Raw genomic sequence first — 57,671 nt, forward strand, 5'->3', positions numbered from 1 at the left:
TTGACCACGTGGTCGATGAACCCCGGGTCCTGGTGGCTGAAGCCGTTGTGGTCCTGGCGCCACACGTGGCTCGACAGCAGGTAGTTGAGGCTCGCGATCGGGCGGCGCCACGGGATGTGGTTGGTGACCTTGAGCCACTTGGCGTGCTGGTTGAACATCGAGTCGACGATGTGGATGAAGGCCTCGTAGGACGTGAACAGCCCGTGGCGCCCCGTGAGCAGGTAGCCCTCGAGCCAGCCCTGGCACTGGTGCTCCGAGAGCATCTCCATGACGCGGCCGGCACGTTCGAGGTGCTCGTCGACCTCCGGCCCCTCGAACTCGGCGTTCCACTGCTTCGCCGTCACGTCGTACACGGCCTGCAGGCGGTTGGACGCGGTCTCGTCCGGGCCGAAGATCCGGAAGTTGTCGGGGTTGCGGCGGATGACCTCGGTGAGGAACTCGCCGAGCACGCGCGGCGCCTCGGCGAACGTGGCGCCGGGCGCCGGCACGTCCTGCGCGAAGTCGCGGAAGTCCGGCAGGCGCAGGTCGCGCAGCAGCAGACCGCCGTTGGCGTGCGGGTTGGCGCTCATCCGCAGGTCGCCCTCGGGCGCGAGCGCCGAGACGTCGTCGTCCACGCGGCCCGTGGCGTCGAAGAGCTCGTCCGGGCGGTACGAGCGCAGCCAGTCCTCGAGCACCGCGAGGTGCTCCGGGGTGTCCCGCGCGTTGGCGAGCGGCACCTGGTGCGCACGCCACGAGCCGGTCGTCTTCTTGCCGTCGATCTCCGCCGGACCCGTCCAGCCCTTGGGGGTGCGGAACACGATCATCGGGTACATGGGGCGCGTCAGGTCGCCCGTCGCCGCGCGCGCCTTGATGTCGGCGATCTGGTCGAGCACCTCGTCGAGCAGCACCGCGAAGCGTCGGTGGATCGAGAGCTGGTCCTCGTCGTCGAAGCCCGCGACGAACACGTGCGGCGTGTGCCCGTAGCCGCGCATGAGGTCGGTGAGCTCGTCGTCGGGGATGCGGGCCAGGATCGTCGGGTTCGCGATCTTGTAGCCGTTGAGGTGCAGGATCGGCAGGACGATGCCGTCCTGCTGCGGGTTGACGAACTTGTTGGAGTGCCAGCTCGTCGCCAGCGGGCCCGTCTCCGCCTCGCCGTCGCCCACGACGGCCGCCACCAGCAGGTGCGGGTTGTCGAACGCGGCGCCGTAGGCGTGGCTCAGGGCGTACCCGAGCTCACCGCCCTCGTGGATCGAGCCGGGGGTCTCGGGTGCGACGTGCGACGGGATGCCGCCGGGGAACGAGAACTGCCGGAACAGCCGGCGCATCCCCTCCTCGTCCTGCGTGACGTCCGAGTACACCTCGGAGTACGTGCCGTCGAGGTAGGCGCTGGCGACGAGGCCCGGACCGCCGTGGCCGGGGCCGGTGATGTAGATGGTCGACTGCTCCCGCTCGGCGACCGCCCGGTTGAGGTGCGCGTACAGGAAGTTCAGGCCCGGCGTCGTGCCCCAGTGGCCGAGCAGGCGCGGCTTGACGTCGTCGCGGCTCAGCGGCCGGCGCATCAGGGGGTTGTCGAGCAGGTAGATCTGACCGACCGACAGGTAGTTGGCGGCGCGCCACCACTTCTCGAGGCGCTGCAGCGTCGCGTCGTCGACCTGGTCCGCGCCCCTGCGCCAGGCGGTACGCGCCTCGCCGGCCGCGAACGACCCGGGGGCGATGGGACCGGCACCGGCAGGCTGCTGGTCCGTGGTGGTGGAAGTCATGGTCCCCTCCCGAGGGAAGCCGTCCGGCTGGGTCGGACCCCAGCCTTGCGTGAGGTCGTGGCGAGAGATGGGACGTCCGACCCACCTCACCTGTGCTCCTGACCACAGCCATACAAGCGCACATGCAGCGCCGACGCAGGAGCACCGGACCTGCGCGCGGGTGAACAACGGCACGCCGCGACGGCCGGGAGGAGCCTGTCACGCCGGGTACCGTGAGGTGTGGCCGACACCCCCACCTCCCTGTGGCGCGCCGCGCTGCGACCCCGCATGCTCGGCCTGCTCGTGGTGCTGCTCGCCGCCGCGGCCGTCTGCGGCCGGCTGGGCGCGTGGCAGCTCGAGCGCGCCGAGGTCCGCGGCGCCGCGTCGGCCGAGCGCGAGGCCGCGCGGATCGTGACCGCCGACCCCGAGCCGCTGACCGACCTGCTCGCCCCGGGCCAGACGTTCGCGGGTGACCTCGTCGCCCGCAAGGCCGTCGTGACCGGGACGTACGACGACGCCGCGACGCTCCTCGTGACGGGCCGCGAGCACGACGGCCGCACCGACGGCTTCCTCGTCCTGACGCCGCTGCGCGTCCCCACCGCCGACGGCGAGGCCGTGCTGCCCGTCGTGCGCGGCTGGTCGCCGACCGCCGACGTCGCCGCCGCTCCGGCCGGCGAGGTCGAGCTCGTCGGATGGCTGCAGGTGGCCGAGGAGGCCGGGTCCGCGGTCGACGGCGGGCGCACCGACGCGATCAGCGCCGCGCAGCTGCTCGCCGCGTGGGGCGGTCCGATCTACACGGGGTACCTCGTCGTGCAGTCGAGCGACCCCACGGACCCGGCGGCGGCCGACGGCCTCGACGGGCTCGACCCGCCCACGCGCGCGGGTTCGGGGCTCAACGTGCAGAACCTGGCGTACGCCGCCCAGTGGTGGATCTTCGGGCTGTTCGCCGTGGGGCTGTGGTGGCGCCTCGTGCGCGACGAGGCCGCCGGACGGCCCCCGCTGCCGGGCGACGAGGCGTCGCAGGACGCCGAGCCCCGCGTCGGCGTGACCTGAGGCGTCCGTCCTCAGACGGACTCGTGCTGCCAGGACCGCCACAGGGCCGCGTACTCGCCGCCCGCGGCGACGAGCTCGTCGTGCGGGCCGATCTCGCTGATCCGTCCCGCGTCGACCACGGCCACGCGGTCCGCGTCGTGCGCGGTGTGCAGCCGGTGCGCGATCGCGACGACCGTGCGTCCCTCGAGCACCGCGGACAGCGAGCGCTCGAGGTGGCGCGCGGCGCGCGGGTCCAGCAGCGACGTCGCCTCGTCCAGCACGAGCGTGTGCGGGTCGAGCAGCACGAGGCGCGCGAGGGCGAGCTGCTGGGCCTGCGCCGGTGTCAGCGCGGTGCCGCCCGAGCCGACCTCGGTCGCCAGGCCCTCGGGCAGGCCCTGGACCCACTCCCACGCGTCGACCGCGCGCAGCGCCCGCTCGATCTCCGTGTCGTCCGCCTCGACCTTCGCCAGGCGCAGGTTGTCCGCGACCGTGCCGACGAAGACGTGGTGCTCCTGGGTCACCAGGGCGACGTGGCCGCGCAGCTCCTCGAGCGGCAGGTCGACCAGCGGCACGCCGCCCACCGTCGCGGTGCCACCCGTGGGCGGGTGGATGCCGGCGAGCATGCGGCCGAGCGTCGACTTGCCGGCCCCGGACGGGCCGACGACGGCCAGCCGCTCGCCGGGCGCGAGGTCGAGGTCGATGCCGTGCAGCACGTCGTGGCCCTCGCGGTACGCGTACCGCAGGCCGCGGGTCGAGATGCGCTCGTCGGTCGGCTGCGCGTCCGACGCCTCGCGGTCGGTCGCGACCAGCCGGACGCCGACGATGCGGGCCAGGGCCGTCGCGGCGACCTGGATCTCGTCGACCCAGAAGATCAGCTCCCACACCGGCCCGGTCACCTGGTAGGCGTACATGACGATCGTGGTGACCGCGCCGAGCGTCACGTGGCCGGTCGACGCGAGGTACCCGCCCCAGACCAGGACGGCGACCGGCGCGAGCACGAAGGCGAGGTCCACGCCGGGGAAGAGGATGGTGCGCAGCCGCAGCGTGGCGCGCTCGGCGTCGAACGCCTCGCGCAGGTCGTCGCGCACCTGCTGCTCGCGGGCGTCGGCCAGCGCCAGGGCGTCGACCGTCCGCGCGCCCTCGACGGTCTCGGTGATCGTGCCGTTGAGCACCGCGTAGGACGCCGACTCCCGCACGTACGCGGGCGTCGCGCGCCGCAGGTACCAGCGGACCATGAGCACCATCGTCGGCACCCCGAGGAACAGGCCGAGCGACACCAGCGGGTCGATGACCAGGCACGCGACCACGGTGAGGGTGATGGTGACCACGGCGACGATGACCCGCGGGACCCCGAACCGGACGGCGTGCTGCAGCTTGTTGACGTCGTTCGTCGTGCGGGCCACGAGATCGCCCGTGCCGGCGCGCTCGACGACCGACAGCGGCAGCGATGTCACGGTCTCGAGGAACTCCTCGCGGAGCTCGGCGAACACCCGCTCGCCGAACAGCATGGAGGCCCGCTGCGCGTACCGGATCAGACCGGTCTGCGTGAGCACGGCCACGGCGCCGACCGCGACGAGCGTGTTGACGTACCGCGCGTCCGTGCCCCGCGTCACCGCGTCGACGAGCCGGCCCAGGAGCAGGGGCCCGGCCAGGCCCGCGACGGCAGCGAGCGTGTGCAGCGCCGCGAGGCCGCCCAGGCGGCGGCGGTGCCGGCCGAGCAGCTCGGCGGCGTAGGCGCGCACGGTCGCCGCGTCGGCGATGGGCAGCTTCACGCGGCACCTCCGGTGGGCTGGTCGAGGGAGGACAGGTCGTACGGTGCGAGGTGCGGCGGTCCGACCTCGTCGAACGAGCCCTCGACGGGCAGGTCGTCGTCCATGCGCCGGCCGACGACGCGACGGTAGGTCGCGGCGACGTCCGGCCCCGCGACGCCGTCGAGCAGCCCCGCGTGCGTGCCGCGTGCCACGAGCCCGCCGTCGACGACCAGTTGCACCTCGTCGACGTGGTCGAGCACGAGCGGGCTGGCGGTGACCACGAGCGTGGTCCGTCCGCGGCGGGCGTCCGACAGGCGTGCGGCGATCCGCGCCTCGGTGTGCGCGTCGACCGCGCTCGTGGGCTCGACGAGCACGAGGATCTCGGCCTCCGTGAGCAGGGCGCGGGCCAGCGCCACGCGCTGACGCTGGCCGCCGGACAGCGAGCGGCCCTTCTCCGGCAGCTCGCCGTCCAGGCCGTCGGGCACGGAGTCGAGGACGTCCTGCGCGTCGGCGAGGCCGCTCGCGGCGAGGAGGTCCTCGCGCGCGGCGCGGCCGCGCACGTCGAGGCCGGCGGCCAGGCTGCCGGAGAACAGCTGCGGCATCGCCTCGGCGACGACGATGCGGCGCCGGACGTCGGCCAGCGGCAGGTCGCGCAGCGGCACGCCCCCGAGCAGCACCGGCGTCCCCGCCTCCGCGTCGTCGTCGAACCGTCCGAGCCGGGTGGCGATGGCGGCGGACTCGTCGGGGTCCGCCGACACGAGCGCGACGACGCGGCCCTGCTCGAGCGTGACACCGCTGGCCTCGTCGACCAGGGGCGAGCCGCTGGGCGGCATGGCGGCCGCGCCCGGCGTGGCCCCCGCGGCCGGCACGACGCGCAGCACGGCGAGCACCTTGCGCGTCGCCACGACGGCGCGGGTCGTCGCCTGCAGGAACTCGGTCGCGTTCTGCACCGGCCACCCGAGGAAGGCCGCGTACCCGTAGGTCGTGACGAGCTGACCCGGCGTGATCGCCCCGGTCAGCGCCATGTGGGCGCCCATCCACACGAGGGCCGTGACGAACAGGCCGGGCAGCAGCACCTGCAGGGCGTCGAGCCAGGACTGCGTCACCGCGACGTTCTCGCCGCGCTCGCGCACGAGCTGGGACTGGCGGCGGTAGCGGCCCGTGAAGACCGACTCACCGCCGATGCCGCGCAGCACGCGCAGGCCGGAGACGGTGTCGGAGCCGAGCGTCGTCAGCCTCCCCGACGCCTCGCGCTGCGCGGACTGGCGCCGCTGCAGCGGCTTGACCATCAGGCCCAGCGCGGCGGCGACCGTGGGCAGGCCCAGGAGCACGACGAGCCCGAGCGGCACGGAGACCTGGAGCATGAGGACCGCGACGGCGGCGTACGCGGTCAGGGAGCCGATGAACCGCGCCGTGACGGCGAACAGGTCACCGACCCGCAGGGCGTCGTTCGCGACGGCCGAGACGACCTCGCCCGTCGGGAGCTCCGCCGTGACCGCGTGCCCCGATCGCGCCGTGGTGCGCCCGACGAGCTGCGACGTCGTGAACGCGGCGCGCAGCCAGTTCGCGACGTCGAACCGGTGGCCGACCGCGGACGCGGCCGCGCTCACGACGCCGAGCGTCAGCAGCGCGCCGGCGGCGCGCAGGAGGTCGGGGCCGAAGCCCTGCTCGAGGCCGTCGTCGATCGCGCGACCCGTGAGGTACGGCAGGAACGCCTGGCAGGCGAACTGCACGACGCCGCAGGACACGGCGGCGAGGAGGATGCCCCACTGCCGGCGGGCCAGCCAGCCCAGGTAGGCGGCGGGACCGCGCAGCGGCGGGGTGCCGGGATCTGCGAGAGGAAGGGAGCGCACGTCGGTCCACGTTACGGGGCGGTACTGACAGCGACGAGACGTTTTCCCGGGGCCGGGAGCGGCGGGTGGCCGGCCCCCGCCGAGGGTGTGCACCGCGCACCGGTGCGGGTGAACTCGGCCGGTCTGGGTCCGAGGGCCCATGCGCTGGTGGACGTGGCCCTGCGAGCAGGTCCGGCGTGAGTCGGTGGGCCCTGCGCCCGGGGGCCGCGGCCCGGCACGATCGGGGGGTGCCTCAGCCTCCCGGGCCGGACCCGGTCCCGTCGTCGCGCGCCACGCGGCTGCCCGCGCGCACGCCCCAGCGCTCGAAGCTGCCGAGCGGCGCCTCGAGCACGTCGACCGCGCCCCGGCGCGGAGCCACGAGGCCGAACGGCCGCAGCACGTGCACCGCGACCACGACGCCCGCGGCGTCGAGCTGCGCGACGTCGAGCGCCTGCGTCATCCCCACGCCGTGCACGGAGGGCTCGCCGACGAACCACATCGCCTCGGGCAGGCGGCGTCGGCCGAGCATGCCGCGCGCACGTCGCGCCCACGTGTCGGCCAGCATCAGGTCCGCGACGTCGCGACCGTCGACCAGGAGTCGTCCCACGGGCACAGTGTGCCCGTCCAGCCCCAGGACGGGGCACGCGCACGGGATGATCCGGACGTTATCCTCCCAACGCCTCCTCGCCGTCCTGGCGGGGCACGCGTCCGGACGGGTGACCACGACCACCCCGACGTGCTCGGTACGAGGTCGTGGGGCACTCTCGACGTGCCGCACCCCCGAAGACGGCGATCGAGCAGAGCGAGGAGAGTGCACGTGACGGTCCTGGCGCTGGCCCCTGCGAGTCAGGTGCCCGAGGGGACGCTCCTCGCGGCACCCGACGCCGAGTCCGTCGTGGCGCGCCTCCTGGAGCTGGGGGACGCCGAGAACGTGCTGGTCGTCGCCACGGACCGCGCCGGCCTCGAGGCCGCGCGTGCGGCGCGGCTCGTGCTCGGTGGCGAGGGCCTCGGTGTGCTGCACCACCCGGTGCCGCCGACGGCCTCGTTCGTCGCGCTGGCGGCGCTGCGGATGCTGCCGCCCGTCGCTCTCGGCCTGGCGCCCGCGCTGCTCGCCGCCGTCGCGCACGACTCGCGGACCGCCGCGCTGCTCTCGTCCGTCTCGGCGCTCGACACGCCGCGCCCGTCGATGTCGCTCGACCTCGCCAGCCGCCTGCCCGGGTCGGTGTTCCGGGTGGACTGGACCGCGCAGACCGTCGCGCGCGCCGAGTCGATCGACCTGCCCGCCGGCATCGCGGCGGTCACGACCGCCTCCGAGCGCCCGGTGCGGGAGGTCGACGCCGCCGCCTGGGGCCCGACGCAGATCCAGCTCGAGACCGATGGCGCCTTCTGGGGTGCCAAGCGGTGGTTCGAGGCGACGGTGCTGCTGCGCCCGCTCGAGGAGACCGTCGGCGCGCTGCTCCGTCCGGACGTCGTCGCCGCCGCCCACCGCTGCGCCTCGTGCGGTCGGCACGTGGCCGGCGAGCTGTGCGTCTTCTGCCAGATCCCGGTGCTCTCCGGCGCCGCTCCCGTCCACTCAGGAGGACATGTATGAACCCGCGCCAGCGGCGAGGGGCTCTCCTGCTCGTCATCACGGCTCTCGGTGCCATCGCGGTCTTCTTCGCGGTCGTCGTGTACGTCGGTGACGTCAGCTCGCGCGTCGGACCGATGACGCAGGCCCTCCAGCTCAACCGGGCCGTCGACGCCTTCGAGCCCGTCGAGCCCGACATGTTCGACGTCGTGGAGGTCCCGCAGCGCTGGCTGCCGAGCACCGCGGTCGGCGACGTCGCGCAGACCAGCGGGCTCGTGGCGGCCGCGGCGCTGCCCGAGGGCGCCATGCTCCAGGAGGGCATGCTGGTGCCGCGCCCCGGCGTGCAGCCCGGCTACCGGGAGGTCGCGATCGTCGTCGACGCCGAGACCGGTGTGGCCGGCAAGGTCGCGCCCGGCGACCACGTCGACATCCTCGCGACGATCGAGGGCGGTGACGACGCGCCCGCCCGTTCCGAGATCTGGGTCTCCAACGTCCTGGTGCTCGAGGTCGGCCTGCCGCGCGACGTGGAGTCCTCCGACGCCAACGGCAACTTCGGCAACACCCAGGGGGTGCCCGTGACGTTCGCGCTCACGTCGCAGGACGCGCTGCGCCTCGCGTACGTCGAGAGCTTCTCGGTCAAGCTCCGTCTCGCCCTGCGCGGCGACGGCGACGACGCGGTCCTGTCCGACGACGAGCTCGTGTTCCAGGCGGGGTGACGGCGATGTCGACGAAGGTCCTGCTCGCCTCCGGGGACGAGCGCACCCTGGAGCGCTACACCCAGATCCTGGCCGAGGCCGAGGGCATCACCCTCGCCCAGGTCGTCCGCGACGCCTCGGCGATCCCCGACGCGCTGCTGCGCTTCCCCGACGTCGACGTGCTGGTGATCGACGACCAGCTCGACGGCGGGCGCGGGCTGGTCGTCGCACGCTCGATCGGTGCGGCGAACCCCCTGCTCGGCCTGGTCATGCTCGTGGACCAGACCGGTCCGGACCAGCTCGCCGCCGCCATGGACTCGGGCGCGCGGTCCGTGATCTCGCGGGCGTCCAGCCTCGCGGAGGTCGTGGCCCGCCTCGAGGCCGTCGCGCAGTGGGTCGGCGCGGCACGCAGCGCCGTGACGTCCGACGCGACCGGTGGGCGCGGCGGCACCGTCATCGCCGTCGCCGGTGCGAAGGGCGGCGTGGGCACGTCCGCCCTGACCCTGCTGCTCGCGCAGTCCTACGCCGGTCCCCGCACCGTCGGGGTCGTGGACTTCGACCTGCAGTCCGGTGACCTGGCCGCCTACCTCGGCGTGCACACGCGGCGCTCGGTCGTCGACCTCGTCGACATCGCGGGGGAGATGACGGGACGCATCCTGCGCGAGACGTCGTACGACGTGCCGGGCGGGGTCCGGCTCCTGTCGGCCCCCAACGACGGTGAGCGCGAGGAGGAGATGACGGCGCGCGCCGCTCGCTCGATCGTCAACGCGCTGCGCTTCCAGTTCGACGTGTCGGTCATCGACGTCGGCTCCCACCTGACCGAGGCCACCGCCGCCGTGCTGGAGGAGGCCGACACGACGCTGCTCGTCGTGACGCCCGACCTGCCCGCGCTGCGCTCGGCGCGCCGCACGCTCGCCATGTGGGAGCGGCTGGTCGTCCGCCAGCGGTCCGCGGTGCAGGTCGTCCTCAACCGGCAGAACCGCCGCAACGAGGTGACGGAGCAGCTCGCCGCCAAGATCGTCGAGACGCCCATCCACGCGGTCGTCCCCGACGGCGGCACCGCGTTCGAGTCCGCCATGAACACGGCGACGGTCACGCAGGCGACCGGGCCGGCGCACGTGGCCGCCGGGCGCCTGGGTGCCCGCCTGCTCGAGCGGGCGGGCGACGGCGGGACGGTCGAGGAGGCCGTCGACGAGGCGCTCGCCGAGGCACGCAGCGGTGGGCGTCGGGCCCGCCGCGGGGACGCGGGCCAGGCGGCCGTCGACCTCCCGATCGCGTTCGGGGTCGCGCTCCTCCTGCTGCTCGCCTGCTTCCAGGGTCTGGCGTGGGGCGCGGGACACCTGGTGGCGCGCAACGCCGCGCACGAGGCCGCTCGTACCGCGGGGCTGCTCCCGTGGGGGCCGGCGGCGCAGGACCAGGCCCGCCGGGACGGCATCGACCGCCTCGACCCGATGTGGCGCGACGGTGCCGTGGTGGCCGTCGGCGAGCACGACGTGCGCGTCAGCGTCGGCACACCCAGCCTCGTGCCGGGCCTCGACATGTCCGCGGCCGTCAGCGTCCCCGTGCAGCGGGAACGCTGATGGGCACCCGCGAGGTCGCCACCCGCCGGCGGGACGCGGGCCTGACGTCGATCGAGCTCGTCAGCTACGTCTTCGTGCTCACCCTGATCGCGCTCGTGTGCGTCCAGGGCGTGTTCCTGTCGCAGGTCACGTCCGCCGCGCAGCAGGCCGCGCGGGACGGGGCCCGTGCGGCGTCGCTCGGGCGGGACGTGAACCACGAGGTGCGCCGCGCGCTGCCGGACTGGGCCACCGTCGAGTCGGTCGCCCTCACCACGCCGTCCGACGGGTACCGCGTCGAGGTGCAGGTCCGGGTGCCCGTCCTGCTGCGTGGCGTCACGTCGTCGAGCTTCGTCGTGACACGCGACGCCATCCTGCCGAGGGGCTGACCCATGGGACTGCTCGACCGCATCCAGCAGACCGACTCCCGGTCCGACGAGCCCGACCTCGTCTCCCACTACCGTGACCGGCTGCTCGAGGAGATCGACCTCGACGAGCTCTCACGGCTCAAGCCGACGCAGCGGCGCGCGCGCCTCGAGCGCATCCTGTCGACGCTGCTGTCCGCCGACGGCCCGGTCCTCGCCTCGCGCGACCGGTCGGTGCTCATCCAGCGCGTGGTCGACGACGCGCTGGGGCTCGGCGTCCTCGAGCCGCTGCTCGCGGACGAGTCCGTCACCGAGATCATGGTCAACGGCCCGCGCGACGTGTTCGTCGAGCGGCTCGGACGCGTGCAGCGCGTCGCCACGACCTTCGCGTCGGACGAGCACCTGTACCAGACCATCGACCGCATCGTCTCGACGGTGAACCGTCGCGTCGACGAGTCGTCGCCGATGGTGGACGCGCGCCTGCCCACCGGTGAGCGCGTCAACGTCATCATCCCGCCGCTCGCGCTCGACGGGCCGTCGCTGACGATCCGACGCTTCCCGCGGCCCTACCGCCTCGGCGAGCTCGTCGAGAAGGGCAGCCTCGACGTGCGCGCGGCGACCCTGCTCGGCGCGTGCGTGCGCGGCAGGCTCAACGTGATGATCGCCGGCGGTACCGGTACCGGGAAGACGACCTTCCTCAACGCGCTGTCCGGGCTCATCCCCGCGCACGAGCGGATCGTGACGATCGAGGACGCGGCCGAGCTCTCGCTGCAGCAGGAGCACGTGGTCCGCCTCGAGTCGCGACCCGCGAACGTCGAGGGCAAGGGCCAGGTGACGATCCGCGACCTCGTGCGCAACTCGTTGCGCATGCGGCCCGACCGGATCGTCGTCGGCGAGGTCCGCGGCGGCGAGACGCTCGACATGCTCCAGGCCATGAACACCGGTCACGAGGGGTCGCTCGCGACCGTGCACGCGAACAGCGCGCTCGACGCCATGGGTCGTCTCGAGACGCTGGCGACCATGAGCGAGCTCGAGCTCCCCGTCGCGACGCTGCGTGACCAGATCAACTCGGCGATCGACGTGATCGTGCACCTCGAGCGCGGGTCCGACGGCACGCGGCGCGTCCGCGAGGTCGCGGCCCTCGTCTCGCGGCGCCGCGAGGACTACCAGCTGGCCCCCCTGATGACGTTCGAGCCGGACCCCGTGGGCCCGGACCGCAAGGTCACCGGCCGGTTCGTCATCCACCCCATGCCGGAGGAGCTGCGCCTGCGGCTGCAGCGCGCGGGCGAGACCCTCGCGCCGCACGATCCCAGCGGTGTCGCGCCATGAGCCCCCTCATCATCGCCGCGCTGCTCTTCGTGACGCTGGTGCTGCTGGTCGTCACGGTGTCGGTGCTGCAGGAGGACGCCGCGCACCGCCGGCGGCTGCTGTCGGCCGTCGAGGCGTCCGACTCCACGCGCAGCGGGCCGTTCGACCGGATCGACGCCGCGCTGCGCACGACCGGACCCGGCATGCGCTTCTCGTCGCTGCTGGCGGGCTCCGGACTGGGCTCGCGCTCCCCGTCGCTGGTGCTGCTGCTCGTGGGCGCCTCGGCGGTGTCCGCCGCGCTGCTCGTCCTGCCGCTGGCGGGACGCGTCGCGGCCGTGCTGGCAGGCGGCCTCGTCGTGCTGGCGTTCCGCCGCTGGCTGGAGCAGCGCCGCCAGGCACGTGTCGAGAAGTTCATCGGGCAGCTGCCCGAGATGGCACGCCTGCTGGCCAACGGCGCGCAGGCCGGTCTGGGCATCCGTCGCTCGATCGAGCTCGCCGCACGCGAGATGGACGAGCCGGCGAGCAGCGAGCTGCAGCAGGTGGCCTCCGAGATGGCGATCGGGCAGACCCTCCAGGGCGCCCTGGGCCACCTCGCGGAGCGCCTGCCGTCGCGCGAGCTGGTGGTGCTCGTCCAGACCCTCGTCATCCAGGGCAAGGCCGGTGGTGCGCTCGTCTCGGCGCTGCAGAACATCGCGACGACCCTGGACGAGCGGCGTCAGCTGCGCCGCGAGATCACGACCGCGACCGCGGGCGCGACCTTCTCCGGGTACGCGGTCGCGGGCATCGGCGCGTTCGCCGTCGTCGTGATGAACATGCTGCAGCCCGGCGCGCTGGACACCATGCTCGGCACCCTCCCCGGTCAGATCACGGTCGTGCTCGCCGCCATCATGTTCGCCGTCGGGTTCGTCATGATCCGCCAGATCACGAAGGTCAAGTTCTGATGGGCCTCCTGCTGGGGCTGGCGGCCGCCCTGCTCACGGTCGTGGGCATCTCCGGCCTGCGCATGCTGCGCACGACCGGCCTCGAGGACGTCGAGGAGCAGATGCGCACCGCCGTGGCGGTCGAGCGCGAGAAGGGCCTCGGCCCGCTGCTCGACACCCTCGGCGCCCGGTTCCTCGGGCTCGCGATGCGTCTGTACGGCCCCGTGCGGCTGCGTCGCCTCGAGGAGTCGATCCGCCGCGCCGGACGGCCCGACGGCGTGACGCTCACGGTCTACCTGCGCCGGCAGGCGGCGTTCGTCGTCATCGGCGTCGTGGTGCTGGTGCTCTTCGCGATCCTGGGGCAGCCGCTCATCGGCGTGCTGATGTTCGGCCTGCTCGCGGGCTGGATGCGCCTGTGGCTGACGACGGCCGGCTCGCGCCGCCAGGCGCAGATCGAGATCGAGCTGCCGGACTTCCTCGACGTCCTCGGCGTGACCGTCAAGGCGGGTCTCGGGTTCCGGCAGGCCGTCGAGCGCGTGTGCGAGTTCCACGACGGTCCGCTGGCGCAGGAGATGCGCACCGCGCTGCAGGAGATGAGCGTCGGAGTGTCGCGCCGCCAGGCGTTCGTGGCCATGCGCGACCGCACGCGGTCCGAGGGCGTGGCGGCCTTCGTCACCGCCCTGCTGCAGGCCGAGGAGCTCGGTGTCCCGCTCGCGAGCGCGCTCGACGACATCGCGTCCGACGTGCGCAAGGACCACGCGCAGCGCGTCCGCCAGGCGGCAGCGAAGGCCGCGCCCAAGGTCTCGCTGGTCGTGACCATGACGATCGTGCCGGGAGCGCTGCTGCTCATCGTCGCCTCCGTGCTCCTCGCGAACATGGACACCTTCGGTGACCTCTTCTGACCGCTCCGCGGCGGACGTCGCGGAGCGCTCCGACCACCTGGCGATCGGGCGGGTCGTCCGGCTGCTGAGCGAGGTCCGCCTCGCGGTGCTGGTGGTGTGCATCGTCTCGGGCGTCGTCAAGGGCGGCGTCGGTCTGCTCGGTGCCGGCATCGCCGTCCTGGCCATGCTGTTCTCGGTCATGCCCGCCCGCTCGTGGGAGCAGCGCGGGGAGCTGTTCTCGCGGTCGGGCATCCTGCTCGCCTGCGACCTGGTCGTCACCGTGGTGCTGCTCGTCCTGCTGCCCGGCGAGCTGATGATGGTCTACGCCGCGGCGACGGTCGCGCTGTTCGCGGTGATCGTCGGGACGCGGCTGGCGCTGTTCATGGCGCTCCCCGTCGCGATGGTCCTGCTGGGCGCGCAGGGGACGGCGGACGGCCTGAGCTGGCTCGTCGTGGTGACCGGCGCCGTCGGTGTGCTCGCGATGGCGTGGGCCGGCAACGCGCTGGGCAGCGCCCTGCGGGCGCAGGAGGCCGCGGCACGTCGTGCCGCGAGCGGTGAGATGCGCCGCGCCGCCACGCTCGAGCGGGTGCGCATCGCGCGCGAGCTGCACGACACGGTCGCGGGCGACCTGGCCGGTGCCACCATGCTCGGCCGCACGCTCGTCGACCGTCTCGTGCGCGACGGCGCCGACCCGCGCACGGTGACGCTGGCCCGCCGCCTGGCCGAGTCGTGCGCCACCGCGCACACGCACACCCGCGTCGCGCTGGGGGAGCTGCGGCGCGCCGAGATGAGCCCGGTCGAGGAGCTGACCGCGACGGTCGGCGACTGGTCGGAGCGCACGGGCGTGCGCACGTCCGTCCGGGTGGCCCCGGCCGTCGAGGACATCCCCCCGCCCGTGGCGTCCGACCTGCGCGCGATCGTCCTGGAGCTGCTGGAGAACGTCCGGCGGCACGCGGCGGCGCGGCGGGTCGACGTCGCCGTCACGCTCGACGGCGACACCGTGCGGCTCGTGGTCGTCGACGACGGGCGGGGGATCCCGGACCCCGAGCACGTCCCCGTGGGCGAGTCCGGCCACTACGGGCTGCGCGGGATCGACGAGCGCGCGCAGGAGCGCGGCGGGTCCGTACGACGCAGCACGCCGCCCGGCGGCGGGCTGCGGACCGAGGTCGTGCTCCGCACGGACCTCGACGTGGAGGAGGTCGTCCCGGACGGGGCGGTCGGCGCACAGGTGGAGGTTCCGTGAGGGTCCTGGTGGCAGACGACAACGGGCTCATCCGGCTGGGGGTCCGCGCGGCGCTCGAGGAGCTGCCGGACGTCGAGGAGGTCGTCGAGGCGGCGAACGGGGCGCTCGCGGTGGCGCGGGCGCAGCAGGGCGACGTCGACGTCGTGCTGCTCGACGTCCGGATGCCCGAGCGCGACGGTCTGAGCGCGCTCGTGGACATCGTCCCGCACGCGATCGTGCTCATGCTGACGAACACCGACGACATGGCCTCCGTCGCGGACGCCATGCGCAACGGGGCGTCCGGCTACATCGTCCACGGGTCCCTCGACCCGCAGGGCATCGGTGCGGCGATCCGCACCTGCCTCGCCGGCGGTCGGGTCATGTCGGGCTTCGAGCCCTGGGCGGCGCCCGTACCCGCCTCGCCGGCGCCCCTGACGGGCGGTGCCGAGGTCCGCTCGGGCCTGTCCGAGCGCGAGGCCGAGATCATGGACGTCGTCAGCCAGGGGCTCACGAACACCCAGATCGCCCGGCAGCTGTTCCTCAGCGAGAAGACGGTCAAGAACCACATCAACCGGATCTTCTCGAAGCTGGGGGTGACCAACCGCGCGCAGGCCATCGCCATGTGGCTCGGCACTGGGCCCGCGGGCCCAGCAGGGATTGGGACCGGGATGGGTCCTGGGCCGGTCGCTGGGCATGTGGCCCGTCCGTAGCGTTGTCCACGTCAAGCCGACCAGCCGGGGCGCACAGCCCCTCCTCCCAAGGAGAGCCATCGTGGACAACATCACCCGTCACGCCCTTGCCGCCCGCATCGCTGTCGCCGGCGCCGTCACCGGTCTGTTCGACAAGGTCCGCACGGACGACCGCGGCCAGGGTTCCGTCGAGTACGTCGGTATCATCGTCGCCGTCGTGATCATCGTCGGTCTCGTGATCGCCGCCGCGACGTCCTCGGACCTCGGCAACACGATCATCAACCGCATCAAGGACGAGATCGCCTCCATCTGACCTGGAGTCGCACCCCGCAGGGCGGGGACGACGGCCACCACGGTGACCGGGCCGGGCGCCACCGAGCGCCCGGCCCGCTCCCATCTCCACCCCAAGGAGCCCGAGTGCACCGCGTGACCCTCCCGGCCCTCACCGCCGTCCTGGCACTGTTCCTCGTCGGCTGCACGGGTGACGCCCCCGGTCCGACCCCGTCGCCGACGGGGAAGGCGACGTCGGCGGCACCGACTGACGACGTGGACGGTGCCGTGACCCGGGAGGTCGAGGTGTCGGGGGCGCCCGTCGAGCTGACGGTGCACCCGCTGCAGGTGGCCGACGGCATCGGGCTCCTGACCGTCGACTACGTGATGGCCGAGGACGCCCCCGCCGGTGCGAACGTCGTGCTCAACATGCTCCTGTCGGCGGACGCCGGCATCTCCGACGTCGGCGGGATCCGGCTCGTGGACCTCGAGAGCTCGCAGGTCTGGCTGTCGGGCAACGACGCGGGCGTCTACCCGCGCGTCAAGCCCACGGTCCTCATGCCGGGCACGACGCAGCGCACGGAGTCGTTCTTCGCCGATCCCGGTGTCGAGAGCGTCGACGTGCTGTTCCCGTTCTTCGGGCTCGTCACCGACGTCCCCGTCGTGGACGCCGACGCGGGCGCGACGACGCCCGAGGACGTCGGCCTGACGGCCGGCGCGCAGTACCCGGTCCACTCGCTCGACGCCTTCACGGTGGCGTTCGACGACAGCGCCACGACCTCCGTCGAGGGCGAGGAGACGACCGTGACGCTCGCGTCCGACGTCTTGTTCGCGACCGACGAGTTCGTCCTGACGACCGACGCCGCCGCGCGCGTCGACGCCGCAGCCGCGCAGATCGCGCAGGCCGCCCAGGCGGGCGAGGTGCGGGTCGTCGGACACACCGACGACGCCGCCTCGGACGCGTACAACCTCGACCTCTCGCAGAAGCGCGCGACCTCGGTCGCGGAGCGGCTCGGCGCCGGCCTCGGCGGTGCCTTCACGCTGGTCACCGAGGGCAAGGGCGAGACCGAGCCGATCGCGGCCGGCTCGAGCCCCGAGGCCCGGGCCGCGAACCGGCGGGTCGAGATCCGCTTCACCGCGACCTCCCCGGCCGCCGCGCTCGTCGGCGCCGGCACGACGGCGCCGCCGCCCGAGCCGACGGGCGCCACGGGTACCGGTCACGACCCGGTCGCCGTCACCGTGCGCGACGCGACCTACGACGCCGCCGTGGAGTCCGTCGTGCGTCGCAGCGGGCACCTCGTCGGCACGATCGTCCTGACGCGCACCTCCGCCGGCGGCGGCGGGGTCGACGGGGTGCTGGGCTCGGCCGTGACCGGTCGCGCCGCCGCACGCGGCCTGTCCCTGTACTCGAAGGTCGCGGGCGCCAACGCCGCGACCCTGCTCGGCGACGGCATGCGCGTCTACCCGTCGGACTACGTGGCGGTGCCCGCCGCCGACGGCAAGACGGACCAGCGCGCGATCCTGGCGGACCAGTTCCTCAAGGGGCGCGTCGAGCAGGGCCAGTCGATCGCGGTGACGGTCGTGTGGCCCGACACCGGGCAGGACACCGTGTCGCTGGACGTCCCCGACGTCCTGCGCATCACCGACATCCCCGTCGAGGACTGACCACCGCGCCCGCCGCGGGCACCCAGCAAGGAGAAGCCATGAACGGGACCGGCCACCGGGTCGACGGACGCGCCGTCGTGCTGTTCGTCGTGCTCGACCTGCTGACGTACGCGCTGCTGTACTGGCTCGTCATGCCGGCGTTCGCCGAGGTCCTGCTCGCCGTGGACCCCACGACGTCGGTCGCGATCGGCTGGGTGCTCTCGGCGGTCCGCCTCGTGCTCGTCGGTGTGGTCGTGGCGCGGTCGTACCGCCGCCGGCACGGGTTCGAGACCCGCTCCGAGCTGCTGCCGACCGCCGTCGTCGCCGGTGTGACGGCGTGGTCGGCCCAGCTGCTGCTCGGCGTCGTGGCCAGCGTGATCGTGGGCGTCGCCCCGGGGTCGTGGGCGATGCTGCGGGACCTGGTCGTCTGGGTCGGCTTCGCGGTCGTCGCGACGCTGTTCGTCCAGCCGGGGCCGCCCGAGACCATGCCGCTGCGCTTCCGCGAGGCGCTGGGCTCGGACCGGGGCGCCGTCAACGTGATGCTGGTGCCGGCCGTCGTCGCGGTGGTCGTCCTCGCGCTCCTGCTCATCCGGATGGTCGGCTCGGCCGCGAACGACGAGCGCGAGGCACGCACGGCCGCCGACGCGGCCGCGCTCGCCGCGGTCGACCGCTGGCGGCTCGACCTGAGATCCGCCTTCGACGCCGCGGTCGGCTCGTCCGACCCCGCGAGCTTCTGGGCCTTCGCGGGCACGGACCTCGGCTCGCTGGCCTCCGGGAGCATGACGTCGGCGGCCGACCGGTACGCCAGGGCCAACGACGCCGAGCTCGTCGCGATCGACGTCGACCCCGCCAACGCGCGGGTGACCGTCCGGGTGCGCCACCACGACACGGTGCCCGAGACGACGACGCGCAAGGAGTCGGTGGCGAGCGCCGAGCTCGTGCTGCGCGGCGGCGTGTGCCGTTCGGGCAGCCGCCTGGGCTTCCGCATCGGCGGCACGTGCCGCACGAGTGCGCCGCCGCCGCCGCCCGTGCCGTCGCCCACCCCGGAGCCGACCCCCTCACCAGGGGAGCCGACGCCCAGCCCGACGCCGCCCCCGCCGCCGCCGCCCTTCGTGCCGCCGTCGGGCATCGGCGGGTTCCTCGTGGACACCCGGCTCACGGTGTCCTGACGCCACCCGGACGGCCGTCACCCGCACGGGTGCGCGTCGTCCGGCTCGGTCCCGGGGCGGTGGGCCCCAGGGCCTCACCCGGATGCCGGTGCAGGTCCGGGCGAGGTTCACGGGCCCATGCCCCGTGCGCGGGGTGCCCTTAGCGTGACGTTCACAGTCGTTCGTACGGAGGTGGGGACATGTCGAGATGGAGGTCGCGGGTCGTCCGCGGCGCGTCGGGTGACGACGGTGCAGCAACCGTCGAGTACCTCGGCGTGGTCCTGGTGGTGATCGCGATCATCAGCTCGATCATCGTCGGCGCCACGCCGGTCGGGCAGGTCATCGCCGCGCGGCTGTGCGAGGCGTTCGGCACCACGTGCGGCGCCGAGTCCGGCCCCGTCGACGCCGACGGCGACCGCATCCCGGAGGACGCCTGCACCGTCAGCACCGACACCGAGCAGATCAACGGCAAGGTCTCGATCGCGTTCATCGACCTGGGCACCGAGGGCACGATGGTCGTCGAGAAGATGAGCGACGGCACGTACCGCGTCACGGTCAGCGGTGAGGGCGGCATCGACGCCGTGCTCTCGGCCGGCGAGGCCAAGGGCGGTCTGCAGATCGGCGACTACGGCGGCTCGCTGGAGCTGTCGGCGTCCGTCTCCGCGGGGCTGTTCGCCGGCGTGGGCCTGCAGTACGACTTCGACAGCAAGGACGACGTCGACAAGTTCGTCAACCACGTGCACCGCGAGCTCGTGAAGTCCGGCGCCAAGGGCGTCCTCGGCTCGAGCAACCCGGCCATCGGCATCGGCGTCGACGTCGGCGGGTGGCTCATCGACAAGGTCACGGGCTACGACTACAAGCCGCCGAGCAGCCCCAACTCGACCTACTACGAGGGCGGCGTCTCGGGCAACGCGAGCGCGTCGGCCGGGGGCATCCTCGCGGGCGGCTCGGGCTCCGTGGACATCAGCAACGCCATGGGCTTCGAGGTCGACCACAAGACGAACGACGTGACCGTCTACAACCGCGTCACGCTCGACGCCGAGGCGGCGGTGCAGCTCGGTCTGTCGTCCTCGGACGGCAACTGGGGCCAGGGCGCCGGCGGCAGCGCCGGCATCGAGATGGTCGTCTCCACGACCGTCGACAAGTCCGGCAAGGTCACCGGGGTGTCGTTCGACGGTGCGGCCACGGCGGAGGGGGCCATGGCCCTCACGCAGCTCGCCGGGTTCCCGCTCGACGGGTCGGGCGGCAAGGGCGTGCAGATGTCGGCGTCGTTCGACGTGACGGACGCCAACCGCTCGAAGGTGCTCGCGGCGCTCGGTGGGCTGGGTGTCATGTCGGCGGCCACCGGTGGCGCCGTGACCCCGCAGGTGGCGATCCCGGCGATCCTCGCGGAGGCACGCCGCAGCGGCGACATCACGGCCCAGCTGCTGGACGTGAGCAACCAGAACCTCGTCGACGCCGCGCTGTCGCTCAAGGCGCCCGCGATCGGTGGCCTAGGCTTCGAGCTCGGCGCGTCGACGTCGTCGTCCGACAGCACCGACGCGTTCTACCTGGGGAGAAGCGGATGGAAGGACTGGGCGGCGTGCGCAGCATGACGAGGAGGCGGGGCCGGCTGGCCGGCGCCGCGGTCGTGGCAGGGCTCCTCCTCGTGGGCTGCGGCTCGGGCGGGGGCGACGCGACGCCGACGGCGGCGGCCCCGCAGGGCGACGAGGTGATCGAGCCCGTCGCGGACCTCGCGGGTGCCGAGCGCACGTCGTTCGACGGCGTCTCGATCCTGGTCCCGGAGGGCGTCGACGCGGTCGAGCGCGAGCTGTCCGAGACCACGCGGCAGATCACGCTCGTCGAGGACGGTGCCGAGCGCGCGATGGTCGTGCTCACCGTGACCGACGAGGACGTGGACGACGCGGCCGTCGCGGCGTCGGCGCAGGCCGCGCGCGCACAGGTCGTCGGGTCGGGCGCCTTCACCGAGGAGAGCACGACCACCGCGTCGTGGGAGGGCTTCGGGCTCGCGCACGTGCTGCGCGGCACGCTGGACCTCGCCGGTGACGAGCGCGACGTGACGATGGTGACCACGCGCGACCCCGACGGGACCCGGATCGTCGCGGTGTCGGCGGAGGCGGCCGCCGGTGAGCTCGACGGGTCGACGGCCGACGAGGTGCTGCGGTCCGTCCGCGTCGAGGGATGACGTCCGCGCCCGGGGGCGCGCCGTGACCCGCGGTCGCGTGGTGCTCGGTGCGTCCCTCGGCGTCGTCGCGTACGTCGTCGCCCTCGTCGGCGGCGGTGCGCTCGTCGCGGCGGTCGCCACCGCCACGCGCACGCTCCCGCCGATGGCGTGGCTGACCGTGGTCCCGCCGCTGGTCGCGGGGGTCCTCGCGCCGCTGGTCGCGCGTGCCGGTCGCGGTGCGCGCCCGTGGGCGGGTGTGCTGGTCGCGGGCCCGGCGGCGGTCGCAGCGGCGGCCATGACGTGGTGGGGGAGCGTCCTCGCCGCGCAGCACGGCGGTCCGCCGGCGGGCGAGCGCGGCCTCGACGTCGCCGTCCAGGCGCTGGCGGTGCTCGTCGTGGCGGCGGTCACAGCGTTGGTCCTGCGCGCGCGGACGGGCCCCGGACCCCGCGTCGACGCGGACTAGGCTGGGACGCGTGACGCAGAGCCCCGAACCCGCCACGCCCCCCCAGCCGACGACGCACCGCCCCGTCCTGGTCGTCGACTTCGGCGCCCAGTACGCGCAGCTCATCGCGCGCCGGGTGCGCGAGGCGAACGTGTACTCCGAGATCGTGCCCCACACGGCGACCGTGGAGCAGATGCTCGCGAAGGACCCGGCGGCGATCATCCTGTCCGGCGGTCCGTCGTCGGTGTACGCGACCGGTGCGCCGTTCGTCGGGCCGGAGCTCTTCGAGGCCGGCGTGCCCGTGCTGGGCATCTGCTACGGCTTCCAGGCGATGGCGCAGGCGCTCGGCGGCAAGGTCGCCCAGACGGGCCAGCGGGAGTACGGCGGCACGGCCGTCGAGATCACGACGCCGGGCACGGTGCTCGAGGGCAGCCCCGAGGGCCAGACCGTGTGGATGAGCCACGGCGACGCCGTGCACGCCGCGCCGGAGGGCTTCGAGGTGCTCGCGACGAGCGCCGGCAGCCCCGTCGCGGCCTTCGAGGACCGCGAGCGGCACCTGTACGGCATGCAGTGGCACCCCGAGGTGAAGCACTCGCCGCTGGGCCAGGCGGCCATCGAGAACTTCCTGTACCGCGGTGCCGGCCTGGCGCCCGACTGGAACCCGGGCAACGTCATCGCCGAGCAGGTCGAGCGCATCCGCGCGCAGGTCGGCGACGCGCGCGTGATCTGCGGGCTGTCGGGCGGCGTGGACTCCTCCGTGGCGGCGGCGCTCGTGCAGCGCGCCGTGGGGGACCAGCTCACCTGCGTCTTCGTCGACCACGGCCTGCTGCGTGCGGGCGAGGCCGAGCAGGTCGAGCAGGACTTCGTCGCCGCCACGGGCGTGCAGCTCAAGGTCGTCGACGCGCGCGAGCGGTTCCTCACCGCGCTCGCGGGCGTGTCCGACCCCGAGACGAAGCGCAAGATCATCGGCCGCGAGTTCATCCGCGTGTTCGAGGACGCGGCCCGCGAGGTCGTCGAGGACGCCGGTGCGCACGGCGACACCGTGAAGTTCCTCGTCCAGGGCACGCTGTACCCGGACGTCGTGGAGTCCGGCGGCGGCGAGGGAGCCGCGAACATCAAGTCCCACCACAACGTCGGCGGGCTGCCGGACGACCTGCAGTTCGAGCTCGTCGAGCCGCTGCGCACGCTGTTCAAGGACGAGGTCCGCGCCGTGGGCCTCGAGCTGGGCGTCCCCGAGGTCATCGTGTGGCGCCAGCCGTTCCCCGGCCCCGGCCTGGGCATCCGGATCGTCGGTGAGGTCACCGCCGAGCGGCTCGAGACGCTGCGCGCCGCCGACGCGATCGCCCGCGAGGAGCTGACGCGCGCCGGGCTGGACCGCGAGATCTGGCAGTGCCCCGTGGTGCTGCTGGGCGACGTGCGGTCGGTCGGCGTGCAGGGCGACGGGCGCACCTACGGGCACCCGATCGTGCTGCGGCCGGTGTCGTCCGAGGACGCGATGACGGCTGACTGGACCCGCCTGCCGTACGACGTGCTGGCGACGATCTCCACGCGCATCACCAACGAGGTCCCCGAGGTCAACCGCGTCGTGCTCGACGTGACGAGCAAGCCGCCGGGCACCATCGAGTGGGAGTGAGCGGGCGGGTCGCGTGCGCGGCCGCCCCGAGCCGACGGACGACGAGAGGACGAGCGTGAGCACCGGACCGACGAGCACGCCGACGACGACCCCGGGTACGCCCGACGCCGCCGTGTGGGCGCGCAAGGCCCGCGGGTCCCTGGTGCGGTACCGGGTCATGGCCTGGGTCACCGGGTCGATGCTGCTGCTGCTCTGCGTGGAGATGCTGACGAAGTACGTCTTCCACACGGGCGGGTACGACGCCGAGGGCGAGCCGCTGGGCGTCTTCGGCATCTGGGTCGCGATCTCGCACGGCTGGATCTACGTGCTGTACCTCGTCACGGTCTTCGACCTGTGGTCCACCCTGCGCTGGCGCCTGGGGCGGCTGGTCTCGATGGCGGCCGCGGGTGTCGTGCCCGTCATGTCGTTCGTGCTCGAGCGTCGCGTGCGCGCCGACGCGCAGGCGCGCATCGACGCGACCGCGCCCCAGGGCTGACCGGCGCCGTGCGGGTCGTCCACGTCTCCGACTGCTTCGCGCCCCGCACCGGTGGCATCGAGACGCAGGTCGGGGACCTCGCGCGGCACCAGGCCGCCGCGGGGCACGAGGTCCACGTCCTGACGGCCACGCTCGGCGAGGGCGGTGAGCGCGGGGGCGTGGTGGACGTCGAGGACGGCGTCCACGTGCACCGGCTCGGCGCACGTCTGCCGTTCGACCTGCCCGTCAACCCCGTCGCGGGCCCGCGGCTGCTGCGCTCGGCGCTGCAGGACGTGCGGCCCGACGTGGTCCACGTGCACGCGGGTGTCGTGTCGCCGTTCGCGTTCGACGGCGTGCGCGTCGCGACCGCGCTGCACCTGCCGACTGCGGTCACGTGGCACTGCATGCTCGACGGCACGCTGGGCGTCGGGCGCCAGGTCGTGCGCCGTACCCGCTGGCGGCACCTGCCGGCCGCGCTCAGCGCCGTGAGCGGTGCCGCGGCCCAGCGCGTGCGCGACCTGTTCGGCACGCGCGTCGACGTCGTGCCCAACGGGATCGACGTCGCGACGTGGGCGCCGCCCCCGGGCGAGGCGGTGTCCCGGACCTCCGGCGCACCGCAGGCACCCCTGCACCTGGTCGCCACGATGCGCCTGGCGCCGCGCAAGCGCGCCGTCCCGCTGGTCGACGTCGTCGCCGCCGCGGCGGCACGGCTGCCCGCGGGGGCGCTGCGGCTGACCCTGGTCGGCGACGGGCCGGCGCGCGACGCCGTCCGCGCGCGCGTCGCGTCGACCGGCCTCGGTGACGTCGTCGACCTGCGGGGACGCCTGCCGCGCGACGCGGTACGGGCGACCTACGCCGACGCGGACGTGTTCCTCGCGTCGGCCCGGCTCGAGGCGTTCGGCATCGCGGCGCTCGAGGCGCGCACCGCCGGGCTGGCGGTGCTGGCGCACGCGGGCACGGGCGTCGCGGAGTTCGTCACCGACGGGGTCGACGGCTACCTCGTGGCCGACGACGCGGCGATGTCCGACGCGATCGTGCGGCTCGCGGGCGACCGCGAGCTGCTGGCCCGGCTGCGGCGTCACGCGTCGACGGTGCCGCCGCCGTTCGACTGGGCGCACGTGCTGGCGGCCGCCGACGCGCAGTACGCGCGGGCGCGCACCCTCGTCGTGCGCTGAACCGCGCACGCGGGGCGGACTGCACACCGTGCCGCGCCGCCGCAGGATGTCGTCCGGCACCGGGCCCTTGGTCCGGGGTAGCGTGGATGGTTCACCCGGACGGGTGAGCCGTGCGATGCGGCCACGGGACCAGGGTCCCACTCCGTAGGCCCGACCTGCGACGACGCTGTTCACGTGAGCACATCGCTCACCGGGCCGGACCTCCGGTCTTGCGGGGGTCAGTCCTAACCGATCGGGGAGATCGAGATGTCGAACGCAGCAGTCCAGAACAAGCCGGCCCACATCAAGGTGCTGGCGACCATCGTCCTCGTCTTCGGCGTGATCTTCGCGGTGGCAGGGGCAGGCACCTGGATCGCGGTGTCGAGCAACCTGCGCGCCGAGGAGATCACCGTCTCCGACGACGCCGCGGCCTTCGGTGGCGCCCTCGTCGACACGCCCTGGGAGGCGTGGGCGCAGGCCGACATCATCAACCACCACGCGCTCGACGCGTCGGGTGGCAAGACGTACGCCGAGCTCGACAAGGAGGACCCGGTCCGCGCGACCGTCATGAACGGCTCCTTCCTGCGGGCCTCGCTGTTCACCTCGGTCGTCGCCTTCGGCGTCGGTCTCCTGGTCTTCGGCCTCGGCGTCGTCTTCATCGTCACCGGTGAGGCCCTGCGCCGGATCGCCGTGCGGGTCGAGACGCCGATCGGCGCCGCCCCCGTCGCCCAGGCCGTCTGAGCCACTGCGCTCGGGTCGCACCGCGGTCCGCACGCCGGACCGCACGGAGCACGACCGAGGGCCGGTACCCGTCACGGGTACCGGCCCTCGGTCGTACGTCGCCCCGTCCCTCCGACGGGGCGACGGGCTCACGCGCCGCCGGTGCGGCTGCGGCGCAGCCCCTGCAGCAGCGGCCCGAGGATCAGGCCGAGGCCGGCCGCGATGAGCAGCACGATCGCGGCGAGCTGCACGTCGATCGTGTACCCGGCGGCGACGAGCAGGACGCCCGCGCCGACGAGCGCGATGATCAGGCCCCACACCACGGTCCCGACCCTGACCCCCGCGCGCTGCGGGGACGGGGCCGTGCCCGCCGCCGCCGTCGGGGCGTCGTGCGGCACGGTGGCGTACCGGGCCGTGTCGGACGGAGCCGTGGCGTAGGGAGCCGTGGCGTACGGAGCCGTGTCGTGCACGGTGCTGTCCTGCCCGGTGCTGTCCTGCACGGTGCTGTCGTGCACGGTGCTGTCGTCCTGCGTGCTGTCGTCGGTGCTCACGGTGCGACCTCCTCGATGATGCGGACCTCGCCGACGCCCGAGCTGATGTCCAGCACGAGGTCGGGTGAGCCGGCGGCGGCGTCGTCGTCCTGGTACCTCAGGTCGCCCAGGCCGACACCGCTCTGCTCGTGCCTGTCCTCGTCGACCTCGAAGCTCGCGGAACCGATGCCGACCGTGACGTTGGCCTCGACGGCCGCCTCCTGCGGCACGACGACCGTGAGCGACCCGACGCCGATCGAGATCGGCACCCGCAGCACGTCGTCGTCCATCGGGACGCCCGTGAGGTCGATGCGGGACCGGCCGGCGCCGAGCTCGAACCCGGTGGCCGCGACGTCGCGGCTCGTGACCACGACGTCCCGCGCCTGGCCCTCCCAGTCCCGGACGTCGTCCGCCCAGCTGGTCTGCTGCACCAGCGCGGTCGGGACCCACACCAGCGCACCGACCACGGCCAGGAACCCGACGAACCCGCTGCTGCGGCCGCGGAGCCCGAGCGTCACGATGCCCAGGCCCGCGAGCACGAGGGCGATGCCACCGGCCGTGAGCCCCAGCGGACCGTCGTAGGCGCCCACCCGCTCGGCCAGCAGCAGCACGCCGAGCGCGACGACGCTCAGGCCGACGACGGCACCGATGGTCGCGCCGTCCGCGCTGCGCCGCGGCGGACGCGGCGGTGCGGGGGGAGCCGGCGGGACCGGAGCGCTGCCGTACGGCGCGTACGGCGCGTACGGCGGGGGCGGCGGCGGTGCGGCGGCGCCGGGTGCGGGTGCGGACGTCGGCAGGGGGGCCGTCGGCGCCTGCGCCCACGCGCCCGGCGCGCCGGAGGTGCCGGCGTGGGCCGTGCTCGTGTGGGCCGTGCTCGCGTGCGCCGTGCTCGCGTGCCCCGTCGGTGCGGGGCCGGGAGGTGCCCAGCCCGGGGGCGGGGGCCACGTGCCGCGGTTGCGGCGCTGCACGGCCGTCACCACGAGCGCGACGATCCCGGCGACGCAGGCGAGCCACAGCAGGCCGCCCAGCGCGCTGCCGCCGTCCCAGAACCACCACCAGCCGTCGCCGCGCGCGAGGCCGACGACGACGAACGCGAGCGCACCCAGGAGCGCGCCGTTCGCGTCACCCGCCCCGAGCCGCTCGAGCAGGATGCGGTTGTCCCGGGCGTCCGGCAGCAGCGCCCAGGCGATGCCGTAGAGCACGAGGCCGAGCCCGCCGACGAGGAACGTCACGGCCAGGAGCCCCCGCACGAGGAGCGGGTCGACGCCGACGCGCTCGGCCAGGCCGCCGGCGACGCCGCCGACCCAGCGGTCGTCGGAGCGGTACAGCCCCGTGCGCCGCACACCGGCCCAGAAGGCGTGCGGTGCGGGCGGGGGTGTGGGACCCGGGAGGGGCCCGGGACCCGTGCCGGGCGTGTGCCCGGACGTGCCGGCGTCTGCGCCGGAGGGAGTCTGCGTGTCCATGGCTCGATCCTGACGCGCCCGCCACCCCCGGCACATCGGGGACCACCCCTGACCCGACCCTGGGTGGCACCCCCATCTCGTGGCCCGGACCCCTGAACTGCGGCCCGGGTGCGCCGGGGACGTCGGGAGGCGTGTGACGATCGGTGCGTGACCACCCCGTACGGCGCCCCGGCGCATCCCGGCGCGCCCCCGCGCACCCGGCTGCCGCTGCGTCGACCCGAGCGCGGCCGCTGGTTCGCCGGCGTGGCGACCGGGCTGGCCGCGCACCTCGACCTGCCCGTCGCGCTCGTGCGCGTGCTCTTCGTCGTCCTGGTCCCCGTCGCGGGGGTCGGTGTCGCGCTCTACCTGTTCTGGTGGCTCGTCGTGCCGGTGGGGGACCCGGCGGCCGCGGCTGCCTCGGGACGTCCGAGCGCGCTGCAGCGTCTGGCCCGGCGGCAGACCCTGCGCGCCGACGGTCGCCGTGTGCCGTGGGCGGAGCTCGCGCTCGGTGCGCTGCTGGTCCTGACGGCCGTGGTGCTGGTCGCGGTGCGCCTGGGCGCACGCATCGACGCCGCCTGGTCCCTGCCCGTGCTGGTCGTGCTCGTCGGCGTCGCGCTCGCGTGGAGCCAGCTCGACGCGCTGCAGCACGGTCGCCAGGACGGGCGGCGCATCAGCGTGCTGCGTCTCATCGGTGGCGGGCTGCTCGCTGCGGCAGGTGTGCTGCTGGTCGCCGGGCAGGTCGTCGGCCAGGGCGTCGAGCCGATGCTGCTGGTGCAGTCCGGCATCGCCGCGCTCGCCGTGCTGCTCGGTGTGGGGCTGGTCATGGCGCCGTGGTGGGTGCGGCTCGTGCGCGCGCTCGGCGACGAGCGCGCGGCGCGGGCCCGGGAGGCGGAGCGCGCCGACATCGCGGCGCACCTGCACGACTCGGTGCTGCAGACCCTCGCGCTCATCCGGGCGCGGGCCGACGAGCCGGCCGAGGTCGCGCGGATGGCCAGGGCGCAGGAGCGCGAGCTGCGCGAGTGGCTCTACGACGACCGGCACGAGCCGGGCACGTCGCTCGTGGCGGCGCTGCGGGCCGTCGTCGCCGAGGTCGAGGACTCCCGCTCGGGACCCGGCGGGGAGCCGGTGGCGGTGGACCTCGTCGTCGTGGGGGACCGCGTGCCCGAGCCGGACACCCTCGCGCTGCTGCAGGCCACGCGCGAGGCGCTCGTCAACGCGGTCGTGCACGGGCGGCCCCCGGTGTCGCTGTACCTGGAGGTCGGGCCGCAGTCGGTCGAGGTCTTCGTGCGTGACCGGGGCGACGGGTTCGACCTCGACGGCGTGGGTCCCGACCGCTTCGGCGTCCGGGAGTCGATCATGGGACGCGTGCGGCGCCGCGGTGGCACCGCACGTGTGACGAGCAGCCCCGAGCGGGGCACCGAGGTCCACCTGTGCATGCCCGTCGGCGGCGCCGGGTCGGGCAGGTCGGCGGACGAGGACGAGGAGCGCGACGCGTGAGCGAGCAGGTCGACGTGGTGCTGGTCGACGACCACCACATGTTCCGGGCGGGCGTGAAGGCGTCCCTCGACGGGCGGGTGCGTGTCGTCGGGGAGGCGGCGACCGTCGACGAGGCCGTCCAGGTGGTGCACGAGCTGAAGCCACCGGTCGTGCTGCTCGACGTGCACCTGCCCGGTGGCGACGGCGGTGGTGGCGCGGAGGTCGTGCGGCGGTGCGTCGACGTGCCGGGCACCCGGTTCCTCGCGCTGTCGGTCTCGGACGCGGCCGAGGACGTGGTCGCCGTCATCCGCGTCGGCGCGCGCGGCTACGTCACCAAGAACATCGACCCGCAGGCGCTGTCCGACGCGGTGCTGCGGGTGGCGGGCGGCGACGCGGTGTTCTCGCCGCGGCTCGCGGGGTTCGTGCTCGACGCGTTCGGCGCGGCCGCGGGTGACATCGCGACGGGCGACGACGAGCTGGACCGCCTGTCGGCGCGCGAGCGCGAGGTCATGCGGCTCATCGCGCGCGGCTACACCTACCGGGAGGTGGCGGCCGAGCTCTTCATCTCGGTGAAGACGGTCGAGACCCACGTGTCGGCGGTGCTGCGCAAGCTGCAGCTGTCGAACCGCAACGAGCTGACCCGGTGGGCGGCGGCGCGCCGGCTGCTGTGAGCCGTCGGGCTCGCCGGCCGGCCGCGGGGGTCAGCCCCGCGCGGTGCCCGCGTCCAGCGCCGCGACGACGGATGCGACGATCGCGTCCCACTCGTCGTCGGGCAGCGCCGGCAGGTGGTGCGTCCACAGGGGCATGACGAGCCCGCGCAGCTGCACCATGCCGTCGGGCCGCGCGAAGAAGAAGACGTGCAGGTGCCCGTTGCCGTCACCCCAGCGGTGGACGTGCACGCGTCCCACGCCGGGCACGGCGGCCAGCGCGCGCTCGACGCGGACGATCATCCGGCCCAGGTCGCCCGCCGCGTCGTCGTCGAGGTCGCCGAGGTCGACGTGCGTGCGCGGGTCCAGGACGAACGTCGGGACGCTGACCGGACCCCGCGCGCTGAGCCGCCACGTGCCGTCCGTCCAGGCGAAGACCTCGTCGGGCAGGGCGCAGCGCGAGCAGGTCGCGGCGTCCTCGTCGTGACGGGGCGGCTCCGGGACCACCGGGTCCTCCAGCGCGCGCAGGCGCAGCCCCTCCCGCTCGAAGGGGAAGGTCTCCCAGTCGGCGATGCCGCCGACGGCCGCCCGCCCGTCGGGGCCGGCGGCCGCGCGGGCCCGCGCGACGAGTGCGGTGACGTCGAGCGTCGCGTCCGTGGGGTGGTCGGTGCCGGTCATGGTGTGCCGTCCTGCCCGTCTCGTGCGGCTTCGTCCGGGTCGTGCCTGCGCGAGGCTACCGCTCCGGCCGTGCGGGCGTGGCGTCCCCGGCGGAGGGACGGATCTGACGCGGCGTCATCTCGCCTACTATGGTGCCATGGACACGCTTCACGGGATCTTCCTCGTTCTCCACCTGCTCGGCTGGGCGATGGTCTTCGGGGGTGCGCTCGCCGGCATGAAGAGCACCAAGCTCACCGACGGCGCCTTCCACGGCATCCTGACGGCCCTGGTCACGGGCATCGTGCTGACCGGCCTGCTCGGCGCGGACGCGAACCACGTGAAGATCGCCGTGAAGCTCGTCGTCGCGCTCGTCGTCACGGCGCTCGTCGTGATCGGCCGCCGTCGCCCCGAGAAGGTGACGCGCGGGTTCCTCGGCGCGGTCGCCGGCCTCGTCGTCCTCAACGTCGCGATCGCCGTCCTCTGGCGCTGACGCGGTGCGGGCGGACGTGAGTCGCTAGCCTCACGTCCGTGACGATCGACTGGGCGGCCGAGCTCGACCTGCTCGTGACGGTCCTGGTCGTCGTGGGTCTGGTCGGCGTCGTGGTTCAAGTACTCCCCGGCGCGTTCCTCGTGGGCGCCGCCGTGGCCCTGTGGGGTGCGCTGCAGGGCACCGGGGCCGGATGGGCCGTCGCGGTCGCGGCCGTCGTGCTGACCGCGGCCGGGCAGGTCGTGAAGTACCTGGTCGCGGGACGCCACCTGCAGCGCACGGGGGTCCGCAGCAGCACGCTCGCGTGGGGTGGGGTCGCGGGCGTCGTCGGGTTCTTCGTCGTGCCCGTGGTCGGGCTGTTCCTGTTCTTCGTCGCCGCGGTGCTCGTCGTCGAGTGGCTGCGGGCGCGCGACGTGGCGACGGCGTGGCGCGCGACGGTGCGCGCGCTGCAGGCCACCGGCCTGACGATCCTCGTCGAGCTCGCGACCGCCATGCTCGTCGTCGGCGTGTGGGTCGTGGCGCTCCTCGCGCGCTGAGCCCGTGGCGCTCCTCGCGCTGCGCCCGTGGCGCACGGGGATGTCGGTGGCGGCGCCTAGGCTGGGTGGTGCCATGACGTCGTTGTTCGAGAGCCTCGCCCTGCCCGTCCCCGGTCTGCCCGCCCCCGGAGCGCCCGACGCGCGCGCTGCCGTCGCGCGCTCGCACGCGGGGGAGTCCTCCGGCCTGCCGCTGGTCGTCCCGCCGCGCGGTGACGACACGGGTCCCGTTGCCGCCGACGCCGCGGCGCGGGCCGCCGAGCGTGCCGCGGCCGACGAGAGCCGCGCCGCCGCGCTGCTCGACGGGCTCAACCCCCAGCAGCGCGCGGCCGTCCTGCACGCGGGCGGTCCGCTGCTCATCGTGGCCGGCGCCGGCTCCGGCAAGACGCGCGTCCTGACCCACCGCATCGCGTACCTGCTCGCGACCCACCGCGCGCGGGCGGGGGAGATCCTCGCGATCACCTTCACCAACAAGGCCGCCGCCGAGATGCGCGAGCGGGTCGAGCACCTCGTCGGGCCGTCGGCGCAGCGGATGTGGGTGTCGACCTTCCACTCCGCGTGCGTGCGGATCCTGCGCCGTGAGGCCGCGACGCTCGGGCTGCGCACCAGCTTCTCGATCTACGACCAGGCCGACTCCCAGCGGCTGCTGACGCTCGTGGCGCGCGAGCTCGAGCTCGACCCCAAGCGCTACCCCGCCAAGGCCCTGGGCCACAAGATCTCCGCGCTCAAGGACGAGCTGGTCGACCCCGACGCGTTCGCCGCGAGCAACGGGGGAGGCCGCGCCGACGAGTTCGACACCGTCCTGGCGCAGGTCTACACGCGCTACCAGCAGCGGCTGCAGCAGGCCAACGCGCTGGACTTCGACGACCTCATCATGCGGACCGTGCACCTGCTGCAGGCGTTCCCGCAGGTCGCCGAGCACTACCGGCGCCGGTTCCGGCACATCCTGGTCGACGAGTACCAGGACACCAACCACGCGCAGTACGTGCTCGTGCGCGAGCTCGCGGGCGTCGGTGCGCCGGACGACGGCGGCGTCGGTCGCGGCGAGCTGACGGTCGTCGGTGACGCCGACCAGTCGATCTACGCGTTCCGCGGCGCGTCGATCCGCAACATCATGGAGTTCGAGGCCGACTACCCGGACGCCACGACGATCCTGCTCGAGCAGAACTACCGCTCGACCCAGACGATCCTGTCGGCCGCCAACGCGGTCATCAGCAAGAACTCCGGGCGGCAGGCCAAGCGCCTGTGGACCGACTCGGGCGCCGGGCCGCAGATCGTCGCGTACGTCGCGGACACCGAGCACGAGGAGGCGCGCTTCGTCGCCGAGGAGATCGACCGGCTCGGCGACGCCGAGGGCGTGCGCCCCGGTGACGTCGCGATCTTCTACCGCGCCAACGCGCAGTCGCGTGCGCTCGAGGAGGTGCTCGTCCGCGTCGGGCTGCCCTACAAGGTCGTCGGCGGCACGCGCTTCTACGAGCGCAAGGAGATCAAGGACGCGGTCGCCTACCTGCGGGCGATCGCCAACCCGGACGACGACGTGAGCACGCGCCGCATCCTCAACGTCCCCAAGCGGGGCCTGGGGGACCGCTCGGAGTCGATGGTCGCGGCCTACGCCGAGCGCGAGCGCATCTCCTTCGGCGCGGCACTGGCCCGCGTCGACGAGGTCCCCGGCCTGGGGACCCGGGCGCTGACGGGGCTGCGCGCGTTCGCGGAGATGCTCGACGGGCTGCGCGACCTCGCCGCGTCGGGTGCCGGGCCGGCCCAGGTGCTCGGCGCCGTGCTCGACCGCAGCGGCTACCTCGCCGAGCTGCGTGCCAGCGAGGACCCGCAGGACGGCTCGCGCGTCGAGAACCTCGCGGAGCTCCACGCCGTGGCGGCCGAGTTCGAGCAGGCCGACCCCGAGGGCACGCTCACCGACTTCCTCGAGCGCGTGTCGCTCGTCGCGGACTCCGACCAGATCCCGGTGCCGGACGGCGCGGACGACGGCGAGACCGCCGCGGCGGCGCGCGACGCCGGCGTCGTCACCCTCATGACCCTGCACACGGCCAAGGGCCTGGAGTTCCCGGTCGTCTTCCTCACGGGCATGGAGGACGGCACGTTCCCGCACATGCGCTCGCTGGCCGACCCGGACCAGCTCGCCGAGGAGCGGCGCCTCGCCTACGTCGGGCTCACGCGCGCGCGGCAGCGCCTGTACGTCTCGCGCGCGGCCGTGCGCACGGCGTGGGGGGTGCCCAACGAGCTCCCGCCGAGCCGGTTCCTCGACGACCTCCCCGACGAGCTCGTCGACTGGCGGCGCCGGGAGTCCTCGACGTCGCGGCTGCGCGGCGGCTGGGGCTCGGGCTTCGGCGCCGGGGGCGGAGCACGCAGCGGCACGTCGTGGGGCGAACGCGGCGGCTCGGGGTCGAGCAGCGGGCCCGTGCGCAGCGAGAAGCGCGAGCCGCTTCCCCGCACGGGTGCGTCGTTCGGGTCGGCGACGCCCCGCGCGGCGGTCCCCGACCTGTCCGTCGGCGACAAGGTCACGCACGACGCCTACGGGCTCGGCACGGTGATCGCGCTCGAGGGCGCCGGTCAGAACGCCGTGGCCAAGATCGACTTCGGTACCACGGGCGAGAAGCGCCTGCTCCTGCGCTACTCCCCGGTCACCAAGCTCTAGCGGGGGGACCCTCCGCCGAGCGCGGTACTCCGCTGCCGAGCGCGCCAGGAACGAGTGGCGCGCTCGGCAGCGACCTGCCGCGCTCGGCGTAGGTGGGGGCGCGCAGGACGCGGGGGCGGGCGGGGTCGGAGTTGTCGACGACGACGTGCGCGCGTGCGGCCGGAGCGCACGCGGCGAGGTACAGCCGCTGGCCCTGGCGGTACCGGGTGTTGGCGTCGTGGTCCGGGCCCGGCGGGCAGCCGTCGCGCACCGCCATGCGCCGGAAGGTGACCTCGAACGGCACCTCGAGCCAGACCGAGAGGTCCCAGGCGTCGACCAGCTCGTCCCGGTGCAGGAAGATCCCGTCGACGACCGCGACCGTGGCGTCGTCGACGTCGACCCACGGCGTGCCGGGGTCCGCGTCCGTCACCACGTCGTGCACGGCGGTCCGCACGCGGCGCGGCTGCCCGCGGTCCGCGCCCAGCGGGTCGAGGAGCACCCCACGGAACGCGTCGAGGTCGTACGAGTCCAGGAAGAACCCCTCCGGGCTCGTGCGCCCGCGCCGGTACCGCTCGGCTGCCGGCCGGTGGAACCCGTCGACGGACGCGCGCAGCACGGTGCGCCCGTCCGCCCGGAGCACGTCGGCGAGCTCGTCCGCGAAGGTCGTCTTGCCCGCTCCGTCGACGCCGTCGACCGCCACGCGCACGGGACGCGCGAGGGCGCGCGCGTCGGGGAGCGCCGCCACCACCACGCGCAGCACCCTGGTGCGGGCCTCGGTCACGCCGTGACCGTAGCGGTCGACGGGCCCGCCGGGAACGGCGTGCGGGGCGAGGTGAGCGCAGACACAGTCTCTCGATGTCGAGGGACCTGGGTCCCGACGATACGATCATCCGGGCGATGCGGCCGCACCGGGCCGCTGCACGCGGTCGACGAGAGGAAACCGGACCAGGTGGACCTGTTCGAGTACCAGGCACGTGACATCTTCGAGAAGCACGGCGTGCCCGTGCTCGGCGGCATCGTCGCCACGACGCCACAGGAGGCGCGGGCGGCGGCCGAGCAGCTGCTCCCACCGGACGGCGGCGTGGTGGTGGTCAAGGCGCAGGTGAAGACCGGCGGCCGCGGCAAGGCCGGTGGCGTCAAGATCGCCCGGTCCGCCGACGAGGCGGCCGAGCGCGCCGGCGAGATCCTCGGCATGGACATCAAGGGCCACACCGTGCACCGCGTGATGATCGCGGCCGGTGCGAGGATCGCCCAGGAGTTCTACTTCTCGCTCCTGCTGGACCGCGCCGAGCGTCGCTACCTGGCGATGGCCTCGGTCGAGGGCGGTATGGAGATCGAGCAGCTCGCGGTGGAGCGTCCCGAGGCGCTCGCCAAGGTCGCGGTGGACCCGCGGACCGGCATCGACCAGGCCAAGGCCGACGAGATCGTCGCCGCCGCGGGCTTCGCGCCCGAGATCGCGGCCCAGGTCGCCGACGTCCTGCGCAAGCTGTGGCTCGTCTACCGCGACGAGGACGCCACGCTGGTCGAGGTCAACCCGCTGGTCCTCACCGAGGAGGGCGAGATCGTCGCCCTCGACGGCAAGGTCACGCTCGACGAGAACGCCGGCTTCCGCCACCCGGACCACGCGGCGCTCGAGGACAAGGCCGCCGCCGACCCGCTCGAGGCGCGCGCCAAGGAGAAGGACCTCAACTACGTCAAGCTCGACGGCGAGGTCGGGATCATCGGCAACGGCGCGGGGCTCGTCATGAGCACGCTCGACGTGGTCGCGTACGCCGGCGAGGCGCACGGCGGCGTCAAGCCCGCCAACTTCCTCGACATCGGTGGCGGCGCCTCGGCCGAGGTCATGGCCGCGGGCCTCGACATCATCCTGACGGACCCGCAGGTCAAGTCGGTCTTCGTCAACGTGTTCGGCGGCATCACCGCGTGCGACGCGGTCGCGAACGGCATCGTGGCGGCGCTGGAGATCCTCGGCGACGAGGCGTCCAAGCCGCTGGTCGTCCGGCTCGACGGCAACAACGTCGTGGAGGGTCGCCAGATCCTCGCCGACGCCGGCCACCCGCTCGTCACGCTCGCCGAGACGATGGATGGCGGGGCCGACACGGCCGCCCGCCTGGCGCACAGCGCCGCCTGAGAACCCGACCCGACGCAGAGAGAAGCAGACTTCACATGGCGATCTTCCTGACCGAGGACTCCAAGGTCATCGTCCAGGGCATGACGGGTTCCGAGGGCCAGAAGCACACGAACCGCATGCTCGCGTCCGGCACGAACGTGGTCGGCGGCGTCAACCCCCGCAAGGCCGGCACGTCCGTGACCTTCGGCGACGTCGACGTCCCCGTCTTCGGCTCGGTGGCCGAGGCCATCGAGAAGACCGGGGCCGACGTCTCCGTGATCTTCGTCCCGCCGGCGCACACCAAGGGTGCCGTGATCGAGGCCGTCGACGCCGGCATCCCGCTGGCCGTCATCATCACCGAAGGCGTCCCGGTGGCGGACACCGCGGAGTTCTTCTCCTACGCGCAGGAGAAGGGCGTGCGGCTCATCGGCCCCAACTGCCCCGGACTCATCAGCCCCGGCAAGTCGAACGTCGGCATCATCCCGGCCGACATCACGGGCCCCGGCAAGGTCGGCCTGGTGTCGAAGTCGGGCACGCTGACCTACCAGATGATGTACGAGCTGCGGGACTTCGGGTTCTCCACGGCCATCGGCATCGGTGGCGACCCGATCATCGGCACGACGCACATCGACGCGCTCGCCGCGTTCGAGCAGGACCCCGACACCGAGGTCATCGTCATGATCGGTGAGATCGGCGGCGACGCCGAGGAGCGTGCGGCGGCCTACATCGCCGAGCACGTGACCAAGCCGATCGTCGGCTACGTCGCGGGCTTCACCGCGCCCGAGGGCAAGACCATGGGCCACGCCGGTGCCATCGTCTCCGGCTCGTCGGGTACCGCGCAGGCGAAGAAGGAGGCCCTCGAGGCCGCCGGCGTCAAGGTCGGCAAGACGCCGTCCGAGACCGCCCAGCTCGCGCGCGACATCCTCAGCGCCTGACGCACCGTCCAGCGCGCACCGCGGCCCCGGTCCCCACGGACCGGGGCCGCGGTGCGTCGCGCACGCGCAGCGAGGTCGGGCGAACCGGGCGGTCCGCGACGCGCCGGGGCGGGGTCCGGCGACGCGCCGGGGGCACCGGCGACCATGGGCACGTGCCCACGTCGACCGGTCCCGTGCCCCTGGCGGGGCGCGCGCGCCGCGTCCTGCAGGACGACCCGCAGCCGACGTTCTTCACGTCGGCCATCGACGGCGCCCCCCGCTGGACGATCGGGGTGCTCACGGCCGTGCAGGCCGCCGCGCTGTCGTTGCTGACGCTCGCGGTGCCGGCCGTCGCGGTGTTCGTCGCGACGTCGTCCGACCCCGCCAACACCGACGTCGCGTGGACGCGCGCCGTCGTCGTGGCGGCCAACCTGTGGCTGCTGGCCCACGGCGTCCCGGCGGCGCTGGGCGGTGCGGTCGTCTCCGTCGTCCCGCTCGGGCTCACGCTGCTGGCCGTCTTCACCTGCTACGCGTCGGCACGCCGGTCCGGGCACGCGACGCGCAGCGGCGCGGTCGCGTCGATCGGCGGCTACGCGCTGCTCACGGGACTCGTCGCGCTCGTCGTGGGCGCGGGGGTGACCGGGACCCTGCGGGCCGTGCTCGGAGGGCTCGTCGTGGGTGGGATCGGGATCGGGGCCGGGCTCCTGCGCCGTCCCGAGGCGCCGCCCTGGGCGCGTGTGGTCGCGCCCCTGCGGGACCGGCTCCCGACGCCCGTGGTGCTCGGCCTGCGCGGTGGCCTCCTCGTGGTCGTGGCGCTCCTGGCCGTCGCCGCGCTCCTGACGACGCTGTGGGTCCTCGCGGGTCACGCGACCGTCGTCGACGTCGCGCGCCGCCTGTCCCTCGACGCGGTCGGCGGTGTGGTGCTCGCGCTCGCCGAGCTCGCGTTCGTCCCCAACCTCGTCGTGTGGGCGCTCGCCTGGATCGCCGGCCCCGGGTTCGCGGTCGGCGCCGGGACGCGCTTCGCGCCCGCCGAGGTCGTCGCGGGCCCGATGCCGGCGCTGCCGCTGCTGGGTGCGCTGCCGGGCGCGCACGGTGGTCTCGTGCTCGTCGCGCCGCTGCTGCTGGTCGGCGTGGGCGTGCTGGCGGGCCTGGCCGTGCGGCGCTGGCTCCAGCCGGTGCGGGCGCGGGACGTCGCGGTCGCCGTGGGCGTGCTCGCGGTCACCGCCGGCGTGCTGGTGGGGCTGCTCGTCGCCGCCGCGGGCGGTGCGGCGGGACCGGGCCGCATGGCGCACGTGGGGGCGCACCCGCTGTGGGTGGGTCTGCTGGTCGCCGCCGGCTGCGGGCTCGGTGCGGCCGGCGCGACGGTGCCGTTCGACCCGGCCGTGCGGGACGCGCTGCGTGCCCGGCGGGCGCGGCGCCGCGACGGAGGGCCGCACGTCGCGTCCGACCGGCCCGTCGCGGACGGACCCGTCGCCCCCTGACCCGTCGCCGGGCGGACCGCCTGCCGATCGGCGGGCCGTCGCCGGTCCCGGCGTCCGTCAGGTCGCGCGGGCTGTCCCGTGCGGGTGCGTCAGGACGGGCTCGGGACGCCGACCCGTGCGAGCAGGGTCTCGAGCCGCTCGCGCATGTCGTTCTCGAGCTGGACCGCGCACCCGCGCTGCGCCTGCCGCGTGAGCGCGGCGGACTCGCACGCCGCGTAGTCGCGCGTGGCGTCGACGTACAGCAGCGTCTGCGCGCTGATGCCGACCCACACCAGGGACGCCACGACCAGCACGACCGGGAGCGCGACGACCGACCCGCGCCCGTGGGCGCGCGCCGCCCGGACCACGGCGAGGATCCCGAGCGCCAGGCCCGCGACCGCGGCGGCGGGCGCCACGAGCATGGCCGGCCACGGTGCGCTGACCAGCAGCACCGAGGCGAGCAGCGCGGCGGCCGTCCACGCGGCGGTGCGGGAAGCGCGCGCCACGCCGACCGGGTCCGGCGGACGGACCGGGTGGGGTCCGGGTGCACCGGGGGCGCCGTGCGGGTGCGGCCCTGGCGCGGCCGGCGGACGCTCGGCGGTGTGCGGCGGGGGAGGCGGGGCATCCTGCGGGGCCGGTGCGCCGGGCGCCGGGGGCGCCTGCTGCTCGGATGCCGGCCGGCCCGGTGACGGCGAGTTGTCCGGCGGTGCCCACGGGTTGCCCATGGGGCCATTCTCGCGCACGCCGCGGGTGGACCCGTGCGGGCCCGGCGCGTGCGGGACGGGTAGGTTGCGCGGCGTGACGTCCTCCGTGCAGCCCGGTCCGGTCCCGCCCGCCCACGACGTGGCCCGCAGCCACCGCCTGGTGGTGCTCGTCTCCGGCGGCGGCTCGAACCTGGCGGCCCTGCTCGACGCGCACGTCGACCCGGCGTACGGCGCGCGCGTCGTCGGCGTGGTGTCCGACCGGCCGGGCGTCGCTGCGCTCGACCGCGCGCGCGAGGCCGGCGTCCCCACGGCGGTCGTGGCGCTGCGGGACTTCCCGGACCGCGCGACGTGGGACCGCGCGCTCACCGAGGCGGTCGGGGTCTTCTCGCCCGACACGGTCGTCCTCGCCGGTTTCATGAAGCTCGTGGGTGCCGCGTTCCTCGCCCGGTTCGGCGGCCGGACCGTCAACACGCACCCGGCGCTGCTGCCGTCGTTCCCGGGTGCGCACGGCGTGCGCGACGCGCTCGCGTACGGCGTCAAGGTCAGCGGGTGCTCGGTGATCGTCGTGGACGAGGGCGTCGACGCAGGGCCGATCATCGCGCAGACGGCCGTGCCGGTCGCGGACGACGACACCGAGGAGACGCTGCACGAGCGCATCAAGGTCGTCGAGCGGCGGCTGCTCGTCGACGTGGTCGGGCGCATCGCGCGCGAGGGTCTGAGCGTCGAGGGCCGCCGCGCGCACCTGGGCTGAGCCCCCCGCTCGCCGGGGCCGACCGCTAGACTCGGCCGCGGTCGTGACTGGCGCAGGTGGAGGACCACCGGGGAGCGATCGAGCACCACCCCTGTCCGTGCACCGCCCGCCTGGGTGCCTGGGTCCATGCCGAGGTCCGTCCGGACCGCACCGACCCAGGAAGGTGTGCCATGTCGCACGACCTGTCCCCGCTCGCCCCCGTCGCGGACCCCACGTCGGACGCCACGCGCCGTCCCGTGCGCCGCGCGCTGCTGTCCGTCTACGACAAGACCGGCCTCGTCGAGCTCGCCACCGCGCTGCACGCCGCGGGCGTCGAGCTCGTCTCGACGGGGTCCACCGCCGCGACCGTGGCCGCCGCGGGCGTCCCCGTGACGCGCGTCGAGGACGTCACCGGGTTCCCCGAGTGCCTCGACGGGCGCGTCAAGACCCTGCACCCGCGCGTGCACGCCGGGATCCTCGCGGACACGCGTCGCCCCGAGCACGTCGCCCAGCTCGACGACCTGGGGGTCGCGCCGTTCGAGCTCGTCGTCGTCAACCTGTACCCGTTCACGCAGACGGTGGCGTCGGGTGCGGGGGTCGACGAGTGCGTCGAGCAGATCGACATCGGCGGGCCGTCCATGGTGCGCGCCGCCGCCAAGAACCACCCGAGCGTCGCGGTCGTCGTCGATCCGGCGCGCTACGGCGACGTCGTGGCCGCGGTGACCGCCGGCGGGTTCACGCTTGCCCAGCGCACCCGCCTCGCGGCCGACGCCTTCGTCCACACCGCGTCCTACGACGTGGCCGTCGCGTCGTGGATGGGCAGCGTCGCGACGACCACGGACGAGGTCGACGGCGTGGCGACCGGGTTCCCCGCCTGGATCGGCGCGACGTGGGAGCGGTCGGACGTGCTGCGGTACGGCGAGAACCCCCACCAGCGTGCGGCGCTCTACACCTCGGGGCACGGGCCGGCGGGGCTGGCCCAGGCGCGCCAGCTGCACGGCAAGGCCATGAGCTACAACAACTACGTCGACGCGGACGCCGCGTGGCGCGCCGCGCACGACCACGGCGAGGCCGCGACGGTCGCGATCGTCAAGCACGCCAACCCGTGCGGGATCGCCGTCGGCGAGGACGTCGCGCAGGCGCACGCCCGCGCGCACGCCTGCGACCCCGTGTCGGCGTTCGGCGGCGTGATCGCGACCAACCGGCGCCTCACGCTCGCGGCGGCCGAGCAGATCGCGCCCGTGTTCACGGAGGTCGTCGTCGCGCCCGCCTTCGACGACGACGCGCTCGCGCTGCTCGCGCAGAAGAAGAACATCCGCCTGCTCGTCGTCGACACGCCGCCCCTCGCCCCGGTGGAGACGCGGCCGGTGTCCGGCGGCCTGCTCGTGCAGTCCGTCGACCGGATCGACGCTCCCGGGGACGACCCGGCGGCGTGGACGCTCGCCGCGGGCGACGCCGCCGACGACGCCACCCTGGCGGACCTGGCGTTCGCGTGGCGTGCCGTGCGTGCCGTGAAGTCGAACGCGATCCTGCTGGCCGACGGGGGAGCGTCGGTCGGTGTCGGCATGGGCCAGGTCAACCGCGTCGACTCGTGCCGGCTCGCGGTCGAGCGCGCGAACAGCGGTGACGTCGAGCGTGCGCGCGGGGCCGTCGCGGCGTCCGACGCGTTCTTCCCGTTCGCCGACGGCCTGCAGGTGCTGCTCGACGCCGGCGTGCGCGCGGTCGTGCAGCCCGGGGGGTCCGTGCGCGACGAGGAGGTCGTCGCCGCGGCCGCCGCCGCGGGCGTCACGCTGTACCTGACGGGCACGCGCCACTTCGCCCACTGACGTGGTCAGGGCCGGACCACCCCTCGGTGAGGGTGGTCCGGCCCGGGCTCAGGTCGCCGGCGACGTGCGCAGGAGCGTCCGCAGGTCCTCGGGCGGGTGCCCGGCGGGCAGCGCCACGCGCGGCAGGTCGTCGCGCGCGAACAGGCGCCGGGCCGCACCGACGTCGCGGGGCCGGTCCACGACGAGGGCCCCCGTGACGACGTCGCCGCGGCTCCACAGGGTCGTCCAGCCCCCGGTCGCGGGGTCGCCCAGCAGCGTCGTCCGGTCGTCGGGCGCGGGCAGGCCGAACATCGTCAGGTCGTGGCCGAGCTGCGTCGAGAAGACGTACGGCGTGGCCTCCGGGCCGTCGACGGCGAGGCCCAGGAGCCGCCGGACCAGCACGTCGGGCCCGTGCAGCGCCTCGTCCCAGTGGCCGCCCGGCACCCAGCCGTGACGCGCCGACCGGCGCACGGCGACGTCCCCGACGGCCAGCAGGCCGGTGAGGGGACCGGTGGGACCGAGCACGCGGTAGGACTCGTCGACCGCCACGGCCCCGCCGCGCAGCGGCAGCGCGTCCGCGAGCCAGCCGGTCGCCGGGCGCGCACCGATGGCGACCAGCACGACGTCGGCGGCCAGGCGCGTGCCGTCCGCGAGGTCGACCCCCGTGCCGTCGACGGCCGCCACGGGTGCCGACGTCCGCAGGTCGACCCCGGCCGTCGCGTACCAGGGCCGCGTGAGCGCGCCGACCTGCTCGCCGAGCGCGGTCGCCAGGGGTGCGGGCCGGGCCTCGACGACCGTGACCTCGTGGCCCGCCGCGGCGCAGACACCCGCCACCTCCGCACCGATCCAACCGGCGCCGACGACGACCAGGCGGCGCCGGTCGTCCCCGAGCACCGCGCGCAGCGCGTCGGCGTCGGCGGTCGTGTGCAGGGTCGCGGCGCGCCAGCCGGGCACGGTCACCGCACGTGCGCCCGTCGCGAGCACGACGCACGACGACGTCAGCGCGCCGTCGTCCGTGCGCACCACCGCACCGCCGCCGGGGCGGGGCTCGAGCCCGCGCGCGGGCCGCGCGAGGTGCACGTCGTCGGCGAGCGCGTGCAGGTCGTGGCCGAGGTCGTCGGCGAGCCACGCGGGCGACGTGCGGTCCAGCAGGTGCTTCGAGAGCGGCGGCCGGTCGTACGGCGCGACCCCCTCGGCGCCCAGGACCCGCACCGGCCCGTCGTAGCCGTGCTCCCGCAGGGCGGCGACGGTCCGCAGCGCGGCGAGCCCACCCCCGACGACGAGCACGTCGGGCGGGGGGACGACGGCGCGGCGCGGATCGGTCACGGGATCACCGTAACGGGGGGTCCGCGGCGGTAGGCTGGGCCGGCCGCGCAGGTCCGTGGGCGACGTCCACGGGGGCAGGGGCGTGGCCGGGCCCGCCCCCCGCGGCGCCCGAGCCGGACGGAGGGAGCGCACGCATGTCGACGCCTGCGCGCACGCCGTCGGCCGGTCTGCCCCGTCCCGTGTGGCCGTCGCGCCCCGTCCCGCCGACGGCACCCGGCCATCCCGAGCGCACCGAGCAGCAGGGTGCACGGCCCCGTGCCGGGGCCCCCGCGCCCGTCGTGCCGCCCGTGGCCGCCGGGCCCGCCGCACCTTCGCCGCGCGCCGTGCCGCAGGACGAGGTCGACCCGCCCCCCGCGGAGGTCCCCGCCGAGGAGGTACCGCTCGACCCGCGCAGCATCGCCCGGGCCTCGCTCGCCGCCGGACGCAACCGGTCCCTGTGGTGGACGATGTCCGGCATCGTCGTCTCCGTGGGGGTCGCCTTCCTGACGGACGCGGTGGTCGGCTCCTACGTGCTCGCGCTGCTGCTCGTGGCGTCCGCGGTCGTGCGCGCGGTCACGCCGGCGCCGGGCCCCGTCGCGGTGTCCGTGCGCTCGAAGCCGCTGGACGTCGCGGTGCTCGCGACGGGCGCGCTCGCGCTCGCGGTCCTGGCCTCCGTGCTCCCGCCGGCCTGACGCACCCCGCCCTGACACCAGCCCGCCCCTGACACGACGAGGCCCCGGGAGCGGTGCTCCCGGGGCCTCGTGGGTCGTGCTCGTCAGCGCTCGTGGACGACCACGTCGTCCTCGGCCACGTACAGCTCGTCCTCGGCGAAGAGCGAGTCCTCGGTGGGCTCCGCAGCGAACGCGCGGTAGATCAGCGCCGCGATCGCGGCACCGAGCAGCGGCGCGACCCAGAAGAGCCAGACCTGCTCCAGCGCCCAGGACTCGGAGAAGATCGCGGCGGCCAGCGAGCGCGCCGGGTTGAGCGAGCCGTTGGTGACGGGCGTGGCGAGCAGGAGCAGGACGGCGAGGGTCAGACCCACGGCGAACGGCACGTGCTGCTTGTTGGCGCGGCGGTCCGTGGCACCGAGGATGACGCCGACGAACACGGCCGTGCCGATGACCTCGACGAGGAGCGCGGCGACGAGGCTGAACTCGGCCCCGCCGTTCGAGAGCGTCGCCAGGGGCGAGTGCTCGGCGAAGCCGTTGGCGGTGCCGCTGAAGAAGGAGCGGACGCTCGTGGACGCACCCTGGCTGACCAGGCCCGGCAGCGACGCCGGCACGGTCAGGAACAGGACGGCGGCGGCGAGCGCGCCGCCCACCACCTGCGCGAGCCAGTAGGGCAGCAGGTCGCGGAACGGCGTGCGCCCGGCGAGGCACGCGCCGAGCGTCACGGCGGGGTTGAAGTGCCCGCCCGAGACGTGGCCGACCGCGATGATGCCGGCCAGGACCGCGACGCCGAAGCCGAGCCCGACGCCGAGCCCGCCGCCGACGTTGCTGAACGACGCGTACAGGGCGATGCCGACGCCGACGAGCACGAGGAAGAACGTGCCGAAGGCCTCGGCGCCGAGACGTGCGACGAGGCCGGGACCTGCGGCGACGACCGTGCCGGCCGGCAGGACGAACGTGTCGTCGTCGTCGTCGTCGACGGCGGACGTCGCGGGCGCCGGGGTGGCCGCCGCGGGTGTGGAGGCGGGCGCGGCGGCGGCGGCGGGCGCGGAGGTGGCCGCGGCGGGCGCGCGCGTGGCGGGGGTGTCGACGACGACCTCCTCGACGACGACCTCCTCGACGACCTCGACCGGCGCGTCGTCCGACGCCGTGGCGTCGGAGGACGTGGCGTCGGAGGACGTGGTCGCGGCCGGGGTGGTCTCGGCGGGCGCGGTCTCGTCGGGCACCGGGGCGCCCTCGGGGGTCTGCGGGTTCTGCTGGGACATGTCGGTCCTGTCGTGTGAGGTGGGTGACCCACCGGTCGGTGCCGAGCCGTCGGGCCGGGCCCCTGGGCGGGCGCGGTGTGGACGACAACGGGGCGAACTACGCAGAGCCCAGCATGCCAGCCCAGACTGTGCGCGCACAGGCGTGACCGGGCTGTGCACGCACACCGGGCGGTTCCTCCTGGGTCTGTCGATGTCGAGTAACCTGGCCGCCACACCCACGGCACAGGAGGCAGGCCCCCGCATGGCGAAGATCAAGGTCGTCGGCCCGGTCGTCGAGCTCGACGGCGACGAGATGACGCGCATCATCTGGCAGTTCATCAAGGACCGCCTGATCCACCCGTACCTCGACGTCGACCTGCGCTACTACGACCTGTCGATCCAGAACCGCGACGCGACCGACGACCAGGTCACGATCGACGCGGCGCACGCCATCAAGGAGCACGGCGTCGGCGTCAAGTGCGCGACGATCACGCCCGACGAGGCGCGCGTCGAGGAGTTCGGCCTGAAGAAGATGTGGGTCTCGCCCAACGGCACGATCCGCAACATCCTCGGCGGCGTCGTCTTCCGCGAGCCGATCATCATCTCCAACATCCCGCGGCTGGTCCCGGGCTGGAACAAGCCGATCATCATCGGCCGTCACGCCCACGGCGACCAGTACAAGTCGACGAACTTCAAGGTGCCCGGCGCCGGCAAGATCACGATGACGTTCGAGCCTGCCGACGGCTCGGAGCCCCAGCAGTTCGAGGTCGTGACGATGCCCGAGTCGGGCGGCGTCGCGATGGGCATGTACAACTTCAACGAGTCGATCCGCGACTTCGCGCGGGCCTCGTTCTCGTACGGCCTGCAGCGGGGCTACCCGGTGTACCTGTCGACCAAGAACACGATCCTCAAGGCGTACGACGGTGCCTTCAAGGACATCTTCGCCGAGGTGTTCGAGACGGAGTACAAGGACCAGTTCGAGGCCGCGGGCCTCACGTACGAGCACCGCCTGATCGACGACATGGTCGCCGCCGCGATGAAGTGGGAGGGCGGCTACGTCTGGGCGTGCAAGAACTACGACGGCGACGTCCAGTCCGACACCGTCGCGCAGGGGTTCGGCTCGCTGGGCCTGATGACGTCGGTCCTCATGACGCCCGACGGCAAGACGGTCGAGGCGGAGGCCGCGCACGGCACCGTCACGCGGCACTACCGCCAGCACCAGGCGGGCAAGCCGACGTCGACCAACCCGATCGCGTCGATCTTCGCGTGGACCGGTGGCCTCAAGCACCGCGGCAAGCTGGACGGCACGCCCGAGGTCACGCAGTTCGCCGAGACCCTCGAGGACGTGGTCGTCAAGACGGTCGAGAGCGGCAAGATGACGAAGGACCTCGCGTCGCTCGTCGGCCCCGACCAGGCGTGGCTGACGACCGAGGAGTTCCTCGCGGCCCTCGACGAGAACCTCGCCGCGCGCCTGGCCTGAGCCACGGCACGACGCACGCCACGACGGCGCCCTCCCGCACGGGAGGGCGCCGTCGTCGTGTCAGCGGGTCAGCTGCACTCGTAGACCGCGTGCATGGCGTCCACGCGCAGCCCGAGCAGCCACGACCGGCCGGGTCCCTCGAGCGCGAACAGCGCGTTGTCCGCCACGAGCTGCTCCACCGAGTCGATCGGGTAGGCCTCCGCCCCGGTGACCGTGCCGGTGGGCGTGTCACCGACCGTCCAGGAGCTGCTCTCCTGCCAGGCGAAGACGGCCGCGGCGACCTCGGTGCGGCCCGGTGCGGGGACGTGCACCGGACGCCCGTCGGCGGTGGACCCCGCGCGCACCCACGCCGAGCGGTCGACGCCGGTGGTCTGGACCGAGAACGTCGCGAAGTCGCAGACCAGGCCACCGGGCGCACCGGTCGCCGACCTCCACGCGTCGTCGGCGTCGCCGCGGGCCACACCGTCGTCCCAGGTGATCGCCGCGCTGTCGCCGCCCGGCACGTCGGCGGGCACGAGGTCGACGAGGGCGCCGTACGGCAGCCGCACCGCGAACCTGACGCTGCGCATCCCCGCCGGTGCGCCGTCGTGCGACGGGATCGTGCGCTCGACGACCTGCACGCCGCTGCCGAGGTCGGCGTGCACGCGCACCTCGTCCTGCAGCACCACGGCCTGCATGGCTCCCGTCAGCGCACCGACCGCACCGGAGGTCGCGGCCGTGCCGAGCGTGTACCCCCCGGGCAGCGGGAGCGCGCGTGGCAGCGTCAGCGAGTCGTAGAACGTGGTCGTGTCCTGCTCGGCGGCGCTGTTCACGTGCGGCTGGCCGCAGGCGTCGCCCGTGCGCGCGCTCGGGCACACGACGCGGCGCAGGACGCCCGCCTCGAGCTCGTAGAGCTCGACCGGCAGCCCGTACGAGCGCATCTCGTACGGGGTGAGCGACGCGGACTCAGGGGTCGCCGCGTAGATGTCCGCGGCGCCCCGGTGCCCCACCAGGTACCAGTCGTAGGTGACCTCCACGAGGGTGAAGACCGGGCCCGGCGCGTCGACGCGCTGCGGCGCCGTCCACACCTCCCCGGTGCGCGGCGCGGCGAGCCGGGCCAGGACCGTCGCGTCGTCGATCTCGGCCTCCCGCACGACGGGACCGGTGGGGGCTGCGTCCGGGGTCGGCGTCGCGGTGGGTGCGGGGGTCGGCGTCGGGGTCGCCGAGACGCTCGGCGTGGGCGTCGGGGTGACGGCGGGCTCCGGCTCGCCCCGCCCGCCCAGCAGGACGGCGGTCGCCAGGGCGCCGACGAGCGCGAGCGCCCCGACCGAGTCCCGTGCGTGCCGGCCCAGCCGGCGGCGGCGCACCGCGGCACGGACGTGCCCGAGGGCGTCGGTCGGCGCGGGGGGTAGCGCGGCCTCCAGGTCGTGCGCCGCTCGGGCCATGAGGTTCTCCAGGTCACCGGCCACGGTGGACCTCCTTCCCGGCCGTCGGCTCGACGGTCGTCGTCTCGTGCTCGTGCTCGTGCGTCCGTGCGGTCGTGCCCAGCGTCGCGGCGAGCCGCGCGAGGGCGTCGGAGGTGTACCGCTTGACCGCGCCCTCGGACAGGCCGAGCGCTGCGGCGGTGTCGGCCACCGAGAGGTCCTCCATCTGCCGAAGGACGACGCAGGCACGCTCGCGCGGGCTCAGGGAGGCCAGCGCGCGGACGACGTCGGCGCCGGGGAGCCGGTCCGGGTCGACCACGACCGCGTGCTCCCGGGCGCCCACGCGCTCGAGGGCGCGTCGTTCACGTCCGCGGCGTCGCGACGCGTCGACCGCCCGGGACGCGATGGCGCGTCGCACGTAGGCCTCGGCCTGGTCGACCGTCGAGAACCGCGCACGGCCCGCGAACGCGCTGACGAGCGCCTCCTGCACGAGGTCCGGTGCGTCGCCGTACGACCCGGACACGAACGTCGCGTGCGTCACGAGACGCCTCCATCGCTGCTCGGCCACTTCCGCCAGCAGCACCTCCCACGGTCTCGTCACGCAGTCCCTCCTCGATCGGTGCTCACGGCATGTCAACGCCCCTCGAGGTCGACGGGGTTGGGGTGAACCTCGAGGACGTCGCTGCGGTCGTCAGCACGGTACGGCGGGGGCCGGTGACGTGGCCGATGACGTGGTGCGGTGTCGTCCGCCGACGGCGCCACGGCTCCGGTAGGTTGCGACGCAGGCGTGGACGTCGAGACGTCGCGCCGCCCGCCGGCCGAACGAAGGAGCCCGTCCGTGTCCGTCTCCACGCCCGCTGTCGTCACCGTCACCGGCGCTGCCGGTCAGATCGGGTACGCCCTCGCGTTCCGCATCGCGTCCGGCCAGCTGCTCGGCCCCGACACCCCCGTCCGGCTGCGGATGCTGGAGATCCCGCCGGCCGTGAAGGCCGCGGAGGGTGTCGCGATGGAGCTCGACGACTGCGCGTTCCCGCTGCTGGACGGCATCGACATCACCGATGACGCGACCGCGGCCTTCGACGGCGTGAACGTCGCGCTGCTCGTCGGTGCCCGGCCGCGGACCAAGGGCATGGAGCGCGGCGACCTGCTGAGCGCCAACGGCGGCATCTTCGGCCCGCAGGGTGCGGCGATCAACGCGGGCGCGGCGGACGACGTGCGCGTGCTGGTGGTGGGCAACCCGGCCAACACCAACGCGTACATCGCGTCGGCGCACGCGCCCGACGTGCCGGCCGACCGGTTCACGGCGATGACGCGGCTCGACCACAACCGTGCGCTCGCACAGCTGCGGCACCGCACGGGCGCGGCGATCGACGAGATCGCGCGGGTCGCGATCTGGGGCAACCACTCCGCGACGCAGTACCCGGACCTGACCCACGCGACGATCGGCGGGCGCCCGGCGCTCGAGGTCGTCGGGGACGACGCGTGGGTGCGGGACACCTTCATCCCGACGGTCGCCAAGCGCGGTGCGGCGATCATCGAGGCGCGCGGCGCGTCGTCGGCGGCATCGGCGGCGAACGCGGCGATCGACCACGTGCACACGTGGGTGCACGGCACGCCCGCGGACGACTGGACGTCGGCGGGCGTCGTGTCCGACGGCTCGTACGGCGTTCCCGAGGGGCTCATCTCGTCGTTCCCGGTCACGGCCGCCGGCGGCGTCTACACGATCGTGCCCGGCCTGGACGTCGACGACTTCTCGCGCGAGCGCATCGACGCGTCGGTCGCGGAGCTGGTCGAGGAGCGCGAGGCCGTCCGGGCGCTCGGACTGGTCTGACGACCCGCGCGTACGGGCCGCTCAGGCCCCGATCTGGTCCCGGCGTGCGGCGACGAGCGCGCGCACGGCGTCGTCCGGGAGCGGGTGCGCGGGGTCGAACCGGATCGTGCCCTTGGCGAGGTCGACGCCCGGCAGCAGCGGGCGCACGGCGTCGACCGCCTCGGGGCTGAAGGGGTAGACGCCGATGTGCTTGGCCGCGCGCATGACCGAGAGCAGCGGCTTGCCGCGGTGGACGAGGGCCGGCATGCCGTAGCCCGTGCCCTGCTCGGCGTCCGGCACGACCTCGCGCGCCAGGTCGTACACGTGCGCCATCACGGCGGCGTCGGCCGGGTCGAGCCCGGCGAGGTAGTCGTCGACGGTTCCCATCCGCCCATGCTGGCACCGGGCGGACCCGGCGGTCCTGGGACCTGCCGGGATGGTCCGGAACGCACGTCATGACCGAAACCCTTGCTGCAAGTTCTTGCAACGGGTTACGGTCGCGGGGACAGCCACCGACGGCACGACGACGTGCCGCGACGAAGGAGTCCCGATGGTCGGCGCCGCCTCGCCACGTCCCCCCGCTCCCCGGACCGCACGGCGTGCGCTCGCGGGCCTGGCCGCCGCAGCGGTCGCCGCGACCGGCGCCGTCGCCGCGCTGCCCGCGACGCCCGCCGCGGCCGCCGCGGGTGCCGTCACGCTCGTGGGCAGCCTGCAGGACGAGCTCGGGTGCCCCGCCGACTGGGACCCGACGTGCGGGGCGACCGCGCTCGCCCCGACCGGCGTCCCGGGCCGGTTCTCCGCGACGTTCGAGGTGCCCGGCGGCGCGCACGAGTGGAAGGTCGCGCTCGACGGCACGTGGGACGGGTCCGCCGGCGCCGACGGCGGCGAGGCCAACACCCCCCTCGTGCTCGCCGGCCCGGCCGACCTCACGTTCACCTACGACGACGCGACCCGGCGCACCTCCGTCGTCGTCGAGGACCTCGCCGGCGGGTACACCGATGCCGACGGCGGCATCGTCACCGAGCCCGCCCGTGACCCGGGCGCGGGCGAGCAGATGTACTTCGTGCTCACCGACCGGTTCGCCGACGGCGACCCCTCCAACGACACGGGCGGGCTCGAGGGCGACCGCCTGGTCACGGGCCTCGACCCGACCGACAAGGGCTTCTACCACGGTGGCGACCTCGCGGGCCTGCGGGACCGGCTCGACTACATCGAGGGCCTGGGCACCACGGCGATCTGGCTCACGCCGTCGTTCCTCAACCGCGCCGTCCAGGGCACCGGGACCGACGCCTCGGCGGGGTACCACGGGTACTGGATCACCGACTTCACGCGCATCGACCCGCACCTGGGCACCAACGCCGAGCTCGAGGCCCTGATCGCCGACGCGCACGCGCGCGGCATCAAGGTGTACTTCGACATCATCACCAACCACACGGCGGACGTCATCGACTACGCCGAGGGCGAGCACGCCTACGTCGACCAGGCGACCCGGCCGTACCGCGACGCCGCCGGCGAGCCGTTCGACCCGGCCGACGTCGCCGGCAGCGCCGACTTCCCGGACCTCGACGCCGCGACGTCGTTCCCGTACACGCCCGTGGTCGACCCGGCGGACGCCGACGTCAAGGTCCCGGCCTGGCTCAACGACCCGACGCTCTACCACAACCGCGGCGACTCGACGTGGACGGGGGAGTCGGTCACCTACGGCGACTTCACCGGTCTCGACGACCTCATGACCGAGCACCCCGACGTCGTGCAGGGCTTCGTCGACGTCTACGAGGCGTGGGTCGACCTGGGCGTCGACGGCTTCCGGATCGACACCGTCAAGCACGTGAACCGTGAGTTCTGGGACGTCTTCACCAGCGCGATCGCGCAGCACGCGGCCTCGGTCGGCAACCCCGACTTCTTCATGTTCGGCGAGGTGTACGACGCCGACGCCGCGCTGACCGCGCCCTACGTGCGCGAGACCGACATGAACGCCGTGCTCGACTTCTCGTTCCAGGCCGCCGCGGCGAGCTACGCCAAGGGCCTGCCGGCGGCCGGCCTGCAGTCGCTGTTCGCGAGCGACGACCTGTACACGACGCCGACGAGCAGCGCGCAGGCGCTGCCGACGTTCCTCGGCAACCACGACATGGGCCGCATCGGCCACGCGGTCAAGGACGCCGGCGACGCGCAGGCGCGGTCGGGCCTCGCGCACGCGCTGATGTACCTCACGCGCGGTCAGCCGGTCGTGTACTACGGCGACGAGCAGGGCTTCGTCGGCGACGGCTCCCTCGGCGGCACCGACAAGGACGCCCGCCAGTCGCTGTTCGCGACGCAGGTCGAGGAGTACGCCGACCAGGCGCTGCTCGACGGCACCCCGGCGGGCTCGGTCGACCGGTACGACACCGACGCGCCCCTGTACGCGCACGTCGCCGCGCTCGGCGAGCTGCGCGCCACGACGCCCGCGCTGACCACCGGCGCGCAGGTCGAGCGCTACGCCGCCGGGCCCGTGTACGCGTTCTCGCGGGTCGGTGACGACGACGTCGAGCACCTCGTCGCGCTCAACAACGCCGCGGCCCCCGCGAGCGTCACCGTCGACTCGCTGACGCCCGGGGCCACGTTCACGCCGCTGCTCACGACGTCCGGCACGGACGTCGTGGCCGGCGCCACCGTGGTGGCCGGGGAGGACGGGACGGTCACGCTGACCGTGCCGGCGTTCGGGTCCCTGGTCCTGCGGGCCGACGCCTCCGTGGCGGCCGGGGACGACGCGATCACGCTCGAGGCGCCCGGCGCCGGCGCCGCGCTCGCGGGCCTGGCTCCCGTGGCCGCCGACGTCGACGACGCCGCCGCCACGACGTCCTTCGCGTACCGCGTCGTGGGCGACGACGCCTGGACGCCGCTCGGCACGGCCGAGACGACGGCACCGCGCGTCTTCCACGACGTGCGCGGGCTCACCGCGGGGACGCTCGTCGAGTACCGCGCCGTGCGCCAGGACGTGACGGGGCACCGCAGCGCCGCGTCGACGTACGCGAGCGTCGGGGTCGCCGTCGACGGCGTCGAGCCCCCGCCGGACCCGGGCGAGACCCTCGTCACGGTGCCCGGCAGCCACAACGCCGCCATGGGCTGCCCGGGGGACTGGCAGCCCGGCTGCGAGGCCGCGCGTCTCACGTCCACCAACGGTGTGGTGTTCCACGGGACGTTCACGATCCCGCCCGGGTCGTACGAGTACAAGGTCGCCGTCGGCGGCACGTGGGACGAGAACTACGGCGCGGGCGGCGCGCCCGGGGGCGCGAACGTCACGTACACGGTCGCCGGTGACGGCCCGCAGCAGGTGACGTTCGTCTACGACGCGACGACGCACCAGGTGACGTCGTCGGCGCAGGGCCCCCTGCTGACGCTGCCGGGCTCCTTCCAGAGCGAGGCAGGCTGCGCGGCGGACTGGGACCCGGCGTGCCTGGCCACCTCCCTGGTCGACGGCGACGGGGACGGCACCGCGACGCTCACGCTGCCCGACCTGGCGGCCGGCACGTACGAGCTCAAGGTCGCGCACGGGCTGTCGTGGGCCGAGAACTACGGTGCCGACGGGGTCCGGGACGGCGCGAACATCGCGTTCGTCGCGCCGGGCGGCGCACCCGTGTCGTTCGTCTACGACCTGACGACGCACGTCCTGACCGTGCAGGTCACCGACGCGCCGCTGCCCGGCACCGGGCAGCTCGCGGCGCACTGGGTCGACGCGCGGACGCTCGCCTGGCCGGCCTCGTTCGTCGCGAGCGGCAGCGACCCGGCGACGCTGCGGTTCTCGCTGCACGCGGCGACCGACGCGTCGCTCGAGGTCCTCGAGGGGCGCGTCACGGGTGGCGAGGAGCTCGCGCTCGCGGTCGTGCCGGGCGGTCTCGCCGCCGCGCAGCTCACGCGGTTCCCGGCGCTCGACGGGTACGTCGCGCTGCGCGTGGACGCCGACCGGCGCACGGTCGAGCGCCTGCTCACCGGGCAGCTCCTCGTGCGGCAGGCCGACGGCGACGACGTCGGCCAGGCGGTGACCGGCGTGCAGGTGCCGGGCGTCCTCGACGACCTCTACGCCGCCGGGGCGGCGAAGCGCGCGCTGGGCGCGACGTGGGCGAAGGGCAGGCCGTCCCTCGCGCTGTGGGCCCCCACGGCGCAGGACGTCGACCTGCTGGTGTGGCCCGCCGACCGGCGCGGCGCCGTGGATGCGTCCGCCGAGCCCGTGCGCACGGCGGCGCAGCGTCAGCCCGACGGCGCGTGGACGGTGTCCGGCCCACGGGGCTGGGACGGGGCCGCGTACCTGTGGGAGGTGACCGTCTACGCACCCACCACGGGGCGGGTCGAGGTCAACCGCGTCACCGACCCGTACGCCGTCGCGCTCACGCTGAACTCGACCCACGGCGTGCTGGTCGACCTCGACGACGTCCGGTACCGGCCCCGGCAGTGGGAGCGCACGGCCCAGCCCGTCGTCCGGCCGGTCGACCAGACGATCTACGAGCTGCACGTGCGGGACTTCTCGGTCTCCGACGCCACGGTGCCCGAGCGCCTGCGCGGCACGTACGGCGCGTTCGCGGTGCGCAGCAGCGACGGGCGCGACCACCTGCGCGCGCTCGCCGAGGCGGGCCTGACGACCGTGCACCTGCTCCCCACGTTCGACATCGCGTCGATCGAGGAGGACCGGTCCGCGCAGGCGACGCCCGCGTGCGACCTCGCCGCGCTGCCGCCCGACTCGCCGCAGCAGCAGGAGTGCGTGACGGCCGTGGCCGGGCAGGACGCGTTCAACTGGGGCTACGACCCGTGGCACTGGACCGCGCCCGAGGGCTCGTACGCGGTGGACGCCCACGGGGGCGCGCGGATCGCGGAGTTCCGCTCGATGGTCGGCGCGCTGCACGCCGACGGCCTGCAGGTCGTGCTCGACCAGGTGTTCAACCACACGGCGGCCGGCGGCCAGGACGCGAAGAGCGTGCTCGACCGCGTGGTGCCCGGGTACTACCACCGCCTGAACGCCACAGGTCAGGTCGAGACGTCGACGTGCTGCCAGAACGTCGCGACCGAGCACGCGATGGCCGAGCGGATGATGGTCGACTCGGTGGTCACGTGGGCGCGCGGCTACAAGGTCGACGGCTTCCGGTTCGACCTCATGGGCCACCACTCGCGGCAGACGATGGAGGCGGTGCGCGACGCCCTCGACCGTCTCACGCCGCGGCGCGACGGCGTCGACGGGCGCAAGGTGTACCTCTACGGCGAGGGCTGGAACTTCGGTGAGGTGGCCGACGACCGGCTCTTCGAGCAGGCCACGCAGGGTCAGCTGGGCGGCACGGGGATCGGGACGTTCTCCGACCGGCTGCGCGACGCCGTGCGCGGTGGCGGGCCCTTCGACGAGGACCCGCGGCTGCAGGGCTTCGGGTCCGGTGCGTTCACCGACCCGAACGGTGCGCCCGTCAACGGCACGCCGGACGAGCAGCTCGCGCGCCTGCGGCACCAGACGGACCTCGTGCGCCTGGGCATGGCCGGCAACCTGCGGGCCTACCGGCTGCCGACGAGCGACGGGACGGTCCGGCGCGGCGACGAGATCGACTACAACGGGCAGCCGGCGGGCTACGCCGACTCGCCGGAGGAGGTCGTCACGTACGTCGACGCGCACGACAACGAGACGCTGTTCGACAACCTGTACCTCAAGCTGCCGCCGGGCACGCCCATGGCCGACCGCGTGCGGATGAACACCGTGTCGCTCGCGACGACGACGCTCGCGCAGACGCCCTCGTTCTGGCACGCCGGTGCCGACCTGCTGCGCAGCAAGTCCCTCGACCGCAACTCCTACGACTCGGGGGACTGGTTCAACGTGCTCGACTGGTCGGGGCGGACCAACGGCTTCGCGCGCGGGCTGCCGCCCGCGGCCGACAACGCCGCGAAGTGGCCCTACCAGCAGCCGCTCCTGGCGGACCCCGCGCTCGTGCCGACGCCGCAGGACATCGCGACGGCGGGCACGGCGGCCGCCGAGCTCCTGGAGCTGCGGTCCTCGACGCGCCTCTTCCGGCTGGGGGACGCCCGGCTGATCGAGCAGAAGGTCACCTTCCCCGGTGCGGGTCCCGACGCCGCCCCCGGAGTCGTCGTGATGCACGTCGAGGACCGGGCGGGCTGGGACGCGTCCACGCGCCGCTGGCGCACCGACGTCGACCGCCGGCTCGACGGCCTGCTCGTGGTCGTCAACGCGTCCGACGAGCCCACGACGCAGCGCGTCCCCGGGCTCGCCGGACGGGCCTACGCGCTGTCCCCGGTGCAGGCCGGCGGCGCCGACCCGGTGGTGCGGACGACCGTGTACGACCGCTCGACCGGTGCGGTGACCGTGCCGGCCCGGACGGTGGCCGTCCTGCAGGAGCAGGCGTCGCGCGGCCACGGTGCCACCGGCGCGTGGCGGCACGTGTGCGGGCTGCTCGAACGCTGGTGGCCCGGCGTGTGCGGCTGACCAGTCGCCTCGGCCGGGCGCGCCGGTGCCTTCATCCGTCGAAGCCAGTGCAGGACCTTTGTCCGTCATCGTCCTGCCGACGTGCCGTCACCCGCCCGAGTGGCGCTCGGCGGCCCCGTGAGGGCGCCAGGACACGGAATGGTCACGGCACTTGCCCTCGCCATGCCTTCAGGTCTTGAATGCAACGCGAAGCCGTACCCGGCTCACCGGCACTGCCGCCGGCCCCGGGTGGTCGCGACGACGGACGTCCCGACCGATCGAGCGGCGAACTCAAGGGAGCGGACAACGATGTCACTGGCGTGGAAGAAGAGCGCGATCGCGATGGTCGCCGCAGGTGTGCTCGTGGGGTCCATGGCGGCCTGCAGCACCGAGCGTGAGGCCGAGCCCGAGAGCACGGGCGGCGCGGCGGCCGCCGAGGACACCGTGGTCGGCATCGCGATGCCGACCAAGAGCCTGGAGCGGTGGAACCGCGACGGGGCGCACCTCGAGGGTCTGCTGCAGGACGCCGGCTACGAGACGAGCCTGCAGTACGCCGACAACAAGGTCGACCAGCAGATCACCCAGCTCGAGAACATGATCAACCAGGGCGCCGACATCCTCGTCATCGCCCCGATCGACGACACGGCCCTGGCGCCGACCCTCCAGCAGGCGGCCGACGCGGACATCAAGGTCATCGCGTACGACCGTCTCCTGCTCGGCACCCCGAACGTCGACTACTACGCGACGTTCGACAACTACGGCGTCGGGACCATGCAGGGCGAGTTCATCGTCGAGGCGCTCGACCTCGAGAACGCCGCGGGTCCGTTCAACCTCGAGCCGTTCGCCGGTTCGCCCGACGACAACAACGCGAAGTTCTTCTTCGCCGGTGCGTGGGACGTCCTGTCCCCGTACGTCGAGAGCGGCAAGCTCGTCGTCCCGTCGGGCAAGGCGCCGGCGTCCAACGACGACTGGCAGTCCATCGGGGTCCAGGGCTGGAGCTCGGACACGGCCCAGTCCGAGATGGAGAACCGCCTCAACTCGTTCTACGCCGGGGGTGCCAAGGTCGACGTCGTCCTGTCGCCCAACGACTCGCTGGCGCTGGGCATCGCCCAGGCCCTCGCGGGCAACGGCTACGCGCCGGGCGACGGCTACCCGGTCCTCACGGGCCAGGACGCCGACCAGGCGAACGTCCTCAACATGATCGCGGGCAAGCAGTCCATGTCCGTGTGGAAGGACACCCGCGCGCTGGGTGACCAGGTCGCCAAGATGATCGACCAGATCGTCGCGGGCGAGGACGTCGAGGTCAACGACGAGGAGACCTACGACAACGGTGAGAAGACCGTCCCGACCTACCTGCTGCAGCCGCAGGTGATCACGCCGGACACGGTCGAGGTGCTCGTCGACTCGGAGTTCTACTCGGCCGACGACCTCGGCCTCTGAGGACCCCCGCCGGCCGCGTGACCTCCGGGTCGCGCGGCCGGCACCCGGCCCCACCGGCCGGTCCGGACCATCCAGCGAGGACACATGGACACCGAGCACATCCTCGAGATGCGCGGCATCACCAAGACCTTCCCCGGCGTCAAGGCGCTCTCCGACGTCACCCTCGCGGTGCGACGCGGCGAGATCCACGCCATCTGCGGCGAGAACGGCGCCGGCAAGTCGACGCTGATGAAGGTCCTGTCGGGCATCTACCCGCACGGCACCTACGACGGCGAGATCGTCCTCGACGGCGAGGTGCAGGAGTTCCGCGGCATCCGCGACTCCGAGCGCCAGGGCGTCGTCATCATCCACCAGGAGCTCGCGCTCTCGCCGTACCTGTCGATCGCCGAGAACATCTTCCTCGGCAACGAGCGCGCGGCCCGCGGCGTGGTCGACTGGAACCGCACCAACTCCGAGGCCGCCCGCCTGCTCGACCGCGTGGGCCTCGCCGAGCGCCCCGACACGCGCGTCAGCGACATCGGCGTCGGCAAGCAGCAGCTCGTCGAGATCGCCAAGGCGCTGTCCAAGGAGGTCCGGCTCCTCATCCTCGACGAGCCGACGGC

The 57,671-nt window shown here is 74.3% G+C and carries 50 protein-coding genes and 1 riboswitch (2 of these 51 cut by a window edge); of the genes, 36 read left to right on the plus strand and 14 right to left on the minus strand.

Annotated elements, in window-relative coordinates:
* On the minus strand, positions 1 to 1,739 hold the 5' portion of the coding sequence (locus H9657_RS08845; RefSeq protein WP_225214960.1) for a phosphoketolase family protein. 811 nt of this gene lie to the left of the window's left edge; only the first 1,739 of its 2,550 coding nucleotides appear in the window; it begins with the start codon at positions 1,737 to 1,739; its stop codon lies off the left edge, out of view.
* 219 nt (positions 1,740 to 1,958) lie between these two features.
* Between H9657_RS08845 and H9657_RS08850 the strand changes: the two genes are divergently transcribed.
* Positions 1,959 to 2,771, plus strand: coding sequence for an SURF1 family protein (locus tag H9657_RS08850; RefSeq protein ID WP_191782480.1), 813 nt, complete (start codon positions 1,959 to 1,961; stop codon positions 2,769 to 2,771).
* An 11-nt stretch (positions 2,772 to 2,782) separates the two neighbouring features.
* On the opposite strand, the gene H9657_RS08855 is transcribed toward H9657_RS08850, so the two are convergent.
* The 3 genes from H9657_RS08855 to H9657_RS08865 form a co-directional block, all read right to left on the minus strand.
* Entirely contained in the window at positions 2,783 to 4,522 is a 1,740-nt protein-coding gene (locus H9657_RS08855; RefSeq protein ID WP_191782481.1) for an ABC transporter ATP-binding protein, read from the minus strand.
* Positions 4,519 to 6,354 carry an ABC transporter ATP-binding protein gene (locus tag H9657_RS08860; RefSeq protein WP_318241387.1) on the minus strand — a complete coding sequence of 612 codons (1,836 nt, stop codon included), beginning with the start codon at positions 6,352 to 6,354 and terminating at the stop codon, positions 4,519 to 4,521. The genes H9657_RS08855 and H9657_RS08860 overlap by 4 nt, the downstream gene beginning before the upstream one ends.
* Before the next feature lie 232 nt (positions 6,355 to 6,586).
* Positions 6,587 to 6,940, minus strand: coding sequence for a DUF192 domain-containing protein (locus tag H9657_RS08865; protein WP_191782485.1), 354 nt, complete (start codon positions 6,938 to 6,940; stop codon positions 6,587 to 6,589).
* A 210-nt stretch (positions 6,941 to 7,150) separates the two neighbouring features.
* Between H9657_RS08865 and H9657_RS08870 the strand changes: the two genes are divergently transcribed.
* From H9657_RS08870 to H9657_RS08960, 19 genes are all read left to right on the plus strand, one after another.
* A complete protein-coding gene (locus H9657_RS08870; RefSeq protein WP_191782487.1) occupies positions 7,151 to 7,924 on the plus strand; it encodes a hypothetical protein in 774 nt (257 codons plus the stop codon).
* Positions 7,921 to 8,616: a Flp pilus assembly protein CpaB gene (gene cpaB / locus H9657_RS08875; protein ID WP_191782489.1), complete on the plus strand. Its 696-nt coding sequence runs from the start codon at positions 7,921 to 7,923 to the stop codon at positions 8,614 to 8,616. The genes H9657_RS08870 and cpaB overlap by 4 nt, the downstream gene beginning before the upstream one ends.
* Before the next feature lie 5 nt (positions 8,617 to 8,621).
* On the plus strand, positions 8,622 to 10,175 hold the full coding sequence (locus tag H9657_RS08880) for an AAA family ATPase (RefSeq protein ID WP_191782491.1): 1,554 nt from the start codon (positions 8,622 to 8,624) through the stop codon (positions 10,173 to 10,175).
* Positions 10,175 to 10,540 carry a pilus assembly protein gene (locus tag H9657_RS08885; protein WP_191782493.1) on the plus strand — a complete coding sequence of 122 codons (366 nt, stop codon included), beginning with the start codon at positions 10,175 to 10,177 and terminating at the stop codon, positions 10,538 to 10,540. Before H9657_RS08880 ends, H9657_RS08885 begins: the two co-directional genes overlap by 1 nt.
* Before the next feature lie 3 nt (positions 10,541 to 10,543).
* The gene (locus tag H9657_RS08890) at positions 10,544 to 11,845 is read left to right on the plus strand and encodes a CpaF family protein (RefSeq protein WP_191782495.1); all 1,302 of its coding nucleotides are present in this window, start codon (positions 10,544 to 10,546) and stop codon (positions 11,843 to 11,845) included.
* Positions 11,842 to 12,765, plus strand: coding sequence for a type II secretion system F family protein (locus H9657_RS08895; protein ID WP_191782497.1), 924 nt, complete (start codon positions 11,842 to 11,844; stop codon positions 12,763 to 12,765). Before H9657_RS08890 ends, H9657_RS08895 begins: the two co-directional genes overlap by 4 nt.
* Positions 12,765 to 13,646, plus strand: a complete 882-nt coding sequence (locus H9657_RS08900; protein ID WP_191782499.1) for a type II secretion system F family protein — start codon at positions 12,765 to 12,767, stop codon at positions 13,644 to 13,646. Before H9657_RS08895 ends, H9657_RS08900 begins: the two co-directional genes overlap by 1 nt.
* Positions 13,633 to 14,868 carry a sensor histidine kinase gene (locus H9657_RS19640; RefSeq protein WP_191782501.1) on the plus strand — a complete coding sequence of 412 codons (1,236 nt, stop codon included), beginning with the start codon at positions 13,633 to 13,635 and terminating at the stop codon, positions 14,866 to 14,868. Before H9657_RS08900 ends, H9657_RS19640 begins: the two co-directional genes overlap by 14 nt.
* Entirely contained in the window at positions 14,865 to 15,557 is a 693-nt protein-coding gene (locus tag H9657_RS08910; RefSeq protein WP_191782503.1) for a LuxR C-terminal-related transcriptional regulator, read from the plus strand. The genes H9657_RS19640 and H9657_RS08910 overlap by 4 nt, the downstream gene beginning before the upstream one ends.
* 61 nt (positions 15,558 to 15,618) lie before the next feature.
* Complete coding sequence (locus H9657_RS08915; protein WP_225214961.1) at positions 15,619 to 15,849, plus strand: hypothetical protein; 231 nt, start codon at positions 15,619 to 15,621, stop codon at positions 15,847 to 15,849.
* Between the two features lie 104 nt (positions 15,850 to 15,953).
* On the plus strand, positions 15,954 to 17,471 hold the full coding sequence (locus H9657_RS08920; RefSeq protein ID WP_191782505.1) for an OmpA family protein: 1,518 nt from the start codon (positions 15,954 to 15,956) through the stop codon (positions 17,469 to 17,471).
* A 38-nt stretch (positions 17,472 to 17,509) separates the two neighbouring features.
* Complete coding sequence (locus H9657_RS08925) at positions 17,510 to 18,619, plus strand: hypothetical protein (protein WP_191782507.1); 1,110 nt, start codon at positions 17,510 to 17,512, stop codon at positions 18,617 to 18,619.
* A 179-nt stretch (positions 18,620 to 18,798) separates the two neighbouring features.
* Complete coding sequence (locus H9657_RS08930) at positions 18,799 to 20,193, plus strand: hypothetical protein (protein WP_191782509.1); 1,395 nt, start codon at positions 18,799 to 18,801, stop codon at positions 20,191 to 20,193.
* Complete coding sequence (locus H9657_RS08935) at positions 20,190 to 20,783, plus strand: hypothetical protein (protein ID WP_191782511.1); 594 nt, start codon at positions 20,190 to 20,192, stop codon at positions 20,781 to 20,783. The genes H9657_RS08930 and H9657_RS08935 overlap by 4 nt, the downstream gene beginning before the upstream one ends.
* 22 nt (positions 20,784 to 20,805) lie before the next feature.
* Positions 20,806 to 21,225: a hypothetical protein gene (locus H9657_RS08940; RefSeq protein ID WP_191782513.1), complete on the plus strand. Its 420-nt coding sequence runs from the start codon at positions 20,806 to 20,808 to the stop codon at positions 21,223 to 21,225.
* Between the two features lie 10 nt (positions 21,226 to 21,235).
* Complete coding sequence (gene guaA / locus H9657_RS08945; protein ID WP_191782515.1) at positions 21,236 to 22,837, plus strand: glutamine-hydrolyzing GMP synthase; 1,602 nt, start codon at positions 21,236 to 21,238, stop codon at positions 22,835 to 22,837.
* Positions 22,838 to 22,892: 55 nt separating this feature from the next.
* On the plus strand, positions 22,893 to 23,312 hold the full coding sequence (locus H9657_RS08950; protein WP_318241389.1) for a DUF3817 domain-containing protein: 420 nt from the start codon (positions 22,893 to 22,895) through the stop codon (positions 23,310 to 23,312).
* Positions 23,313 to 23,320: 8 nt separating this feature from the next.
* Entirely contained in the window at positions 23,321 to 24,466 is a 1,146-nt protein-coding gene (locus tag H9657_RS08955; protein WP_191782516.1) for a glycosyltransferase family 4 protein, read from the plus strand.
* 246 nt (positions 24,467 to 24,712) lie between these two features.
* Positions 24,713 to 25,186 (plus strand): aromatic ring-opening dioxygenase LigA, encoded by a 474-nt coding sequence (locus H9657_RS08960; protein ID WP_191782518.1) that lies wholly within the window; start codon positions 24,713 to 24,715, stop codon positions 25,184 to 25,186.
* A 128-nt stretch (positions 25,187 to 25,314) separates the two neighbouring features.
* Here H9657_RS08960 and H9657_RS08965 read toward each other — a convergent pair whose 3' ends face one another.
* Positions 25,315 to 25,716 (minus strand): hypothetical protein, encoded by a 402-nt coding sequence (locus tag H9657_RS08965; protein ID WP_191782520.1) that lies wholly within the window; start codon positions 25,714 to 25,716, stop codon positions 25,315 to 25,317.
* Positions 25,713 to 27,158 (minus strand): PspC domain-containing protein, encoded by a 1,446-nt coding sequence (locus tag H9657_RS08970; RefSeq protein WP_191782522.1) that lies wholly within the window; start codon positions 27,156 to 27,158, stop codon positions 25,713 to 25,715. The genes H9657_RS08965 and H9657_RS08970 overlap by 4 nt, the downstream gene beginning before the upstream one ends.
* A gap of 147 nt (positions 27,159 to 27,305) precedes the next feature.
* Between H9657_RS08970 and H9657_RS08975 the strand changes: the two genes are divergently transcribed.
* Positions 27,306 to 28,634, plus strand: a complete 1,329-nt coding sequence (locus tag H9657_RS08975) for an ATP-binding protein (protein WP_318241390.1) — start codon at positions 27,306 to 27,308, stop codon at positions 28,632 to 28,634.
* Positions 28,631 to 29,284, plus strand: a complete 654-nt coding sequence (locus tag H9657_RS08980) for a LuxR C-terminal-related transcriptional regulator (protein ID WP_191782526.1) — start codon at positions 28,631 to 28,633, stop codon at positions 29,282 to 29,284. The genes H9657_RS08975 and H9657_RS08980 overlap by 4 nt, the downstream gene beginning before the upstream one ends.
* A 30-nt stretch (positions 29,285 to 29,314) precedes the next feature.
* Here H9657_RS08980 and H9657_RS08985 read toward each other — a convergent pair whose 3' ends face one another.
* The gene (locus H9657_RS08985) at positions 29,315 to 29,938 is read right to left on the minus strand and encodes a hypothetical protein (RefSeq protein WP_191782527.1); all 624 of its coding nucleotides are present in this window, start codon (positions 29,936 to 29,938) and stop codon (positions 29,315 to 29,317) included.
* Between the two features lie 136 nt (positions 29,939 to 30,074).
* On the opposite strand from H9657_RS08985, the gene H9657_RS08990 reads away from it, so the two are divergent.
* The 3 genes from H9657_RS08990 to pcrA all read left to right on the plus strand — a co-directional run bounded on the left by H9657_RS08990 (position 30,075) and on the right by pcrA (position 33,590).
* Positions 30,075 to 30,407 carry a hypothetical protein gene (locus H9657_RS08990; RefSeq protein ID WP_191782529.1) on the plus strand — a complete coding sequence of 111 codons (333 nt, stop codon included), beginning with the start codon at positions 30,075 to 30,077 and terminating at the stop codon, positions 30,405 to 30,407.
* Between the two features lie 38 nt (positions 30,408 to 30,445).
* The gene (locus H9657_RS08995; RefSeq protein ID WP_191782531.1) at positions 30,446 to 30,940 is read left to right on the plus strand and encodes a DUF456 domain-containing protein; all 495 of its coding nucleotides are present in this window, start codon (positions 30,446 to 30,448) and stop codon (positions 30,938 to 30,940) included.
* 73 nt (positions 30,941 to 31,013) lie between these two features.
* Entirely contained in the window at positions 31,014 to 33,590 is a 2,577-nt protein-coding gene (gene pcrA / locus H9657_RS09000; RefSeq protein WP_191782533.1) for a DNA helicase PcrA, read from the plus strand.
* Here the strand turns inward: pcrA and H9657_RS09005 are convergent.
* On the minus strand, positions 33,577 to 34,350 hold the full coding sequence (locus tag H9657_RS09005; RefSeq protein WP_191782535.1) for a nucleoside/nucleotide kinase family protein: 774 nt from the start codon (positions 34,348 to 34,350) through the stop codon (positions 33,577 to 33,579). The two genes, pcrA and H9657_RS09005, sit on opposite strands and share 14 nt — an antisense overlap.
* 168 nt (positions 34,351 to 34,518) lie before the next feature.
* On the opposite strand from H9657_RS09005, the gene sucC reads away from it, so the two are divergent.
* The 3 genes from sucC (at position 34,519) to H9657_RS09020 (ending at position 38,074) form a co-directional block, all read left to right on the plus strand.
* Entirely contained in the window at positions 34,519 to 35,700 is a 1,182-nt protein-coding gene (gene sucC / locus H9657_RS09010) for an ADP-forming succinate--CoA ligase subunit beta (RefSeq protein ID WP_191782537.1), read from the plus strand.
* A 35-nt stretch (positions 35,701 to 35,735) separates the two neighbouring features.
* Positions 35,736 to 36,614 (plus strand): succinate--CoA ligase subunit alpha, encoded by an 879-nt coding sequence (gene sucD, locus H9657_RS09015; RefSeq protein WP_191782538.1) that lies wholly within the window; start codon positions 35,736 to 35,738, stop codon positions 36,612 to 36,614.
* A 152-nt stretch (positions 36,615 to 36,766) separates the two neighbouring features.
* Positions 36,767 to 38,074, plus strand: coding sequence for a cell division protein PerM (locus H9657_RS09020; RefSeq protein WP_191782540.1), 1,308 nt, complete (start codon positions 36,767 to 36,769; stop codon positions 38,072 to 38,074).
* 89 nt (positions 38,075 to 38,163) lie between these two features.
* Here H9657_RS09020 and H9657_RS09025 read toward each other — a convergent pair whose 3' ends face one another.
* Positions 38,164 to 38,559, minus strand: a complete 396-nt coding sequence (locus H9657_RS09025; protein ID WP_191782542.1) for a hypothetical protein — start codon at positions 38,557 to 38,559, stop codon at positions 38,164 to 38,166.
* Positions 38,560 to 38,851: 292 nt separating this feature from the next.
* Here H9657_RS09025 and purN point away from each other — a divergent pair, with 292 nt between their 5' ends.
* Both purN and purH read left to right on the plus strand, forming a co-directional pair.
* Positions 38,852 to 39,508 (plus strand): phosphoribosylglycinamide formyltransferase, encoded by a 657-nt coding sequence (gene purN, locus H9657_RS09030; protein ID WP_318241391.1) that lies wholly within the window; start codon positions 38,852 to 38,854, stop codon positions 39,506 to 39,508.
* 33 nt (positions 39,509 to 39,541) lie between these two features.
* Positions 39,542 to 39,631: riboswitch (ZMP/ZTP riboswitch) on the plus strand.
* A gap of 47 nt (positions 39,632 to 39,678) precedes the next feature.
* Complete coding sequence (gene purH / locus H9657_RS09035) at positions 39,679 to 41,313, plus strand: bifunctional phosphoribosylaminoimidazolecarboxamide formyltransferase/IMP cyclohydrolase (protein WP_191782546.1); 1,635 nt, start codon at positions 39,679 to 39,681, stop codon at positions 41,311 to 41,313.
* A 48-nt stretch (positions 41,314 to 41,361) separates the two neighbouring features.
* Here the strand turns inward: purH and H9657_RS09040 are convergent, their stop codons facing one another.
* On the minus strand, positions 41,362 to 42,618 hold the full coding sequence (locus H9657_RS09040) for an NAD(P)/FAD-dependent oxidoreductase (protein ID WP_191782548.1): 1,257 nt from the start codon (positions 42,616 to 42,618) through the stop codon (positions 41,362 to 41,364).
* Positions 42,619 to 42,752: 134 nt separating this feature from the next.
* Here H9657_RS09040 and H9657_RS19045 point away from each other — a divergent pair, with 134 nt between their 5' ends.
* Positions 42,753 to 43,289 (plus strand): DUF3017 domain-containing protein, encoded by a 537-nt coding sequence (locus tag H9657_RS19045; protein ID WP_225214962.1) that lies wholly within the window; start codon positions 42,753 to 42,755, stop codon positions 43,287 to 43,289.
* A gap of 83 nt (positions 43,290 to 43,372) precedes the next feature.
* Here the strand turns inward: H9657_RS19045 and H9657_RS09050 are convergent, their stop codons facing one another.
* The gene (locus tag H9657_RS09050) at positions 43,373 to 44,530 is read right to left on the minus strand and encodes an aquaporin (protein WP_225214963.1); all 1,158 of its coding nucleotides are present in this window, start codon (positions 44,528 to 44,530) and stop codon (positions 43,373 to 43,375) included.
* A gap of 241 nt (positions 44,531 to 44,771) precedes the next feature.
* On the opposite strand from H9657_RS09050, the gene H9657_RS09055 reads away from it, so the two are divergent.
* Positions 44,772 to 45,989: an NADP-dependent isocitrate dehydrogenase gene (locus H9657_RS09055; RefSeq protein WP_191782550.1), complete on the plus strand. Its 1,218-nt coding sequence runs from the start codon at positions 44,772 to 44,774 to the stop codon at positions 45,987 to 45,989.
* 68 nt (positions 45,990 to 46,057) lie between these two features.
* Here the strand turns inward: H9657_RS09055 and H9657_RS09060 are convergent, their stop codons facing one another.
* Both H9657_RS09060 and H9657_RS09065 read right to left on the minus strand, forming a co-directional pair.
* Positions 46,058 to 47,437: a hypothetical protein gene (locus tag H9657_RS09060; RefSeq protein WP_191782552.1), complete on the minus strand. Its 1,380-nt coding sequence runs from the start codon at positions 47,435 to 47,437 to the stop codon at positions 46,058 to 46,060.
* Complete coding sequence (locus H9657_RS09065; protein ID WP_191782554.1) at positions 47,427 to 47,993, minus strand: RNA polymerase sigma factor; 567 nt, start codon at positions 47,991 to 47,993, stop codon at positions 47,427 to 47,429. Before H9657_RS09065 ends, H9657_RS09060 begins: the two co-directional genes overlap by 11 nt.
* Positions 47,994 to 48,230: 237 nt before the next feature.
* Here H9657_RS09065 and H9657_RS09070 point away from each other — a divergent pair, with 237 nt between their 5' ends.
* Entirely contained in the window at positions 48,231 to 49,223 is a 993-nt protein-coding gene (locus H9657_RS09070) for a malate dehydrogenase (protein ID WP_191782556.1), read from the plus strand.
* A 21-nt stretch (positions 49,224 to 49,244) separates the two neighbouring features.
* Here H9657_RS09070 and H9657_RS09075 read toward each other — a convergent pair whose 3' ends face one another.
* A complete protein-coding gene (locus H9657_RS09075) occupies positions 49,245 to 49,589 on the minus strand; it encodes an iron chaperone (RefSeq protein ID WP_191782558.1) in 345 nt (114 codons plus the stop codon).
* A gap of 163 nt (positions 49,590 to 49,752) precedes the next feature.
* Between H9657_RS09075 and pulA the strand changes: the two genes are divergently transcribed.
* The 3 genes from pulA to mmsA form a co-directional block, all read left to right on the plus strand.
* Positions 49,753 to 55,650, plus strand: a complete 5,898-nt coding sequence (pulA, locus tag H9657_RS09080) for a pullulanase-type alpha-1,6-glucosidase (RefSeq protein ID WP_191782559.1) — start codon at positions 49,753 to 49,755, stop codon at positions 55,648 to 55,650.
* A 288-nt stretch (positions 55,651 to 55,938) separates the two neighbouring features.
* Positions 55,939 to 57,069 (plus strand): multiple monosaccharide ABC transporter substrate-binding protein, encoded by a 1,131-nt coding sequence (chvE, locus tag H9657_RS09085; RefSeq protein ID WP_191782561.1) that lies wholly within the window; start codon positions 55,939 to 55,941, stop codon positions 57,067 to 57,069.
* An 84-nt stretch (positions 57,070 to 57,153) separates the two neighbouring features.
* Positions 57,154 to 57,671 carry the start of a multiple monosaccharide ABC transporter ATP-binding protein gene (gene mmsA, locus H9657_RS09090; protein WP_191782563.1) on the plus strand. 1,030 nt of this gene lie beyond the right edge of the window, so 518 of the gene's 1,548 nt are visible here — the first part of the coding sequence; its start codon is at positions 57,154 to 57,156; its stop codon lies beyond the right edge, outside the window.

The sequence above is a fragment of the Cellulomonas avistercoris genome (assembly GCF_014836445.1).
Classification (GTDB): domain Bacteria; phylum Actinomycetota; class Actinomycetes; order Actinomycetales; family Cellulomonadaceae; genus Cellulomonas; species Cellulomonas avistercoris.

Coding starts and splice junctions, on each gene's coding strand:
- H9657_RS08935 (WP_191782511.1), top strand. CDS start 20,190: ATGACGAGGAGGCGGGGCCGGCTGGCCGGCGCCGCGGTCGTGGCAGGG.
- H9657_RS08990 (WP_191782529.1), top strand. CDS start 30,075: ATGGACACGCTTCACGGGATCTTCCTCGTTCTCCACCTGCTCGGCTGG.
- H9657_RS08890 (WP_191782495.1), top strand. CDS start 10,544: ATGGGACTGCTCGACCGCATCCAGCAGACCGACTCCCGGTCCGACGAG.
- H9657_RS08895 (WP_191782497.1), top strand. CDS start 11,842: ATGAGCCCCCTCATCATCGCCGCGCTGCTCTTCGTGACGCTGGTGCTG.
- H9657_RS08960 (WP_191782518.1), top strand. CDS start 24,713: ATGTCGAACGCAGCAGTCCAGAACAAGCCGGCCCACATCAAGGTGCTG.
- H9657_RS08885 (WP_191782493.1), top strand. CDS start 10,175: ATGGGCACCCGCGAGGTCGCCACCCGCCGGCGGGACGCGGGCCTGACG.
- pcrA (WP_191782533.1), top strand. CDS start 31,014: ATGACGTCGTTGTTCGAGAGCCTCGCCCTGCCCGTCCCCGGTCTGCCC.
- H9657_RS19045 (WP_225214962.1), top strand. CDS start 42,753: ATGTCGACGCCTGCGCGCACGCCGTCGGCCGGTCTGCCCCGTCCCGTG.
- H9657_RS08985 (WP_191782527.1), bottom strand. CDS start 29,938: ATGACCGGCACCGACCACCCCACGGACGCGACGCTCGACGTCACCGCA.
- H9657_RS08925 (WP_191782507.1), top strand. CDS start 17,510: ATGAACGGGACCGGCCACCGGGTCGACGGACGCGCCGTCGTGCTGTTC.
- H9657_RS09050 (WP_225214963.1), bottom strand. CDS start 44,530: ATGTCCCAGCAGAACCCGCAGACCCCCGAGGGCGCCCCGGTGCCCGAC.
- H9657_RS08900 (WP_191782499.1), top strand. CDS start 12,765: ATGGGCCTCCTGCTGGGGCTGGCGGCCGCCCTGCTCACGGTCGTGGGC.
- chvE (WP_191782561.1), top strand. CDS start 55,939: ATGTCACTGGCGTGGAAGAAGAGCGCGATCGCGATGGTCGCCGCAGGT.
- pulA (WP_191782559.1), top strand. CDS start 49,753: ATGGTCGGCGCCGCCTCGCCACGTCCCCCCGCTCCCCGGACCGCACGG.
- cpaB (WP_191782489.1), top strand. CDS start 7,921: ATGAACCCGCGCCAGCGGCGAGGGGCTCTCCTGCTCGTCATCACGGCT.
- H9657_RS08880 (WP_191782491.1), top strand. CDS start 8,622: ATGTCGACGAAGGTCCTGCTCGCCTCCGGGGACGAGCGCACCCTGGAG.
- H9657_RS09055 (WP_191782550.1), top strand. CDS start 44,772: ATGGCGAAGATCAAGGTCGTCGGCCCGGTCGTCGAGCTCGACGGCGAC.
- sucD (WP_191782538.1), top strand. CDS start 35,736: ATGGCGATCTTCCTGACCGAGGACTCCAAGGTCATCGTCCAGGGCATG.
- purH (WP_191782546.1), top strand. CDS start 39,679: ATGTCGCACGACCTGTCCCCGCTCGCCCCCGTCGCGGACCCCACGTCG.
- H9657_RS08970 (WP_191782522.1), bottom strand. CDS start 27,158: ATGGACACGCAGACTCCCTCCGGCGCAGACGCCGGCACGTCCGGGCAC.
- H9657_RS08930 (WP_191782509.1), top strand. CDS start 18,799: ATGTCGAGATGGAGGTCGCGGGTCGTCCGCGGCGCGTCGGGTGACGAC.
- H9657_RS09075 (WP_191782558.1), bottom strand. CDS start 49,589: ATGGGAACCGTCGACGACTACCTCGCCGGGCTCGACCCGGCCGACGCC.